The sequence below is a fragment of the Bacillus thuringiensis genome, assembly GCF_001182785.1.
In the GTDB taxonomy this organism is placed as follows: Bacteria; Bacillota; Bacilli; order Bacillales; family Bacillaceae_G; genus Bacillus_A; species Bacillus_A thuringiensis_S.
Genome location: NZ_CP012099.1, coordinates 2,355,105 through 2,412,775 on the forward strand (window position 1 = coordinate 2,355,105; position 57,671 = coordinate 2,412,775).

Here is a 57,671-nt window from a genome sequence, read left to right on the forward strand (position 1 = left end):
GAATGGCAAAAAGAGGAGAATTTGAATCAGCACCTTCAATATTGGAAGGAAGAATTATCTGGGGAACTACCGGTTTTACAATTACCGATGGATCGTCCTCGACCTGCAGTTCAAACCCATCGTGGTGCAAGTCAGTCCTTAATAGTGGCGAATTCCCTACAGGAAAAGCTCGAAGATTTAAGTTTGCAAGAAGGATGCACTTTATTTATGACATTGATGGCAGCGTATCAAAGCTTCCTTTCTCGTTATACAGGACAGGACGACATTATAGTTGGAAGCCCAATCGCTAATCGAAATGTGAAAGAGATTGAGGGATTAATAGGATTCTTTGCAAACACGTTGGTTTATCGAGCTGATTTCAGTGGGAATCCGACGTTCCAAGAACTATTGTCGCAGGTAAGAAAAAAAGCGCTAAAAGCATACGAGTATCAGGACATCCCATTTGAGAAAGTGGTAGAATTCGTAAAACCTGAAAGGAATACAAGTCATTCACCAATATTCCAAACTATGTTTACTTTACAGAATACGAAACAAGAATTTCTTCAGCTATCTGAAAGACAAATGGAACTCATGGAAAGCCATGCTTCTGTTGCCAAATTTGATTTGAGTTTATTTGCTTCTGAGACGGAAGAAGGATTATCACTAACCTTTGAATATAATACTGATTTGTTTAATGATACAACCATTGAACGTATGGCAAGTCATTTTAAACATTGGTTAAATCAAATTGTCTCTCATCCAAAATGTGTACTATCAGAACTGAATATGTTATCGAAAGTAGAATATAAGCAACTACTAGAGGAATGGAATAAATCGCGTGTTATAGATATGGAAGAAAGTACGATTCATACAATGTTTGAAGAACAGGTGAAAAAAACACCAGAAGCAATTGCAGTAGTGTGCGAAGATGAAGAACTAACATATCGAGAGTTGGACGAACGCTCGAATCAGTTGGCACATTATTTACAAAAAAATGGTGTAACATGCGAATCATTAGTTGGGATTTGCGTTACACGTTCATCTGAGATGATTGTCGGTCTCTTAGGAATTATGAAGGCGGGAGGAGCATATGTCCCAATTGATCCAGCGTATCCGGAAAGTCGACTGCAGTACATTTTAGAAGATGCTCAAATAAAGGTACTGGTGACACAGGAAAAGTTACAACAAAAAATGGTTATACCTAAATTCGTCAACGTGATTTGTATTGATCGTAATCGAGCAGAAATAGAACAAGAAGTAACTACAGTATGTACGAGTGAAGTGACGGGCGATAACTTAGCCTATATTATCTATACTTCAGGTTCCACTGGAAATCCAAAGGGAGTAATGATTGAGCACAGGAATACAGTAACAATGATTCATTGGGCGCATCACACGTATTCTCGAAAGGAATTAGCGGGAGTGTTAGCTTCAACTTCGCTATCTTTTGATTTATCTGTTTTTGAAGTGTTTGTTCCCTTAACGATGGGTGGTAAGGTGATTGTCACTGAAAATGCTCTACATCTAGAGAAGTTGTCTACCAAAGGTGTGACTTTGGTTAATACTGTGCCATCGGCAGCGAAGGAACTGGTTCGAGCAAAAACAATCCCTTCTTCGGTAAAGGTGATGAATTTGGCTGGAGAACCATTGCCATATTCGCTTGTTCAAGATTTATACGAGAGAAGTACGATCGAAAAGGTGTACAACCTATATGGACCGTCCGAAGATACTACGTATTCCACGTATATGGAATTAGAAAAGTGTGACATGCATAGGGTACCACAAATTGGTAAACCAATATTCAATACAGAAGTATATGTACTGAGTGCCGAACAAAAAATGGTTCCAATTGGTGTAGTTGGTGAGCTATACATTGGTGGATCAGGGTTAGCGCGTGGATATTTAAACCGCCCTGACTTAACGCAAGATCGTTTTATACCGCATCCGTTTAAAGAAGGAGAGCGAGTATACCGGACTGGAGATCTAGTAAGGTATTTACCAGATGGAAATTTGGAGTATGTTGGACGAATCGATCATCAAGTGAAAATTCGTGGGTTCCGGATTGAACTAGGAGAAATTGAAGCGACATTACAAAGGCATACACTAGTTAACGAAGTTATTGTGATGGTGCGGGAAGATTATCCTGGCGATCCGCGTTTGATCGCCTATGTTGTAGGAGACGGGGATGCTCAAAAGTGGCGTGATTATCTCAAGGATCAACTACCAAATTATATGATTCCAGCCTATTTTGTTGGATTAAATGCATTTCCACTCACTCCTAATGGGAAAATTGATAGGAAGGCCTTACCAGCGCCAGAGAGACAGGAGATAGCAAGTGGTTATATTGCTCCTCGTACGTCTACGGAAAAAACAATCGTTTCGATATGGCATGAAGTTTTAGGTATGGAAAACATCGGAATTCAAGATTCGTTTTTTGAAATTGGTGGCCATTCACTACTCGCTACGCAAGCTGTTTCCAATCTTAAAGAGGCTTTTGAAATCGAGATACCATTGCATGATTTATTTATGTTTCATACGGTGCAGCAATTGGCAGAACAGATTGATCAATTGCTCTATAACAAAAATCAAGAAATGCAGAATGATATTAAGGAGAATGTAAGTCTTCAAGACTATATTCAAAAAGAAGCAGCAGTCAGTAATGATGAAGAATTACTAGAACTGCTTAAGCAATTAGAAGAGCTATCAGAGGAAGAAGCACATGGGATATTCGAGAGTAATTTGATTGAGGAAGGGGTAAAAAAATGAGAAGTGATTTACTTGCAAAGCTGAGTTCACTTTCTCCTGAGAAGAGAGCATGGCTTCAGAAGCAAATGCAAAAAAAGGAGAATAAAGAAGCACTCCCGTTGTCTTATGCGCAACAACGTTTGTGGTTTATGGACAGATTTAACCCAAACAGTTCTTTATATAATATTCCAACAGTATGGCATCTAAAAGGAAATTGGATACCTGAAGCATTAGAGAAGGGATTCAATCGACTCATTGAACGTCATGAATCATTACGAACTGTTTTTAAAGAAGTAGGAGAACAGCCTGTGCAACAAATTCTCGAATTTCTTCCTAGAGCATTACCTGTAAGGGATTACTCTCAACTTCCTCTAAAAGTAAAAGAAAAAGAAAAAGAGGTAGATAGTTTAATTGCGAGAGAAGCGCAAGAACCATTTGATTTAATGAATGGTCCTTTAATTCGTAATCAGCTTGTTCAATTAGAGAAGGATGAATGGTTATTACTGTGTACGATGCATCATATTATTTCTGATGCTTGGTCCATTGGTATATTCATGAATGAATTACTTGCTTTCTATGAAGAAGAAATGGGTGGAAATCCTGCTAAATTAAGTTCATTATCCATTCAATATGCAGACTTTGCGAAGTGGCAAAAGGAGTGGTTGCAAGGTGATGTGCTAAATCGTCAGCTTACGTATTGGCAGGAAGAATTATCTGGTGAGCTTCCTATCTTACAACTGCCAGTGGATCGACCTCGGCCGGTTAAGCAGACCTACTCTGGGGCTACGCATCATGTGATTTTTCCTTATAAATTGCTCAGTCAATTGAAGGATATAAGTCGACAAGAAGGATCTACTTTATTTATGACTTTAATGTCCGCATACCAGAGCTTTCTTGCTCGTTATACGGGACAAAAAGATATTCTAGTTGGTAGCCCGATTGCAAATCGGAACCATAAGGGAGTAGAAGGATTAATTGGTTTCTTTGTTAATACGTTGGTTTATCGATCAGATTTGAGTGGCAACCCTACTTTTCGGGAGATTTTGAACCAAACAAAGAAAAAGGCGTTAAAAGCATACGAATATCAAGATATCCCATTTGAAAAAGTGGTAGAAGCTGTGCAACCTGAACGAAGCATGAGTCATTCCCCTATATTTCAGACCATGTTTACGCTACAGAATATAAAACAAGAACGACTAGATTTGCCTGATAGAAGTATTGAAATGGTAGAAAGTAATATGTCTATTGCTAAATTTGATTTGAGCTTAACTGCCTATGAAGTGGAAGAAGGTCTATTCGTCTCATTTGAATACAACACGGATTTATTTGATAGTAGTACCATTGCGCGTATGGCAGTACATTTTGAGAACTGGCTAAATGAAATCACGTATCATCCAGATGAATCATATACAAAGCTGTCAATGTTATCGGATACTGAGCAAAAACAACTCCTAGAAGAATGGAATGATACGGACGTAGTTTATGGTCATGATCGTATGATTCATGAGCTATTTGAGCAGCAAGTTGCACGGACACCTGATGCAGTGGCGGTAGTTTATGAGGGTGGAAAGCTAACGTATCAAGAACTGAATGAAAAATCGAATCAATTGGCACATTTTCTACAAAAACGAGGTATCGGACCTGAATCATTGGTTGGTATATGTATTGAACGTTCTCCTGATATGATTATTGGTCTCTTTGGGATTTTGAAGGCAGGTGGGGCTTATGTTCCACTGGACCCAAGTTATCCCGAAAAACGCCTAAGATATATTTTGGAGAATTCACAAATTCAAGTGCTGTTAACAAAAGAGGCACTACAGGACTGGTTACCTAAAGATATTCAAGCAATTTGTTTAGACTGGGATCAAGTGATGATTTCTAAAGAGAGTAATTTAGCTCCGGTAAGTGGAGTAACAGCAAATAACTTAGCCTATATCATATACACTTCGGGTTCGACAGGAAATCCAAAGGGGGTAATGATTGAACATCATTCCGTTATCAATCGCCTACAGTGGATGCAGAAAAAATATCCATTGTCCGAGGAGGATACAATCCTACAAAAGACACCGTTTTCGTTCGATGTTTCTGTCTGGGAATTATTTTGGTGGTCATTTGTAGGAGCACGTGTTTGTTTACTTCCACCAGGAGGAGAGAAAGATCCTGCGGTGATTGAGGAGTATATTGAACGATACCGTGTATCCACCATACACTTTGTTCCGTCGATGTTATCTACTTTCTTAGATTATATGGAACTATATAATTCGAAAAGGGATGTCTCGTCTTTAATTCAAGTTTTTACTAGTGGAGAAGCGTTAAACACTGAGCAGGTTCGCCGGTTTAAGGGGATCTTTTACAATGCTCAGCAAACAAAGTTAATTAACTTGTATGGTCCTACTGAAGCAACTGTGGATGTGACTTATTACGATTGTGATTTAGAAAAAGAACCAATGCTTATTCCGATTGGTCGTCCGATTAATAATACAGAGTTGTATGTGTTAGATCAATATCAACAAGTGGTCCCGATTGGTGTGGCAGGGGAACTTTACCTTGGAGGAGTAGGATTAGCACGTGGCTACTTCAATCGACCGGATTTAACTACTGAACGTTTTATTCCGCATCCCTTTAAGGAGGGGGAACGATTATATCGAACGGGTGACTTGGTGAGATATATGAATGATCGTAACTTAGAATATATTGGAAGAATAGATAACCAAGTTAAAATTAGAGGATTCCGAATTGAATTGGGAGAAATTGAAGCAGCTTTACATGATCACTCATCTGTAAAAGAGGCAGTCGTGTTGGTGAAGGAAAATCGACCAGGAGATAAGCAGTTAATAGCTTATGTAGTGGGTGAAGGCGATACTGGGGAGTGGCGTGAATATCTCAAGAAGCAACTGCCACATTATATGGTTCCGGCATACTTTTTCAAAATTGAAGGTATGCCACTCACTCCAAATGGTAAGGTGAATCGGAAAGCCTTACTGGAATTAGAAGAACAGTTCATAAGTGAAGATATTACTTCATCACGAACACCAGTGGAGGAGCTTATTGTTTCCGTTTGGAGCCAAGTGTTAGGAATAAAAAATATTAATGTTCAGGATTCCTTTTTTGAAATCGGTGGTCATTCACTACTAGCTACTCAAGTAGTTTCACGTTTACAGGGAATTTTTCAAATCGAATTACCAGTACGTGAACTATTTGAATATACAACGGTGGAGTCACTGGCAAAGCGACTAGATCAGTTACGTAAAGGAGATAAAAAACGAGAGATTCCGCCGCTAATACCAATGAAACGAGGAGAAGCTATCCCACTATCTTATGCCCAACAACGCTTATGGTTCATTGATCAATTTACACCTAATAGTGCCCTTTACAATATGCCAATGGTATGCCGCCTTACAGGGAATTGGCTACTTGAAGCATTGGAAACGGGATGGAATCAACTAAGAGAACGTCATGAATCACTGCGGACGGTCTTTCACGAAGTGAACGGTCAACCCGTACAGCAAATTGAACCGCATGCTTTTCAATCAATTCCGAAAACGGATTTAACTATGCTTTCTTCTGAAGATCAAGAAGAAGAAGTTAAACGTTTAATTCAACAAGAAACAGAAGTGCCATTTGATTTAACAGAAGGTCCATTAATCAGGACAAGTATTTTGCATGTGGGAGAGGAAGAATGGATACTCCTTTGTACTCTACATCATATCATTTCAGATGGATGGTCAATGGGAATCCTACTTGAAGAATGGATGGCATTTTATGAGAAAGCAACGGATGGAAAGGTAGCGGAACTTGAACCATTACCGGTTCAATATGCTGACTTTGCTCAGTGGCAAAAAGGATGGCTAAAGGAGGAGGTGCTTGATCAACAACTCCAATATTGGAGGGAAGAATTGTCTGGGGAGCTTCCTGTACTCCAACTTCCTATGGATCGCCCGCGTCCCGCAATACAAACTCATCACGGGTCGACATACACTCTGGTTCTGCCAGGCACGCTACATGATAAATTGAATGAACTTAGTCGAAAAGAAGGGGCTACACTCTTCATGACGCTTTTAGCTGCATATCAAAGTTTTCTATCTCGTTATACGGGACAAGAAGATATCCTGGTCGGAAGCCCAATTGCGAATCGGAATTATAGAGAAATTGAAGGACTAATTGGATTCTTCGTTAACACGCTGGTTTATCGAGCTAATTTGAGTGGTAGACCGACATTTCAAGATGTACTGTATCAGGTTCGTCAAAAGGCATTGAAGGCGTATGAATATCAAGATATTCCATTTGAAAAAATTGTAGAAGTTGTGCAACCGGAGCGAAGTACAAGTCATTCGCCAATCTTCCAGACTATGTTCATTTTGCAAAATATGAAACAAGAGTTTCCGGTGTTATCTAGTAGAAGTATTGAAATGATAGAAAGCCATAGTCCAATTGCAAAGTTTGATTTAAGTGTAATGGCAGTTGAGACGGAAGAGGGATTACTTTTTACTTTTGAGTACAATAAGGATTTATTCAATGCTACTACTATTGAACGGATGGCAGGACACTTTGAGAAATGGCTATATGAAGTTTCTCATCACCCACAAAATCCGTTGCATGACCTAAGCATGTTATCAGAACCCGAGCGTACTTTGTTATTAGAAACATGGAATGACACTGTAATGGAAATGTCTCATCAGGGTCTTATTTGCGACAGATTTGAGGAGCAAGTAGCAAGGCGTTCGGATGCGATTGCGGTAGTTGATCAAACAAAACAGTGGACTTATGGTGAACTGGATACACAAGCAAATCAGTTGGCAAATGTTTTACGGCGAAAGGGAGTAGCCCCAGAGTCAGTGGTAGGAGTTTATCTTCCAAGGTCAGCTGAGCTAATGGCGAGTTTACTAGGCATTTTAAAAGCTGGTGGAGCTTATGTTGTTTTAGATCCGTTGTATCCAAAATCAAGGTTAGAATACATGATTGAAGATGCAGGAATTCAATTTGTAGTGACGGCGGAAGGACAAGAAGGACATTTCGCACACGTCGAAATGGTGAGGTTAGAAGAACTAACGGTGGAAAGCGTAATCGCACCTACACGTCAAATAAATCCAGAGAACTTAGCCTATATTGTTTATACCTCTGGTTCTACAGGAAAACCGAAGGGTGTCATGGTTGAAAATCGCTCATTAATGAATATGGTTTCTTGGCATCAAGAAGTTTATCAAATTTCAGCAGAGGATCGTGCGACTCAGATTGCAGGGGTTGCTTTTGATTCGGCTGTCCAGGAGATTTGGCCGTATCTAACTGCTGGCGCAGCACTCTACTTGTCAACAGAGGAACTGAGAATTAATCCAGAAGCGCTAAGGGACTGGCTCATCGATTCACAAATAACAGTTAGTTTTGCACCTACGCCTATTCTGGAAAGACTATTGAAATTATCTTGGCCAGATAAAACGGAGCTTCGTTTTATCATTACTGGTGGGGATCAATTAACGCAGTATCCATCTAACGATATTCCTTTTGTGGTAATTAATCAGTATGGTCCATCGGAAAATACCGTTGTTACCACAGATTGTTACGTACCTGTAGGAGTGACAACAGGTACGCCATCGATTGGTCGACCGATTGCGAATACAGAAGTTTATGTGTTAGATTCTCATCTTCAGCTAGTACCAATTGGTGTAATTGGAGATCTCTATATTGGAGGGAAGAGCCTTGCACGTGGATATGCTAATCGTCTGGATCTTACAAAGGAAAAATTTATTCCACATCCTTTCAAGTCAGGAGAACGTCTCTATTATACAGGAGACAAAGCAAGTTATCTTTCTGATGGTAATCTCCAGTTCCATGGACGTATAGATGACCAAGTGAAAATTCGTGGTTTCCGGATTGAATTGGGAGAAATAGAAGCTGTTTTGCAGGCGCATTCTTCTGTGAAAGAAGCTGTTGTATTGGCGCGAGAGGATAATCAAGGTGATAAGAGATTAGTAGCTTATGTAGTTGGTGAAGGAAGTGTCCATGAATGGCGAGAACATCTACAAACACATTTACCTAATTACATGGTTCCAACAAACTTTATTGAGATGGAATTTTTACCACTTACACCGAATGGAAAGCTTGATTTGAAGGCATTGCCTATACTTAGTGAACAATCCGCTGAAAATACTGTATACCCAAGAACTCCGCTGGAAGAACTTATTGCTTCAGTGTGGAGTCAAGTGCTAGGAATAAGAGACATTGATGTTCAGGATTCTTTCTTTGAGCTCGGTGGTCACTCTCTACTTGCTACACAAGTGGTCTCACGCTTACAGGAAGTCTTTCAAATCAAATTGCCAGTACGTGAACTGTTCGAATATTCAACGGTCGAGGCATTATCGAAACGAATAGATCAGTTACGTAAGGGGAGCGAAAAACGAGAAATTCCACCATTGATGCCGATGGAACGAGGGGGAAATATTCCACTGTCTTATGCCCAACAGCGCTTATGGTTTATTGATCAATTTGCACCTAATAGTGCACTTTATAATATGCCAATGGCATGCCGTCTTACAGGGAATTGGTTACCTGAGGCATTGGAGTTGGGATGGAATCAGTTGATAGAGCGTCATGAATCTTTGCGGACTGTATTTTATGAAGAGGATGGCCATCCTATGCAGCGGATTCAACCGTACGTTTTCCGTCCGCTTCTGCAAATGGACTTAACTAAGCTTTCATTAGAGGAGCGAGAAAGAAAGTTGGAGCAATGGATTCAAACTGAAGTCGAATCTCCATTTGATTTAGAAAAAGGGCCATTGTTCCGTGGGAAACTCATAAGAATTTCAGAAGAAGAATGGGTTCTTCTATGTAATATGCATCATATTATCTCAGATGGATGGTCGATGGAAATCTTACTTCAAGAATGGATGGCATTTTATGAGAATGCGATTGGTGAAAAACAAGCAGAGCTGGAACCACTACCAGTTCAATATGCCGATTTTGCTCAGTGGCAAAGAGAATGGTTGAAAGATGAAGTACTATATCAACAACTTGCGTATTGGAAGGAAGAATTATCCGGTGAGTTACCAGTCTTAATGTTGCCAATGGATCGTCCGCGTCCGCCAGTGCAAACCCACCATGGATTAACTCATAATGTTTTGTTATCGCGCTCATTACTGGATAAATTAAACGAACTAAGTCGTCAAGAAGGGGCCACACTTTTCATGACCTTATTGGCATCGTATCAAAGTTTCCTTGCTCGTTATACGGGACAAACGGATATTATTGTTGGCAGCCCAATTGCAAATCGAAATTATCGAGAAATTGAAGGGCTGATTGGTTTCTTTGTCAATACATTGGTTTATCGAGCTGATTTAAGTAATGCACCGGCATTTCAAGAGTTGTTGTCTCAAGTGAGGATAAAAGCATTGAAGGCGTATGAGTATCAAGATGTTCCGTTTGAGAAAATTGTAGAGGTTATCCAACCTGAACGAAATACAAGCCATTCTCCGATTTTCCAAACCATGTTTACTTTGCAAAATACGGGACAGAAGCTACCAGAACTACATGGAAGAAATATAGAAGTAATGGAAAGTAATGCTCCTATCGCTAAGTTTGATTTAAGTTTAACTGCTGCAGAAGTGGAAGAGGGTTTATTACTTACTTTTGTTTATAGAACTGATTTATTTGACAGCTTAACTATTGAATCCATGGCTGAACATTTTGGGAACTGGTTGAATGTAATCGTGGAGAATCCTGATAAATCATTAGCTAAGTTGCCTATATTGTCAGGATTACAGCAAAAACAGTTGGAGGAGTGGAATAATGATGCTGTAGCATATCCACAGGAAAGTACGATTCATCAGCTGTTTAAAGAGCAAGTAAATCGTACACCTGATGCGGTAGCAGTGGTAGATGAAAAACAGAAGTTAACGTATCGAGAGCTGAATGAAAAAGCTAATCAATTGGCCCACTATCTTCAGCAATGCGGGATTGGGAATGAATCATTGGTTGGACTTTGCTTTGAGCGTTCAGTTGAGATGATTGTTAGTATTATGGGGATTTGGAAGGCTGGAGCAGCCTATGTTCCATTAGACCCATCATATCCAGAAAGTCGTCTACGATATATTTTGGAGGACACTGGAATTCAAGTATTAGTTACGAACGAGTCATTGGAAGACTGGATACCTAAAGAAATCAAGATAGTTTGTCTAGATAGGGATCAAGCAATGATTTCACAAGAAAGCATTCTTTCACCAAAATGTGAAGTAACAGGAGAAAACTTAGCGTATGTTATCTATACTTCAGGATCAACGGGGAATCCAAAGGGTGTCTTGATACAGCATCATTCTGTACTAAACTTGTCGCATGGTTTACAAAAAGAGGTTTTCGAACATGAGATACCATCTAACATGCATGTCGGTTTAAACGCGTCAATTGCCTTTGATGCATCTATCCAGCAATTACAAATGCTGCTTTATGGTTCAAGTTTGTATATTATTCCGAATGAAGTACGAAGTGATCCGGAGCAGTTTGTAGCTTATATTAGGGAGAACAAGTTAGAAATCTTTGATATAACACCTTCATTGCTTCAATTACTTATAGATGCCGGATTGTTAGAAACGTGCGATGGCGTTCATGTTCCAAGTAAGGTACTGGTTGGTGGTGAAGCAATTATGCCGTCATTATGGGAACAGCTAGTAGAGACTGATAAAATACAGTTTTATAATGTATATGGTCCTACAGAATGTACGGTTGATGCAACATGCTATCATATCAAAAAAGATAGTAAGAGAGTAACAATTGGGCGTCCATTGCCTAACGTCCAAACTTATGTATTAGATAGTAATAGGTTGCCAGTTCCAGTTGGTGTGATGGGGGAACTTTATATCGGAGGAGTAGGTCTAGCAAAGGGGTACTTGAATCGTCCAGAGTTAACATCCGAACGATTTATTTCTCATCCATTCAAAGAAGGCGAGAGGTTATATAGAACAGGCGATCTTGTGAGATATCTTCCTGATGGTAATATAGACTACTTAGGAAGAATGGATAATCAAGTGAAGATTAGAGGATTTCGAATCGAACTTGGGGAGATTGAGTCGACTTTACAAGAGCATGACTTGGTAAAAGAGGTAGTTGTAATAGTTAGGGAAAATCAGTCGGGAGATAAGAGGTTAGTAGCTTATGTAGTGGGCGAAGGTAGTGTAGAAGAATGGCGAGAGTATCTTAAAACAAAACTGCCAATCCATATGATACCTTCCTACTTTGTCGAAATGAAAGAATTACCGCTAACCATAAATGGAAAGGTTGATCGAAAATCGTTACCTATACCAGATTATCAAGGAACACAAGAAGGCTACGCGGCCCCAAGAAATGAACGTGAACATAAGCTTTCTATGATTTGGGAACGTGTGCTAGGTTCAAAACGTATTGGTATTTATGATAACTTTTTTGAAATTGGTGGAGATTCAATTCTTAGCATTCAGATTGTCTCTCGCGCAAAGCAAGCTGGTTTACAGTTGACACCAAAACAACTATTTGAACAGCAAACGATTGCTGAGTTGGCGCAAGTAGTCAAAGAAGAACAAGGTGTACAAGCTGAACAAGGAATTATAACTGGAGAGACGATACTTACACCTATTCAGCAAAGGTTTTTTGCACAAAATCATCCTAATCCACATCATTGGAATCAATCCATGTTCTTTAGAACGAAAGAAAAATTGGACATAGGATCACTGGAAAAGGCAGCGGGTAACCTTCTACTTCATCATGATGCCCTGCGTTTAAGATATGAACGTTTACCTAATGGGACTTGGGAACAGTGGAATGAAGGAATTGAAGAACAATTGATGCTGACTGTCATTTCATTAGACGAAGTGCCGGAAGCGGATTGGCATGAAGTTATTCAAAAAGAGATTAATGTTGCACAAGAAAGATTGAATTTACATGATGGTCCTTTAATGAGAATGGTGTATTTTGATGAAGGTGAGGAGACTGGCCGATTATTTTGGACAATTCATCACTTAGCCGTGGATGGTGTTTCTTGGCGAATTTTATTGGAAGATTTGCAAACAGCATATACGCAAGCGGTCCAAGGGCAAAAAATTCAATTACCTATGAAGAGTACATCTTTTAAAGAATGGTCGGAGAAATTACAACATTACGCTCAAACTAGAATATCAAAAGAAGTGCTACATTACTGGGAGCAGCAGGTTGAACAAGACGTAGTTATACTGCCAGTAGATGGTACTATAAGTAATCAAGTAAGCGCAGTAACTGAGGAAATTACTGTGGTGTTAAACGAGAATGAGACCCGTATGTTATTGCAAGAGACTTTAAGCACTCACCGTGTCAAAATCAATGAAGTATTATTAGCAGCATTGGTACAAGCTACAGCAGCATGTACGGGACAGCCGATATTAAGCGTAGATTTAGAGGGACATGGTCGAGAAGAGATTATTGAAGATGTTGATTTATCGAGAACCGTGGGATGGTTTACAAGTATTTACCCAGTTCATTTAAATATTACTAATGCTAATACGCCAATTGCAGCATTAAAAGCAGTTAAAGAACAAGTTCGCAAAATTCCTAATAAGGGTGTTGATTATGGGGTGTTGCGTTATATGAACACAACAATGTGTGAGCCATTAAGCTCCCAATATACACCGTCTATTAGTTTTAACTATCTTGGACAATTTGACCAAATGTTTTCTAGCGATGCAATGTTTATTCCAGAGAACGAATTTAAGCGTTTAGATCATGCTGCCGGTTCCAAGCGATCGCATGTAATTGATGTAATTGGGGTTGTAACGGATGGAAAACTTCAGTTCACTTGGGTATACAATGTTGGACAATTTGCCAAATCAACGATTCAAAGTATTGCACAGAATATGCTATATCAACTGAGTAGATTGATTCAATCTTCAGATAGAGAATCTGCACTGACCATTTCGGATTTTGCAATGGCTAATCTTAGCCAAGAAGGTTTGACAAATGTACTAAACAAAATGCATCGTGGAAAGAACAATCAGATTACGGATTTATATCCACTATCACCTTTGCAAGAAGGTATGATTTTCCACACATTGCATGATCAAGGGGATGAACATGTTGCACCGTATATAGTGCAATTGAGTTTTATGATTCAAGGGGAAATGGATATTCCTACTTTTGAGCAGGCGTGGAAATCTGTAATTCAGCGGCATGAAATTTTTCGTACAGCATTTGTATGGGACGAAATTGAAGAACCTGTACAAGTGGTGTATGAAAATATCCCATTTAAAGTGAACAAAGAAGACTGGAGTACAATGACAAGTGAAGAGATAGAAGAAAAAAGAAAAGTCTTTTTGGAATTAGATCGAAAACAAGCCTTCCAATTTGATGAAGCACCATTGATGCGGGTAACGGTCATTCAAGAAGGTGAGGAAGAATATCGGGTTGTTTGGACACATCACCATATTTTACTGGATGGATGGAGTTTACCATTGGTCTTTAATGAATTACTTACAGTCTATCAGAAGAGAATGAATGGAGAAGCTGTAAAGTTACCTAAATCCTCACCATATAAGAAATATATCCAATGGCTCAGAGAACAAGATAAGGAGCAGGCGGAACAATTCTGGAGAGAGAAGCTAAAAGGTTTTACTGCACCAACTTTACTGGGCTTAGAAAATAAAGAGGAAGAAAAAGGTTACACAGAGAAGGTTACGTATTTATCAGAAGAGCAGACTCAAGAGTTACAAGGATGGGCGAAACGAAATAAACTTACTTTGAGTACAGTAATTCAAGGTGCATGGGCATATCTCATGAGCCGATATAGTGGAGAAAATGACATTGTCTTTGGTGTAACAAGCTCAGGGCGTTCTACGGAGATTATTGGTGTTGAAAACATCGTAGGTCCTTTCATTACAACGTCACCGACGCGAATTCAATTGATGGATGATATAAAAGTAATAGATTGGTTGCAGAAGTTACAAGAGGAAGAGATAGAAAGAAGACAATATGAGTATGCTTCTTTGACAGAGATTCAGGGGTGGAGTGAGGTTCCTAGAGGTACACCGCTGTTCAATTGTTTATATGTGTTTGAAAATTATCCAGTGAAAGAAGAATCTTCAGAAAATCTGGAAATTGGTGAATTGAAAGGGGTAGAACAAACCCACTATCCATTAGGATTGGCTGTAGTTCCAGGAATTCAGTTATCGTTAAAGTTAATGTATGACCGTAGTAAGTTTAATAGAGTAACCATTGAACGAATGCTGGGTCATTTACACAAAGTGTTAATGCAAATGCTCAAAAACATTGATCAAAATCTATCGGAGCTAGTATATATTACGGAGGCTGAACAAAGAAAGCTATTGGAAGAATGGAATAATAATGCTATATCCTATCCACGTGAGAATGTAATTCATCAACTATTCGAAGAGCAAGTAAATCGTACACCTGACGCGGTGGCAGTGGTAGATGAAAAACAGCAACTAACGTATCGAGAGCTGAATGAAAGAGCTAATCAATTAGCCCATCATTTACAGAAATGTGGAATTGGGACAGAGTCATTAGTTGGCCTCTGCTTTGATCGATCAGTTGAGATGATTGTTGGTCTCATGGGAATTTGGAAGGCTGGAACAGCCTATGTTCCATTGGATCCATCGAATCCGGAAAGCCGCCTGCAATATATTTTACAAGACACGGGAATTAAAGTGTTAGTTACAAATGAGGTATTACTAGGATGGATACCTAAAGACATCAAGACAGTTTGCCTAGATAGGGACCAAGCAATGCTTTCTCAAGAAAGCAAACTTTCACCAATATGTGAGGTAACAGGGGAAAACTTAGCGTATGTTATCTATACTTCTGGTTCGACAGGGAATCCAAAGGGGGCTTTAGTACAGCACCATTCTGTAATAAACCTATCCTATGGTTTACAAAAAGAAGTTTTCTCACATGACATACCTAGTAATATGCGCGTCGGTTTGAATGCGTCAATTGCCTTTGATGTATCTATTCAGCAATTACAAATGTTGCTTTATGGTTCAAGTTTATATATTATCCCAAGTGAAGTTCGCACTAATCCGGAACAATTTGTGTCCTATATTAGGGAGAATAAATTGGAAATGTTTGATATGACACCTTCATTACTTCAATTACTTATAGATGGAGGGTTGCTAGAAATAAGTGCTGATGTTCATGTACCAAGTAAGATATTAGTCGGTGGTGAAGCAATCATGCCGTCATTATGGGAACAGCTAGTAGAGACCGAAAAAATTGATTTTTATAACGTATACGGTCCTACAGAATGTACGGTTGATGCAACGTGTTATCATATTCAAACAGATAGTAAGAGAGTTACAATTGGACGTCCGTTGCCGAACGTTCAAACTTATGTATTGGATAAAAATTTGCTACCTGTTCCAGTTGGTGTAACAGGTGAGCTATATATCGGTGGTGCAGGTATAGCGAGAGGATACTTGAATCGTCCAGAATTAACAGCAGAGCGATTTATCCGTCATCCATTTAATGAAGAAGAGCGTTTATATCGTACGGGAGATTTGGTTCGTTATTTACCTGATGGTAATTTAGATTATTTGAGAAGAATTGATAATCAAGTGAAAATTAGGGGCTTTCGTATTGAACTTGAAGAGATTGAAGCGAATATAGAGAGGCATCCATTGGTAAAAGAAGCAGTAGTTTTGGTAACAGAGGATAAATTAGGAGAGCAGAGATTGGTTGCTTATGTAGTTGGAGATGGTAGTATGCATGAGTGGCGTGAATATCTCAAGACACAAGTACCAAATTATATGGTTCCCGCTCACTTTATTAAGGTAGACGAGATTCCTCTTACAACGAATGGCAAAGTTGATCGAAAGGCGTTGAACAATTTAACTATTCATAGAGAAAATAACTTCTCTACACCAATCATTCCAAGGGATGAAATTGAATATCAGTTGATTGAAATCTGGCAGGATGTGTTACAGATAGAAGATGTCTATGTAAATGATGATTTCTTTAATAGAGGAGGACACTCTCTCCTTGTAATTAAATTAGTTTCAAAAATTAAGGAGAAGTTTGGAAAAGAGATTAAGGTGTCTACATTGATTAAGAATCCAACAGTGGAAGGAATCGCATGCCTTATTCGTGATAAGCATGATATGACGAAATCAGTAGTAGCGCTAGTTCCACTACAAGAATCAGAGAAAAGACCTTTCTTCTGCGTTCATCCGTTTATGGGGAATGTATTCTGTTACATTCAACTAGCAAGATTGCTTAAGAACCATTGTTCATTTTATGGTTTACAGAATCCTCTTATAGAAAAGAAAGAAATTGACGAGTTAACTTTGCCGGAAGTAATTCAACTTTACATCGAAGAAATAAAACGTGTTCAGCCAGAAGGTCCATATCGTCTTGGAGGATGGTCTTTAGGCGGTGCAATTGCTTATAAAATCGCAACTGTACTAAAGAATCAAGGTGAGGAAGTTGAGTTGTTGATACTAATGGATACTAAAGTACCTTCAGAGCAGGACTATAAAACAACGGAGGATATGCTCTCATATATATATGAGCATTTCATTCCTAGAGATTTTACTGAGCAGGAAGAAGGCCTCATCCATAAACAAGATATGCTTGTGGAGCGATTAATTATGGAAGGAGTACTCCCGCCAGATGCAGATCTTATGAATTTGAAGCAAGTTATCAATGCTCATAGGAAATGCCTGAACTTAATGGCAGAGCATGATTTAATACCATACTCTGGAGAAGTTCTCTACTTTAGTGCTGAGGAAGGAAAAGAGTTGTTTACAGATTGGGGACCTTTATTAAAAGGTAGAGTAAATAGGTATTCAGTCCCTGGATCACATGAGGAAATAGTAGATTCACCTGCAGTTGAAAAAATAGCTATGTATGTACTAAATGAATTTGAAGGAATAAAAGAAAAATCCATTTTATTAACGGAAAAGTAGAGAGTATAAAAGATGCAACGCTTATGAATGAAAAGGGCAGCCCAATAACTGCAAACAAGTGTAGGCAATGATGAATATATCAAGAGCATTATTTTTTAAGGGGATAGTGCAAAAATTACTTGATAGATACATATAAACCTATATGAGTTGCTCAAAGTATGATGTAAATGCTCTAAATTCTTTGTAATAGAAGAGAATACCTTGATGATATAACTGAGGAAAGGTGTATATTTTCATTGATATGTAAATATGCACCTTTTCTATTGTATATGCAATTTAATAAAGTTAATTTGAGTTTCTGTAACGTTCATATATGAAGTAATTCTTTAAAAAAGGAAGTGATTTATTATACAAATTCAAGCTGTGAAAATACCAAAGAATATTGAAAGTCATTTGCTTAAGCAACTTAGTTACTTGGTTTCAAATGAGAAGAAAGAACGAATGAAGCGTTTATTAAATTCATGCGACATTAATAGAACTCTGATAGGAGATTTACTAATTCGATCTCTAATCTGCCAAAAGTATAAAATTAATAATGAAGAAATTAGATTTATATATAATGAGTATGGAAAACCTTTTGTTGAAAAATTTTCTGACTTTCATTTTAATGTGTCACATTCAGGAGAATGGGTGGTTTGTGCTACTGCTAATTTTAATGTGGGTATTGATATAGAAAAAGTTTCAGAAATAGAGGCTTTTAAATTAGCGCATGAATTTTTTTCAGAGGAAGAATTTTATGATATATCTAATATGAATTCTGATGAACAAATTAATTATTTTTATGATTTATGGACATTAAAAGAAAGTTATATCAAAACGATTGGAAAAGGACTTTATATCCCGTTAAATTCATTCTCTATAAAAAAAGAGTCACGAACTTTAATTTCATACAAGCATATACCTAAAAACTTTTACTTTAAACAATATAACATTGATCCAAATTATAAGTTATCTGCTTGTGCAACAAGAGATGAATTTCCACAAGAGATAATAATTAAAGACATTTATACAATTTGCCAAAATATATACAAATTTGAAAGTAAGGAGAAAATCAATGCAGAAGACTAAACTTTTTTGCTTTCCACATGCTGGGGGATCTGCGTTTAACTACGCAAAATGGAAAAATTACTTTAATCCATATATTGAAGTAGTCCCGATAGAATTAGCTGGTAGAGGATATAGAATCGAAGAAAGCTTGTACCAAGGTATGGAAGAGGCCGTAAATGATGCCTACACTAGTATAGTTAAGCAAATAGATGCTTCGCCGTACATTCTATTCGGGCATAGCATGGGGAGTTTGATTGCCTATGAAGTAGCCAGGAAAATACAGGATTCTAATAACGAATTACCTGAATTTCTTGTTTTGTCCGGTAGAAACCATCCAAATAGTAAAATAAAAAATATCCGATATAATCTTCCTAATGAACAATTTAAAAGAGAAGTTATTGCAATGGGAGGTACACCATCTGGGGTACTTCAATCAGAAGAATTAATGGAGATTTTTCTCCCTATTTTAAGAGCAGATTTTAAGATTGTCGAGACATACATTCATGATAATAATATAAAACTATGTGATATTGATTTTCTTATATTTAATGGGAAAAATGATGAATTTACTACATATGATCAAGTAATAAAATGGGAACGGTACACAAGTAAAACGTGTACTTTTCATTCTTTTGAAGGTAATCATTTCTTTCTAAATGAAAATATTGAAGAAATAGCAAAGAGTATTATAGGAAAGTTAGATTCTAAAAGATTATCAACTAGTTTTTAGGATTTTTCAAAGCATGCTCATGCCTAAGAAATAAAAATATTAAAGATGAAAAATATAGGTATTGCTGAAATATTATTGAATATAGACATAGAAGCCTAAACGAACTGTTTAAAGGCAGAAACTCTAAGCAAAATGTACATGAATAGCTGGATTTACCTATAATACCATCTAGATTCTTTATTGATTCTTAGTACAAGATACATAACAGTTAGGGATGCTGTATGTAAAGCTAATGAATATGTGAAGTGAAAAGGCCGACTCTTATAATTATGAGTGGGCCTTTTAGTTTTATGGATATCAAATTAGTGAGCAACATTTCAAAGGGTATTCTGTGATATAAATAAGTAGAATTTTTTAAACAAGGGGATGATGAGATGAATAAATTGAAGGGGAAAATTGCATTAGTAACAGGGGCTAGTAGAGGGATAGGCCGAAGTATTGCCTTACATTTGGCACATGCTGGTGCGTTAGTCGTTGTTCACTATAGTAAAAGAAAAGAAGAAGCAGAAAGTGTAGTGGATAAAATTAAACTAGATGGCGGTTCTGCATTTGCGATTAGTGCAGACTTAAGTACTTTTAATGGCATTAATAACTTGTATTCAATGATGGATCAATCTCTTCAAAAATATATAGGTAATACTACATTTGATATCCTTGTAAACAACGCTGGAATTGGGCAGGTTTTAACGTTAGAGGAATCTACAGAGGAGTCTTTTGATGAGGTTATGAATATTAATGTGAAGGCTCCATTTTTCATTATTCAAAAGGCTTTGCCGCGTTTAAAAGATGGAGGACGGATTATAAATATTTCGTCTTTTGTCACAAGAGTAGCCTCCCCAAGTGTTTTTGCCTACAGTATATCTAAGGGGGCAATAAATACACTCACTCATACTTTAGCTCAACAACTTGGTGCTCGTGGTATTACAGTAAATGCAATTCTCCCAGGCATAATTAACACAGAAATGAACGCTGAGACGCTGGGGAATAGAGATGGACAAAAATATGCTGCAGGTTTATCGACTTTTAATAGGTGGGGAGAACCTAATGATATAGCTAATATTGTAGGGTTTCTTTCTTCATCAGATAGTCGTTGGATAACTGGTGAGTTAATCGATGCAAGTGGTGGATCTTGCTTATAATACTAGAGGAAAAGTCAATTTAAATTAAGGTGACTTTGCAATTCTATTATTTATTTGTTAAACCAGTGAACTATGTACCATTTTTTAGTTCTTAGAAAATGGGTCCAAATGTGGTAAGTCAATCAGGGGAGAGAACTAATTATACTTTAGTATGATTTATGATAAGTATAAAGGGTAAAAAGCAATGAATATGCACAATTTCTTATATATATGGGTACTTTTTGTTAACTCTTTTAAAGGGAAGGAAATGTATGAAATTATTATGATAGAATCAATTTGTATTAAATGGAAAGGGGATGAGTGTATGCTAAAAAGAATGATTGTAGGAGTTTCATCATTAGTAGTGGGAGCAACAGTTGGCTTAGCGACAGATGTATCTGCAGCACCTGCACCACCATTAACATCATTAAATGTAGTAAAAGTTGAATCTCAATTAGGGGGAGTTGAATTTATTGGTCCAAACAATTTAAGTACGGTTAAAGATCATGGAGGAAGCTATTTATACATTTATACAAATGAAATGAGATACGGTAGAAATCCAATTGCCCAAATGAGTGGGCAAAAACTAAAAAAAGTAGATTCTAAGATGATTGATATTAATGGTGATAGAACAGTTGATGGTTGGGAGTATAAATGGGATGCTTCGGGACAGCAAAATGGACAATTCAAATATCAAAACACATCTACAAATGCACCTTGGAATACATTATCTACGTCATTAAATATTAAATAAACTAACAGAAGAATTCGATGTTATTTTTTTATGTTTGTTATATGTGTAATGTTTGGATACCTAAAGGAGTCTACGTTTTTAAGTAGGCTCTTTCTAACTAATGATAAGATATCAGTAAATTGATAAACTATTTCGTCTAATCGGCAAATTAAAAGTTTACATAACATTTTTCTGGTAAATAATTCTGGGTGTAATAGTGTGATTAATAAAGTAAGGAAATCTTTCATAAAATCAATTAAGTTATTTAGTGGGTCTTTCATCATAAATATCTAAAACTACATATTTATGAAATTTTATAAAATTTTCACTTTATATTTAGTCCTAAATCATACGATTTTAATACAAAATACTATAATTTGATTAGTAATAGCAGTGAAAAAACATTAAATATATCTAGATTTTAAAGCTAATGTTACTTTATTACGTAATTTGTTTAAAGGGATATATAGGGTTGTTATTCAATGTAACTAAAATAATTTAAACGGAAAGTTCCGTATCCCTGCTGAAGGAGGTAGATGTCTACCTGCTAGGGGTCGGATATATTCAGCATCTAGAAACATTGGAATGAAAAGTGTAGAAAACAAATAGTGAAAAGGGAACATATCTTGTGTTTCCTTTTTTATTCTTGTAGATAAGTCTGGTGAGAAAAAGGGGATTTCTGCACGTAACATGATCTCATTGGTATACTAATTGTGTTTTACGTATAGCTGTGGGTGTGATGGTATTTGTAATTGATACGAGATTCCGTCATTCTTTTCATGAAATTGAATTTTATGTGTATACACCTATATAGGTTTGATATAAAAATGGAGCCCTATATGAATAGGATCCTATTTTTCACTTTTTCCTCTACAGCTAAAGATTTTTTGTTTTTTAGTGATTTTCTATTTTCTGTTACAAATTGAAAGACTGTGCTTTCACATCAAATAATAAACATGAAAAGGGCTTTCCATTTAATTCTTAAGAAGTCTCCCTGTTACAAGATATTCAATGTTATTAGCTTCTTGGATTTCTTTTGATAATAACCAAATTGTATTTTTTGTTCCAGTCTTATTTTTAAATTGATGTCAAAGTTTTTCGTATTTAGTTCTTCTTTAAGGATTGTGGTTACTTTGATTAAATCCTCAATTAAAGGGAGATTGTTCTCGAATATAGTATTAGTGGTATTAATAACTAAAGTCACTATATATTTTCTATATTTTTCATCATCCGAACTTGAATACGCAATCCCTTCAATTGAAAATCGATCGTTTTGCATTTCATGTAATTTTTCTTCTACTTTGGTGTGCGTTTTAATCCGATTTTTCCATTATTCGTTTTTGGGGTCTTTCATTGTAGATTTCATTGTTTGTAACAGCTCTTCTTTTGTTATCATTTTTTGCACATTTTTAAAAGGTCCACCTAAAGATTTGCCATTATAATCCTTAATTTCAAGTTCTGTTATCTTTTTATTATTTTTCTGGATGAGTTGAAATAGAGTATATAAACGATCTAATTCTACTGATTCAAATTGGCTAAAGTCAATCTCGTTACTCATTTGCAAAGTTAATAATAATTCATTAGTTGGTTTCCCTTCATCTGATCTTCTATCCTCTGACAGATATTGAAGAGTGTTATCAGTTTTAGTTTCCACGTATCCTAACTTTTTCATTTCTTCTAGAGTTGGTTGGAATTTCTGATATGCCTCAAATGTTTTTTTTCCATATTTGTATTCATCACTTTTTATGGATGAATAGAAGAGACCATCTACCTCTACTCGAAATTGAATATTTTTATTATTCTTTGCTTGCACAGTATGGTATGCATGCCCCATATTATTTTCATTTAAAGGGCTCATATGTGTTACAACAACATCGATTCCGTGTTTTTCTTTTATATATTTTTTTACCTCATCTTCATTAACTTGATTACAACCACTCAAAAATAAGAAATATACTATTAGTAATATTACATTCTTTCTGTTTTTCATATAAATGCTCCTTGCGAAAAAATCATTCTTAATAGTGTAGCACTCTGCCAATACTTCTATTTCTTCTTCATATACTCTAATTTTCATATAGTATAAACCAGTAATTACTTGAGAAATTGTATACCTACTGAAAGATTATAAAGGGTACATCTAGTATTTTGGAAATCACCCACGTTATGCAAAAATAGTAATGAGCTGCTCAAATGAACGGCTCATTACTATAAAAATCGTTATTGGAAGTTATTTTGCATAGTAGTCTTCGCATTCGATGTTTTTAAGAGTTTTGGAAATAATTTACACATTCGGTTCCAGAATAAACATCCTACTAATGTTCCAACGGTGTTCAATATCACATCGTCTATATCTGATGAACGACCTGCTGGAAAGACATATTGGATAAATTCAATTAGCAGAGAAAATACAAATCCTATCATAGTCACTTGATAAATAGAAAGCTTTGCGTGATATTTCCAAAATAAGACGAAGCCAAATGGCATAAATAGGATAATATTAAACAATATATTTTTGATAGGAACCATAATATCGACATAATTGGTCATAAGCTTATACATACCAATAAACGGAATCAAGTTTACAACTCGTATTTGTTCCATCCCAGTAAATCTTGGTGTAACGGTAATGAGTAAAATTGCAATAATCGAAAGAGGAAACACTATGTTCATAAAGATTGTGTTTTTCTGTATAACTTTATCTTTCGCACTTTTTTTTGCCAATACAAATGCAATTATACATACAATAACGGTTGCGATTAAAAATAGTGGAACGACATGTCCAAAAGATCGCCATAACTGTGTCATATTTTTCCATCTTTTTTTAGGTTTATTTTAACATGCTCAAATCGATAAGAACATATTGAATTTCCCATCTATATAACGCGAATTTCATGAATTATTATTTGTAGTCGAACTGGTCTTTAGAGCAATTTAGAGTAGACTTGAAACAGCATAGATTCACTTAAGCTGAATATCTTATTGTAGAGGCAATCTTTATTACATGGGGGAGTCTGCATGGGATACTTAATACCTGTTGAATCTGATGTAAGAATTTTTGTAGAAGATATAAATCCGAAAGGTAAGAAAACAATACTTTTTATACATGGGTGGCCATTAAACCATAAGCAATTCGAATATCAGTACAATGTACTTCCAGCAATGGGATATCGATGTATAGGCATTGATTGGAGGGGGTACGGCAATTCAGACAAACCATACAGTGGATACAATTTTGATAGATTGGCAGATGATATAGCAGTAGTAATTAAAGCGTTACAGCTTAAAGATGTCACACTAGCAGGACACTCCACAGGTGGTGCAATTTCAATTCGTTATATGGCTCGTTATCAAGGATTTGGAGTATCCAAATTAGTCCTAATTGGTGCTGCATCTCCAACTAGTGTGGAAAAAGGGATTGCGAATAAGTTCATTACAGACACACTGAACGATCGCCCTAATATGTTGCAGGGTGTAACAGATCAATTTTTCTTTCAGAAAATCACTGGACCATTTTTCGAATGGTTTCTACAGTTAGGATTGGAAGCGGCTAGTTGGTCGACAGCTGCGATTATGAGAACATTGAGAGATGAAAATGTGTATAGCGATCTTGGTAAAATAAATGTACAGACGCTAATTATTCACGGTATTCACGATAAAATTGTTCCATTTACTAAGGGAGAAGAGACGCAAAAATTATTGGGAAATGCACAACTTGTACCTTTTCAATTCAGTGGTCACGGCACATTCTGGGAAGAGCGGGAAAAGTTTAACCAGGTTTTAATCCAATTTATTGGATAAAAAAATACACTATGTAATATGTACGTAGGCTAAATAGTAAGTAATAAAAGGAACGCACTTGATTAAAAACTTTATTCTGAGAGTTCCTTTTATTTTCAGCTATTCACTTCATCCAAAGTTGTATGAGAAGGCGATAAGCCTTACCGATACACAATTACTAAAGGTATAAAGGAACAATAAAGGATAAGTATGGCATAAGAAGGGGAAAGTTGTTCTGCTTTATCCGCGAATGGCTCTAGTTTTGAACCAAATAGCGAGGCGTTAAGATGATGGAATTGATTATATTATTTTGATATATTGAAGAACAGACACGTAAAGAATTAGCAGGTACAATGGCGTACGAAAAAATTGAGTATGAACTATCCAAAAAGTATCAGCGGTTTACTAAGGATTATGAACAGTATAGATTACAAAACCCCTGTATTAAGGGGATTTTGTTTTTTTTTACATGACGAAATGCTTAAAAACATAATATAAAATAAACATGTTTGATTTTCATTCATGTTTATTTTTTATAAACATCCATTACTTTAAACGTTTGACAAACGAGCATTAAGTCTGGAGTAAAAGTAAGTCCATACCGACTTAATTCCCAAGTGAAAAATTTAACGTGCTCACTATACCAATAATCATAGCTTAAATCGCCTTCACCCTCAGATCTTGCAAAATTACTTGTTACTTCAGTCATTTTTAGTAAATCGATCTTTGTATATTTTATAATTGCTAATGGATTATTGTCTCCATCCAATACAATATCGTACTGACCAACTTTTTGAATTTCTTCCCCTTCAAGCTCATAAACACAATGTGCAGCGCATGTTCCTGTTTTGATTCCTTTAACTACTAAACTTCCTAATTCATCTCCCATTTCTTTGGAACCATCTCCAAACATCCATGCATCTGGAACACTCATGTTTAACTCATTTTCTTTAGCGTACATATACCAATATTCTTCTATCTTATTAACTGACATCTGTCACTCATCTCCTTAATATTTAAATATTTTGAATTTAACACACGACATATTATCTGTCAATATTTTAGAAGAACTTGCAATACAACTACATCGATAAATTTTTTTGTAAAATAAAACTCTTCATAATCATATTTCACATTCTGTAAACTCATGCAAATAAAGAAAACTTGTACTGTTATTATGCTGAATTTGTAATGGGAAAGTAAAATGATTGAAAAGTACACGTTATAAATGGATTTATTTACTAATAATATTTTCTTTGTTTCGTAGCATATTAAACGTACAGGAGGTGATATGTGATGGCAAACAATCGTAACAACTCTTTAGTGGTTGCAGGTGCAGAAAGCGCACTGGATCAAATGAAATATGAAATTGCACAAGAATTCGGCGTACAATTAGGTGCGGATTCAACTGCAAGAGCGAACGGCTCTGTAGGTGGAGAAATCACAAAACGTCTCGTTGCTATGGCAGAACAGCAACTTGGTGGATATAACAAATAATGCTAGGTATAAAGTAGAAAAAGGAGAGATTATATCTCTCCTTTTTTTGTATAATATTCGATTTTGAATATTTTATTTGTTATCTATCTTGTCTCTTATTACTTGTATCTTCCAGCCACTTAGCAACAGATTCTTGCATACGAGATTCTAATGATTGAATCGTTTCATTTGAGATAGTGAGTGCTTGATCCGCATACTTTTTCGGGAACATGTTGCGCAAAGTAGGTTCATTTTCAGCACCATCTCCTGGTTCACGGTAATCCTCCCCATTTTTTGTGACTGTCACACGGACTGGAAGTAAATGTCCTGCTTGAGGAACTGTCTGTGTTTCGCGGTTGTATCCTTGCATGAGGGAATGAAGGTAGACATACATTTTTTCATCCTTCATTTCAGTTCCATAGATTACATGTGTCTCAAATTGTTTTTCTGTATGATTTAATTTGTCTTGATTCCAGGCAATGATACTTTCTGAAATAAGGGAATCTAGTTTGCTGTTAAGCGGAATGTCCGTTACCTCCTTTGCATCATTTTGGACAGAATCACACCCTGTTGCAATGAAAACGAGTATGACAATGCTTACGGTAATCATTATTCTTCTCAAAATCTTATTTTCATATGTTAATGCAAAACGTCTGCCCATCGATTCACTCCATTTCTCTTCGAGCCAATCATCCACTGACATCAATCTTTTATATGACAATAGTAAAATCGACTTCAAACTAGAAACTTATTCTATCCAAGGAAATATATTGCATTATATAATACATACTATACCATTCTTACACATAACGGGAGAAACTCTATGAGAAAAGTTATAATGTATTGCGGGATCTTTATTATGATTCTTTTAAGCGGTTGTATCCGATTTGGAAAAGACACTACAGATACCATTTATCTCATTCCAGAAGCATACGAAGGAGACCTATTGGTACTATATAATGTTCCAGGAGCTGAGTTGTTGCCAGAAGAAGATGGGTTTCGTGTTGTTATTTTTTCTGCAGACGGGACCGCAGTAACATCAACACCTAATATGAAATATGGGGAAGTCAACGATACCTATTACACGGTTAACAAGGAAGGAAAGCGCACCAAACTTGACGAAAGCTGCATACGCGTTGGTTCAAATGGAAGCACTACTGAAAACATTGATGAAGAAAATGAGCATACTTTCTCATACGCGAAATTGGAAGTCACATCTAGTGCATGCTCACAAAGCTTCTCATCATACGGGAGAGAAGTACCAGAAAATCAAGAACATCCTGTAGAGAAGAAACTGAGGGAATTATTGGTGCTCGTAAAAGAGCAGTATATGAAAGTGAAATACTAAATTTTCAAAAGGGTGAATGGATGATGTTAGGGATAGGGTTGATTGTATTAGGCATTTTACTTGTCAGCGTTGTATCTTACCGAGAAATAAAGAAAGCAGGGGGCGTTACCTGGATTGAAATTCTAGTCTACCCCTTTTTATTATTAATATGCGCGCTACTTGAGCATTTTGATTTGCCAGGGTTTTTAATATTTTTAGGTTTGGTATGTATTGTTTTTGGTAGCTGTATGGTCATGGGCGTCAATATTCTATAACATTAAGAGCAAAGCATCTAGTTCAGATGCTTTTTTATTTTATTTTGTAATTTTTATTTTTAATGTCTATCACACTAGTTACCCAGACATACAGGGTTCCAAGTGCTGGTAAAAAACTTAGCAAGTTGAATGTATTCTCTATAATATAGAATGAAATAAAAATGGAGGAAAAATAAATAGACAATGGAAGAAAAATGTATACGTCACGTTTTAAAGATTTTAAACTTTGCACTTTATTCACCTCAGCTTTTCTGGCATTATGTTTTAAATAAGAACCCGTAAATTTGCAGATTCTCTTGGTGATGATTTTAAAATATGTAACTCAATTTTAATCATAGAATATATTGGGTCACTATAAAAATCAAATATTAATTTTCTAAAGAATCCTATACAAACCTTATTGCGTTAGAAATACAGACCTAATTATAACCGTTGTAAATGGATCCAATTCGATTTCGGCCATCCCAGTATCCGCATCATAACTAGTAACACATCCTGTCATCCCTTTTAAAATACCAACATGGATTGTTACATTCGCATTAACTGTTACAATTTTCTTCACATTCAGCTCCGTTTTGATAATATGCTTTGACTTCCTGCGTGATCATTTATTCGTTAGATAACAAAAACGCACCGTAACCCAGTGCGTTTCAGACAAATATACCTATATGTTTTACTTTGTAATTTGGAAGGAGCCACCATAATAATATGAAGTGTCTACCTTCAGTACTGCAACATATGTACCTGGTGTATAAACCGTTGTAATTGGTGTTGTGAACCTAGAATAGTAGTGATGCCCAGCCTCACCTGCAGAAATGGTTTTGTAGCGCTGCAATTCACCTTCTCCGTTCAATCGATAAATCTTTACAACACCCACATCTTTTCCGCCTATATACACCGTCATATCAAACGTACCACCTTGTTTTAACCTACCAGGGGCTAATTCTTTTAGATAGTCCGCATTGTGATGCAATAAGAAATACGTTTGCCATGGCCAATCATCCACAACAGCTGAAGCTTGCTTAATCGTATGTACTTCAGCGCGTGCTTTATCAGGTAGCGTACTGTCTAAAACGATAAAAACCGAAAAGGTTAAGGCACAGATTAAAGCAAATGAACATAATTTTTTCATATTAAATTCCTCCCGTTTATCTGACATCGTCATAGTCCACTTACAGGTATTAGGTTGTCATCCATTAATTGGATTATCATTATAAAATCAATATATCATTTTCTTTTAATTTAATCAAATTAGAATTTTCTAATAAACATTAGGGGTAGATAGAATTCTACCTTTCTCCTTTTTTCTACTATATAGAAGAAAGAACAGAGGTGATAAAGAAATTCTATTCTTCTCTCTTTTCAAACTAACAACATTTCCCGTTTGTACGGTACGAGACTATATTAAACATTAAATAGGCACGAAAGGAGACTGGAATTGGCAAATATTCACATGGAATCTAGGAGATGCAAGCTCAACATTTCATAACGGATTGATGGTTCCATTTCAACAGACTCCGAATCCGACAGTAATTTTGTTCTGTTTATTCATGAGGTAACGGAAGAGAATTTAGAAGAATTTGCTACAATTGCTCATCAGTATATAGAGGAGGCCATCCATTGTTACAATCACGGCATTGTAGAAGAAATAGGTTAAAAGAATAAAACATACTGTTCCAAATTAATATTCCGTGTGTTTTTTGAACATATATCTATTGCTTTTATGTATATATTGAATATATAAATATATTGTGTTATGATATGAATTAGAAACTCGCGTGTTTCAAATACAACATTTTTATCTTCTTGATGACCTCTTATCTTTCCGTAAGAGGTCTTTTTTTATCCTTTTGTATTGCATAGCCGTTAAAATACTATGAAAAGATACTAGAGACTACTACACTGTGATATTCTCTAGTATTTTTTCTTTATCAATATTATATATTGTTGGGTAACGATGAATTATTACTTTTTGTATAATTTTCATACATCCTGCAAATACGTTATTTTTTAGTAGGCAATTAAAATTTACATACATATGTAGCAAGTTTTTTCTTAACGTACGAAATTCTCGTTATGCATCACTATCAACTTAAGATCATGTATCTTATGATGAAAATAATTCTATCTTTCTATTCATTTATTCGAAGATTCTTAAAACTCTTGCGATAAAACGTGAATGTATTTATAATTATAGTTAGTTAAGCTAACTAATTATATTTAGCTTTTCAACACAGGAATAGTTCAATAAAAAACAAGAATCTGAAGCAAATTTGTCAATCTATAGAACGATTCCCTAAAGAATAGAGCTGTACGCAGAATGAATTTAAAAAAACGGCAGCTAAGCTTGATTTACTTATGTTATGAGTATCTGATAATGCACGAGACAAAGAAATGGTATTTCGCTAATTACTTACTTTCTGTGCTTTTTGTGCATCATTAATTGAGGAGTAAAGTATTGGAAGGTTATTAAATAAAATACATGTAAGTATAAAAGCTAAAGTTGGAGAAGGTAGATAAATACGTTGGATTATTAAATTCAACTTATTTTTACGGAATAAAAGTTAGTCTAGCTTATTATAAGTTAAACTAATTTAAATGAAAGGAGGTGAAAATTGTTTATAATTTGTCTTAGTAATAATACAAAATATTTAAATATGCTGATTTCTATGGAACTTAAGAAATTTGGAACAAATAACAAGGAGGGTTTAATTAATGAATATTTCTAAAGAAAATAATCCTATATTGGCGGTCGTTAGCTCCAGCGGTAATCAAATCCATTTCTTCAATGCGAAAAATTTTGAAAGAATAGGGGTTATAGATTCTCCAGTTACAGAACCTCATGAATTATGTTTCGATTCTAAGCGTCAATTGTTATATGTAAGTATTACTTATCGCTCAGGTTTTTATAGAAATAATCCGGAAAAAAGCCATGAAATTTTAGTTATCGATATTGATCAATTTAAAGTAATTGATATCATTAATATCTCGCCGGAATTTGCACCACATGGTTTAGTTTATAATGAAAAAAAAGACTTATTGTATGTAAGTGTTGAATCTGGTGAAGGAGGAATTTTAATTATTAATCCTAACACGAGAAAAGTGCTAGATAGAATCTCTACAGAAGCAGCAGGTCCACATTGGTTTGTTACGAATCCAGATGGTACAAAAGGATATTCCTCTAATAAAGAGGCGCCCTTTATATCGGTTTTAGATACACATGATAAGGAGTTAATTGGAAAAGTATCTATGCCCTATGGTAGTGAAGAACTAGCTATTTCTCCTGAAGGTAATCGAGTTTACATCCCTTCACCATGTTTACTTGGAGACTACAAAGAGGAGCAACCTACACTTAGCATCATTAATACAGAAACCGATAAAATTATAAAGACAAAATCATTTTCAGATTTAATTACTCCGGTTCATGTAACGAATGATGGGAAAGTATTGGTAGGACATACGCGTTTTCAGAATAAGAATGGAGAGAGAACAAGAAATATGTTTTCTCCAGCACCAGGGTATGTTTCTGTTCTTGATGGAGAATCGTTAAATGTGTTAGGTACAATAGAAGTAGATTTACTCCCAATTACAATGCGTTCTTCTACGGACGGAACGGTTGGATATGTTTCTAACCTTAGATCAGGGACAATAAGTGTATTAGATTTAGTTAATTACAAGAATGTTCATACCATTGAAGTTGATCCAGGAGATCGAAATGCAGATCCTTCTGTAAATCAAGGAGCTCACGGTATAGCATATATAGAAAGATAAAATAAGAAAACGCTATTCTTTTTGTAGAAATTTACAGAAAGTATGGCGTTTTTTATGTATCTATTACTTTCTGATGAATTTCAATTAGGTCTATTTTTTTGCTGGTTAGGAACGCGTGTTATTCATTATTGACTTCTGATAAATAGATTATGTTTCCATGTTAAAAGAGTAGGCAAAGTTTTTTAATGCTCGTTATTAGCTTCTGCATGAAATTAATTTTGGATAATTGATTATTGTATTCTTCTAATTGGATTAGATATTCATAATTAATTTGCAACAACCAAACTTCTTTGAAAACGAACTAAAAGGTATTTTAAATGTATTTTTCAAAACACCACTAATCATGTTAACGTTTGCTAAATATATACACTCCTTAAGTTTGTAAGAAGCTTACAAACCTCCTTCTTCCAATGCAACTTAAGCGTAAATTAATTTTTTTGTAAATATGGAACAATGTCATTACTTACACTGTCTATTAAGCGTTAAAACATTTTTTATTAAATAAATTAAGAAAGGAATCATCATTTTTAACTAAGGGAGAAGATTGAATTGAAAAAATTATGGATGCTGCTTTTCGTTTGTTTCGCAGTTATGTTGGTAGGATGTAATAAAAACGAACCGCCAAAACAAGCATTTGAAGAATATATCAATTTATGGAATGATAAAAAATTTGCAAATATGTATGATCATTTATCAGATCATGGCAAAAAATCGATTTCTAAAAAAGAATTTACAGAAAAATATCAAAAAATCTATGAGGGGATTGGAGCTAAGAATTTAAAAGTTAAAATGAAAGGAGAGAATACGAAAGATAAAGAGCTTTTTCTTTTTGAAGTTAAGATGGATACGGATGTAGGACCAGTTTCATTCATCCACGAAGCAAAACTTGTGAAAGATAAAGAATCTTGGAAAATAGATTGGACACCAGACTTCATTTTCCCAGGTATGAAAAAAGATTACAAAGTACGTATGCAAATAGAGCAAGGAAAACGCGGAGAAATATATGATCGCAATGGAAAAGGGCTTGCAACGAATGGTAAAGCAACTGAGGTTGGAATTATTCCAGAGAAACTAGGCGAAACAGCAGCGCAAACGAAAGAAATAGTAGCACAATTACTTGATATGTCTATAGAAGAGGTCGAACAAAAGCTCACAGCAAAATGGATAAAACCAGACTCCTTTGTACCAATTGGTATTTTAAAAGAGGGAACCAGACAGAATGATTATATTGAATTAGAAGGAGTTTCATCTCGCCCAGTAAATATTCGTACGTATCCATTAGGTGAAGCAGCGGCACACTTAACTGGATATATAGGAAAGGTGAATGCGGAGGAGTTAAAATCACTTCAAAAACAAGGTTATCAAGCGGATGATTTAGTAGGTAAGACCGGTTTAGAGAAAGTGTTAGAAAATAAATTGCGTGGTGAAAAGGGTGGACGCGTATTTATAGAAGATGAGAATGGCAAAGAGATTAAAAACGTAGCAAAAAAAGAAGCAAAAGAAGGAGAAAATGTTACGTTAACAATTGATGCTGCAATTCAAGAAAAAATCTTTAATGAGATGAAAACTGAAGCAGGATCTAGTGCAGCGGTCAATCCTAAAACAGGTGAAACAATCGCACTTGTAAGTAGCCCTGCTTATAATCCAAATATAATAGTTAGAGGAGCATCGAAAGCCCAACGAGAAGCATGGAGTAACGACTCGAAACTACCAATGACGAATCGCTTCACACAAGCATTTGTACCAGGTTCCGTATTTAAAACGATTACAGGTGCAATTGGTTTGGAAACAAACACAATAAATCCGAAGGAAGAATTTAAAATTCAAGGTTTGAAGTGGACAAAAGATTCAACTTGGGGAAATTACTATGTAACGCGTGTGAAGGATGCAAGTCCAATTGATTTTGATAAGGCAATGAAGTACTCTGATAATATTTATTTCGCTCAACAAGCTTTGAAAATGGGAAAAGATCAGTATGTAAAGGAATTTAAAAAGTACGGATTTCATGAAAAATTACCAATCGAATACGAATTTCCTATTTCAATCATTGCAAAAGATGGGATAAAAAACGATATTCAACTAGCAGACACGGGCTATGGACAAGGACAAGTATTAATGACACCACTTCATTTAGCATTAACATATGCACCGATTGTGAATGAAGGGAATATTCCGTCGCCACATCTTTTAAAAGAAGCAAAAGTAGCAGGGAATTGGAAAGAAAATGTGGTTTCTAAAAAGAATCAAGAGATATTAAAGAGTGCATTAATCAAAGTCATTAATGACCCTGATGGCGCAGGGAGAATTGCAAAGGTTGATGGTGTGACGCTTGCTGGTAAAACTGGTACAGCAGAACTGAAAGAGTCGAAAGAAGCAGAAGGAAAAGAACTGGGATGGTTCGCAGCTTTCGATGCAAATGCGCCAGACATGATTGTTACAATGATGATTGAAGATGTAAAAGGAAGAGGAGGAAGTAACGTTCCAGGTGAAAAAGTAAAACATGTATTTCAGAAATAATATTTAATTATAAGGTGAATTATTTCACTAAATTTATTACATGTTTGCTTAACTCAAAGATATAAATTGGGGGAAATATAGAACAATTAAATTTCAAAAAAGCATTCTTTCTAATCGAGAATGCTTTTTTGCTGTAATTCTAGAAAAGTTGACATTGTTAATGGTAAATAGAAGGGGATAGCAAATTGAAATGGACAAGTAGAGTGTTACGTTAAATTCAAAAAAAATAGATTATTGTGAGTGGATTTTTATAATTGTATGCTTTGCTTGTTTTTTAGTAGTATTATTCTGCCTGAAAAAAGATAAACAATGGAACAAATGAAACTTGTATCTTGTCTATATATTGAAACCATAATAAAAGTGAGGGCAGTTTTTATGTTTATTCAAATAAGTTTGAGGTGTGGAAATGGAACAGACGTTTATTGAAAAGTGTAATCATGATGAGCTGGACTATGTTATAAAAGACTATTGGCAAGATGTATGGAATTATTCATTTATTATTACGAAAGATCCACACTTATCAGATGATATCACGCAAGATGTATTTATAAAGGTGTTTAAAAATTGGAATTCATTTCGAAAGGAGTCATCTATTAAAACGTGGATATTAAAAATCACAAGAAATACGGCAATAAACTATTTGAAATCATCTTATTTTAAAAGGATATCTTTAATAGGGTTTTTTAGTGACGATAAGCAATCCCTGTCAGCAGAACAAGAATTTTTTAAGCAAGAAGAAATGAATGATGTGTGGAAGGTTGTATTAAAACTACCTAAAAAGCACCGTGAAATAATTATATTGGACGCAAAATATGAATTATCTTATGAAGAAATGGCTGAAACATTAGGAGTATCCATTGGAACTGTAAAATCGAGATTAAGTAGAGCAAGAAGTAAGGTTTCAAAATTAATAGGGGAGGGTAGTAATGATGAACAATAAACAAAATCCTGACTGGTATAGAAAAATAAAAAAAGGTCCAATGGAGAATCGTAAAGATGAAGAAGAATTTATTTCTAAAATAAAGCAGTCTATATACGAAAATAATGAAGTGGATTTCGTAAAATATAAAAGACCATTTCGTAAAAAAGTATTACCTGTTGTAGTTGTTTTGGTTTGTACAATGTTATTTTTCATTGTTCAACAACCTTGGCTTGATGATAATAAATCACCGGTACAAAGTAGTACTCAAATTAAGCCTAAAACAAAAGATGAGTCTGCTCAAGATCCATCACTAAAACAATTTATGAATGAACTATATCAAAGTACGAACTCAAAAAATGAAAATGACCTGTACAAAGCGTTAAATGATGAAGTTCTATTTAAAGGGAAGAGTTATAAGAAGGATGAACTGAAGTTTGATGAAGATATTTTTCATGAGTTGCAAGTCGCTCTTACAATGGGAGGAGAATTTGCAAATGATACAAAAAAAGTATACAAAGTACCAAGTGGATTGACAGAAAGTAATCAACCAAAGCAAGCGCATTTTATATATGCAACGGTTACTGGAAATAAAACGAAAATTTTAGCTGAACCAAAACGAGAATCACAAGTGTTATATGAAGTATCTAATGAAATGGTAAAAGCTTGGATTCCAGAAAAAGTGCAAAATGATGGATATATAAAAATATCGACAATTAATGGCAATACTGGATACGTACAAAAAGAGTATGTTTTAACTGATATTAAGTATTCATTTATGTTCGAAAAAAACGATAATGGTGAATGGAAAATCATAAATATAGATTCTATTTGGTAAAAGAGGAAGGTTCACTTTAATGAACCTTCCTCTTTGTTTTTATTCTCTTTTTGAAGTGTATGCCAAGACTCTAAAATCTCTGATGTAACGAGAGCAGCGATGTTTTTTTCTGAATTACTACCAGGAATAACGACAGAAACGGCAATTTGTGGATCTTCGGTAGGAGCATATGCAATGAAAAGAGAATGATTTATCATTCTTTCTTGCTCATTCGGAAAACCTGTAATACCTGTTTTACCTGCGACGTCAAAGGGCAACTTTTTAATTTCCTCTATATTTTGACTCATTCCACCTTGCACGACACTCCAAAAGTTCATCGGGTAACGATTTGAACTTTCTAAAATTGGTTTAAACTTTTTTGTTTTCTTACCGTCCGGACTAATAATTGCACTTACAGTTTGAGGTTTATATTTATCACCTTTACTTGCCAAAGTTGCTGCATATTGAGCGAGTTGAAGAGGGGTATGCACTTCATTTCCTCCCCAAGAGGCGTTTAATAAAGCGGAGATTCCATTTTCAAACTTATTAGATGGATGGAATTCATATTGTCCGTCTTCTTCAAAGGGTAAATCAATCCCGGTTTTAGAACGTAGGCCGAATTGCATTAAATAATCTGTCCATATATGTGCTACTTTTTCTATATTCCCATTATTTTGGTTGAATAGGGGCAGAGCTACTTTTGCTGTCATAAATGTGTTAGATGAATTAATGATAGCCTGCCTCGGTGTAATCTCACCTGTTGGCGTTCCAGGTGCATTCGTAATGTTATTTTGATTATCATACTGAAAAGTCCCTTTATCTAAATAAGTATCTTCGGGTTGGAAAAGCTTTTCGTTTAATCCAATTAAAATAGTGAGTGGTTTTATAGTAGAAGCCATATTTACATAAGATTCACCATACTTTAATTTTTGAATTGCTTTATTTTGCGAAAGAGAGTTAATGTTTTCTTTTCTAGAAGATACACGTGTATTTAATATATTTGGATCAAAAACTGCCGTGTTGGCCATAGTTAAAATTGCGCCAGTTTTTGCATCGCTTACTACAGCATAACCAGCTTTAGCATCGGGTGTTTTCTTAATTTGAGATCTTAATGCTTCTTCTGCCTTTTGCTGCAACTCAGAGTCTAAAGCTAGCCGTACATCTTTACCTATTTGTACTTTTTGAATGTTCCATAAGAACTTTTTATTATTCAATTTAAAAATAAGAGTTTTACCTGGTTTTCCTTTTAAATCATTTTCATATTGCAGCTCAATCCCGCTTTTTCCAACAAGCATATGCTTTGAATTAAGGTCATTTTCTACATACCCAATTACTTGTGAACCAATTTCGTGTTTAGGATAATATCGAATCCATTCATCTTTAATTATTACATTATTGGGTTTGTTTTTGTTTATGAATGCAAGTTCATTCTCAGTTATATCAGAGTATAACGGTATATCATTCATAGTCTGCTTTTTACAAGATTGTTGTAATTGAGATTTTATGTTCTCTGTAGAAATATCATGTTGAAACTCGCTTGAAAATTGATTAAAAAAAGCTAATGTGTTTGATGTATCTTGTTTCGATAGCTTTTCATCATTAGAAGTGCAATATAGAGACTTAACTTTCTTATTTGTAGCTAGTATTACACCATTTTGATCAAAAATCTTTCCTCTTTCAGCTGAAGAAGTTGCGATAGTAATTGAAATGAAGTTGATTTTTAATAAAATTAGTAAAATCAAACCTACAATAGAAAGAACCGTAAAAAATCTCCATCTTTTTGTATGTAACATATAACCCTCCCTTATGTAGCCTATTTTATCTTATATTTAATTATTTTTTTTGTAAATGTGGAACAACTTTATTGTTTAGGTTGTCTATTAAGTATTAAAGCATGAAGAAAGGAATAATTAACATGAAAATTTACTAGCAAGTCTATATGTAAGTTTAATAAGAGTCATTATACAGTTTAGCACTTCTAATGCAAGCGGCAAAAAAATAGAGAGAAAACAAGAAGGGAGAGTTATTAATGCCGTAGCTAAACGAAAAAGAATGGATGCTTACAAGGATTAAGCAAAAAATTGAGGCGATATTTATAACCGATTATCGGTATCTAATATATAAGAAATGCTTTTAGTATTTGTAGCAATTTCTGAAAGGATTAAATGGAGGATTTATGAAAGAACAAAAAGGCAAGAAGCAGAAGTCATATATATCTATTCGATTAAATATAATGTTCCTTTGCATATTTCTACTATTCTCAGCTATTATTATGCAGCTAGGAAAGGTACAAATCGTTGAGGGAGAGGCTTATAAGAACCAAGTGGAAAGTAGTCAAAATGCAATAACTAGTATTCCAGTTCCACGTGGACAAATTTTAGATCGAGAAGGGAAAACAGTTGTTAATAATAAATCTCTTCGCACAATTACGTATACAAGGGTGAAGGGAATTACGAGTGAAGATATTTTAAAAACAGCAAAAGACTTGGCGAAAGTACTTGAAATGCCTGAACAAGATATAAATAAATTAACAGATATCGATAAAAAAGATTTTTGGATGCAGTTGAATTCGAAACGTGCGGAGACAAAGATTACTAAGAAAGATATAGAAAAGTTTAAAGAAAAGGGTATAGAGGGAAAAGAGTTAGATAAAAAAATAGAAGACTTAAGACGAGGTCGCGTTACAGAGGTAGAATTAGCAGAATTAACAGCACAAGATTTAAAGGTGTTAGCTATTAAAAGTAAAATGGGTTCAGGTTATCAACTAACACCACAAATCATTAAAAAAGATGTAACAGATGAAGAGTATGCGCGGATAAGCGAAAATCTTGCGAATTTTCCAGGAGTAGATGCAACTGTTGATTGGGAACGTAATTATGTAAACGGTAATTTATTTCGTTCTGTATTAGGAAATATTACGAGTAGTGAAGAAGGATTACCGAAAGAAAATTTAGATTCTTATTTAGTACGTGGATATAACCGTAATGATCGTGTTGGAAAAAGTTATATTGAACAACGATATGAAGATGTATTACACGGAACAAAAGAAGAAGTGAAAAATATTACTGATAAATCAGGAAACATTGTTAGCACAGAAATAATCTCTAAAGGAAAAAGTGGTAATAGTTTAACATTAACGATTGATATGGAATTACAAAAGAAAGTGGAAGAAAGTATAGAGAAAAACTTGAGAGCTTTTAAAAGTTCAGAGCCACTTCTCGATCGAGCTTTTGTTGTCATGACGAATCCAAATAACGGACAAATTTTATCAATGGCAGGCAAAAAGATTGTAGAAAAAAAAGGGAAAATAGAGTTTGAGGATTTGGCATTAGGTAATATGACAACTTCGTATGAGCTAGGGTCAGCTGTAAAAGGTGCTACTTTATTAACTGGATATGAGACAGGGGCAATACATCCAGGAGATCAATTTTATGACGCGCCGATGAAATTTAAAGGTACACAAGCTAAGAAATCGTGGAATGTATCCGGATTTGGTAATATTAATGATTTACGGGCTTTACAAGTATCTTCGAATGTATACATGTTCCAGACAGCTTTAAAAATTGCCGGAGTTAATTACGTACCAAATGGATCATTGGATATTAAACAAGGAGCCTTTGATACGATGCGCTATTATTTCAAGCAATTTGGTTTAGGTGTCCCAACAGGTATTGATTTACCGAATGAAATAATTGGACAAACGAGAAAAGTAGATAGTCAACCTGGGTTTTTACTAGATTTTTCTATTGGTCAGTATGATACGTATACGCCGTTGCAATTAGCGCAATATGTTTCAACGATTGCGAATGGTGGTTATAGAATGCAACCTCAAATTGTACAAGAAATACGAGAACAATCAATAAAAGAAGAGGTTGGAAAAGTTATACGTTCCATAGAGCCTGTCGTATTAAATCGAATTGATATGAAGAAAGAACATATTGATCGGATAAAAGAAGGGTTTAGATGGGTATTCCAAGAAGGTGATGGAACTGGCGTGAAATATTTCAAAAATGCGCCATATAAACCAGCAGGAAAGACAGGAACAGCCCAAACTGTATATGGTGGAGATGACCCAATTGGCAGAAATGCAAAAGGAGAACGTATGGAATGTTACAACTTAACGTTAGTTGGATATGCTCCATATGATAATCCAGAAGTAGCATTTTCCGTAGTAGTTCCATGGCTTCATGATGATAAAAATGGAATTAATTCTATAATTGGAAAGGAAGTATTAGATGTATACTTTGATTTGAAACAGCAACGTATATATGGTGAATCTACTAGTACAGGTAGTTCTAAGCAAAATTAGAGTACTTTTCTCAGGGAAGAGAACCTGTTTATATAAAGCCATTTATAAGTAAAAAAATGAAATGTGAAATCAGAGATAGCGGCGATCATAGCTACTATCTCTGATTTTGTTAATAACTCTCATACTAGCTATAAATTTTTTTCAGTTTATGGAACAAATTTGGTTCGATGATTGTCTATTATGTGTACGTATAAAAAGGTGCTAAAAATTTGGAAGGAATGATGGTTTTGAAAAATAAGAGGATGCTAAAAATAGGAATATGCGTTGGTATATTAGGTTTAAGTCTTACAAGCCTAGAAGCTTTTCCAGGAGGATCACTGCAAGTTGAAGCGAAAGAAAAGACTGGACAAGTGAAACATAAAAATCAGGCAACGCATAAAGAGTTCTCTCAACTTGAGAAAAAATTTGATGCTCGATTAGGTGTATATGCGATTGATACTGGTACAAATCAAACAATCTCTTATCGACCTAACGAAAGATTTGCCTTCGCATCAACCTACAAGGCTTTAGCTGCAGGAGTATTACTACAGCAAAACTCAATTGATACATTAAATGAAGTAATCACATTTACGAAAGAAGACTTAGTGGATTATTCACCCGTTACAGAGAAACATGTAGATACTGGGATGAAACTAGGAGAAATTGCTGAGGCTGCTGTTCGCTCAAGTGATAATACTGCAGGGAACATTTTATTTAATAAAATAGGCGGACCTAAAGGATATGAAAAAGCGCTTAGAAAGATGGGGGATCGGATTACTATGTCTGATCGCTTTGAAACAGAATTAAACGAAGCTATTCCAGGAGACATTCGTGACACTAGTACAGCGAGAGCAATTGCTACGAATCTTAAAGCTTTTACGGTCGGAAATGCACTTCCTGCTGAAAAACGTAAAATTCTTACAGAGTGGATGAAAGGGAATGCTACAGGGGACAAACTTATTCGTGCAGGCGTACCAACTGACTGGGTAGTTGGAGATAAATCAGGTGCTGGCAGTTATGGGACAAGAAATGATATTGCTATCGTTTGGCCTCCAAATAGAGCACCAATTATCATCGCAATTTTATCTAGTAAAGATGAGAAAGAGGCTACCTATGATAATCAACTCATTGCAGAGGCAACTGAAGTTATAGTTAAGGCTCTTAAATAATAATCTCTCAATGCTTTATGTAATATAATTAAAAATAAGAACTTGGAAAGCGATTCTTTTTAATGTGAAAAGAATCGCTTTTTTATAAGCATGTAAACTATTTATACCTATGTAATATAAAGATATAATTAATGTAGAAAAGAGGGTGAATAGTTATGGAGAATGACAATCAAGTTTTTTGGAGAACAGATTGTCTTATTTTGAGAAGGTTTAGTATGGATGACACTAACTACTTTCATTTTTATCGTTCTAATCCAGAAGTGGCTAAATTTCAGTCATGGGTTAATTATCAATATCATGAGGCTAAAACGTTTGTAAATGAACAAGTTAAAAATAATCCTAATCTACCAGGTACTTGGTTCCAGTTCGCAATTGCTTTGGCTGAAAATAACAAAATAATTGGAGATTGCGCACTTCACACACTTGTAAATGAACCACGCATCGTAGAAATCGGATTTACTCTTTCTCCAGAATATCAGGGAAAAGGCTATGCAACTGAAGCTGTTTGTGCCTTATTGAGTTACATATTTCATTCATTAGGAAAACATAAGGTGATTGCATTTTCGGACGTTCGAAATAATAAGTCTATTTCTGTACTAGAACGAGTGGGGATGAGGAGAGAAGGTCATTTATTGCAGAATTACATGCTAAAAGGCCAGTGGATTGATGAATATCAATATTCAATATTGAAGTCTGAATGGAAGGACGCTACATAATTATAAAATTTAGAAACAAAGTATGATGGCTGTAAATTAAAATACTATAAAAATAACGTTATAAAAAAAGATCCTAGTGTGTACTAGGGTCTTTTTATGTTATCGATTTACTTCATCTTTTGATCCCGTTAAAGCCCGATTGGTGAGGGCTAATAATGAGTGAGGGATGAACAAAACCACCACTCATTAAAGTTTCACTTTATAATAACCATATTTTACAACTTGCCTATTTTCTTCAATAGCATGTGTTCCAGCAATATCGGCAATATCAACTACAATCGTATTTTGTAAGATATTAACTACACAACCTGTTAATTGTAAGGTGGAGTTATTATGATAGGGAAATTGTACGTAGGAACCAATTGTAACGTTATTTTTTGTCTCCATATGATAAACGAATGAAGATAAAAATACAAGAGTGAAAAGAGAGAATATATCGAATAAATTAACCTTGATTAAGCGTATTTTAACTAATTTTCAAACCATGAAAACATTGCAAACTAGGGTGTTTGTAAAACTTACTTATTTTATAAAAAACTTAAATAATCCTACATTATGTATCTTTTTTTAATAGAAAGAAATAATATTAATCAATGGAATTTTACTTAAGTTTTAGGTATATTATAATTGACCAAATGAGTATATCGGTCAGTCGGTGTTGTTTTGGGATTTGTAAAGTAGTGTTCATTATGCTTATGGAATTGATTTCATGAACTACGGTTTTGATATTGTGTGATAGGTAAGTGGGCGGAAGTAAATTTAAACTCTTGGGAGGTAGAACAGCCAGTAGTTTCTGTGTGCGGTCTATTAACAATAATTGCATGGTGTTTAAATGGTAAAGTGGATAACGTATTTAATAGGCTAACGCATGATTAGTAGTTATAAGAATTCATACATATACGGTATACCCTCGGGTTAAGTATAGGAAGTTATAGTTTGAGAGAAGTTACATAGTAGGTGTGACACTAAGACTAAAGAAGCTGATGTAATCATGAAATGACAAAAAGAGAAAAATGTGAGAAATGAGGAATTGAGATGGGAAGTATAAGGAATAAAAATGTTAATAAATTGAAAAGGATTTCACAAGCAATTTTGATTGTTATTGGAGCGTTCATAACCGCATATGGATTAGAGGCTGTACTTATTCCTAATAATGTCTCAGATGGTGGTGTAACAGGTATAAGTATTGTTAGTTCTCAGTTATTTGGGTTACCATTAGGTCTTTTAATTGGAATTATTAATATTCCATTTGTTTGGCTAGGTTATAAACAAATCGGTAGAGGATTTGCAATTTATTCAGTAATTGGTATTGTATCACTTGCAATAGGTACTGTGGTTATGCATAATGTGCCTACAATTATTGAAGGAGATACATTGTTAGTTACAGTTGTTGGTGGTGTGATTATCGGCTTTGGTATGGGATTGGCACTTCGTAATGGTGGGGCGTTAGATGGAATTGATATGTTAGCGGTATTATTGTCTAGAAGATTACCGTTTGGCACAAGTGATCTTATTTTGTTTTTAAATATGTTCGTATTTATTTTTGTGTCAACAGTATTCGGTCTTCAAGGTGGAATTTTATCAGCAATTGCTTACTTTATTGCTTCTAAAGTAATTCATATTATTGAAGTAGGATTAAGTGGCTCTAAAACATTTAAAATTGTTACAAAAGAACCTAAATTAATGATAGATACAATTTGGGATCGTCTTGGGAGAAATGCAATCTATAATGAAATGTATGGTGGCTTTTCGAAAGAAGCTTATAAAGAAGTTAGCTGTGTTATCAGTCGTTTAGAAGAGAATAAAATGAAGGAACTTATTCATGAAATTGATGAAAATGCTTTTGTCACTGTATATGATGTTGCGGAAGTACAAGGCGGAAACTTTAAAAAGCATGATATCCATTAAGGGTATTAACTAACTTAAATATTTTATACATAGTTGATTATTGAAAAAGATAAAAACCTCACCACATATAGATAGACAACTGATATGTACTAAGATGTACAACTGCAAGGTACATAGAACTAAAACTAAGATATTCATACGAACTCAAAAAGCCGAAATTCCTTAACTTGGGAATTTCGGCTTTAATGTTATATGATAGAGTTACGATTAGAACAGAAATGGGCATGTTTACTTCAACAGAGTGATATAAGTTCTTCAATTCCTATAATTAGAAACTTGTACTTGATTATCGTAGTTAAATTGATTTCACTTTAAAAGAGAACCGTTAGATAAAAAAAGAAAAATCTATTGGAATGTTTTTGAGAATTGTAGTACTGATTAAGGTTTTAGGAGGGAATATGAGCAAGAAGATTAAAAGAAGTGTATTACTTATTGCTACGTTAGTAGGTTGTATTATCTTTTTATATTTACAGAACAATTTAATAAGTATAACTGAGGTTAAAATAACCTCTAGTAAAATACCCTCCTCTTTTAAAGGGTATAAAATTCTACAAATTTCAGACTTACACAATAAACAATTTGGCGATAATCAAGATGTGTTAATTCAAAAAATTAAAAGCATAGATCCAGATATTATTGCGATTACGGGTGATTTAATTGACAGTAAATCATACGATGCAGAAGTTAGTATGCAATTAATACGAGAAATTGTAAAGAAGTATCCTGTATATTTTGTGACAGGAAACCATGAACAATGGTCTGGAAAGTATAACCGTTTAGAAAAAGAGTTGAAGAAATATGATGTCAATGTTTTAAGGAATGAATATGTAGGCATTCAAAAGGGTGAGCAAGAAATAAACTTGTTAGGTATTGATGATCCAGAGTTTGTTACTGGAAACCGTGATGAAGGAAATATTATAATAGATGAAATTAAAAAGGCGAAAATTGAAATGCAGCCAGATAGATATAATGTATTATTATCCCATAGGCCTGAATTTTTGACAGAGTATGCTGATGAGCAAATAGATTTAGTGTTATCAGGGCATGCTCATGGAGGGCAAGTTAGATTGCCATTTATCGGAGGATTAGTTGCGCCAAATCAAGGTGTTTTACCTAAATATACAGCTGGTTTATATGTAGAACAAAGTGCATCAATGGTAGTGAGTAGAGGATTAGGAAATAGTATCATTCCGCAAAGAATTTTGAATAGGCCAGAAATTGTAGTCGTGCAGCTAAATTAAGCTGTACGATTTTTTTATACAAAAATGAGTAAAGGGGCTTTATGTATTTTGTACGAGTTTACATTACAATTTTGTTAAAAATTTTCTACGTTACATAAAGTAACAAAATTTGACCCTGAGTGTTTGTTATAGTGTAAATAATCAAAAAACTTAAAATTTGTCGAGTGAAAATTGTGATAAGTAATTCGTATAAAAAACTTAAAGGGGTGTACACATGCATAAAGAATATGAAATTGAAGAATACACGGCTATTGAGGAACAAATCCATTATTATTGTAAATGTTTATTAGTAAGTCATCCTGATCAAATAATAAAGTATTTAGAAAAAAGGTTAGAAAAATATGCAGAAACATTACAATATGCACATTTATATCCTGACACAGTTATTTTACCGTTACAGCAATTAGTTATTGAATATTCTTTAGACGTTGCTAGAATTCGGAAGTATATGAATTTAAAAACGTAAAGTGAAATTTATAGTTTAAATGAAACAGAGTCGACTTTAGGAAATGAAATTCTAATGTCGACTCTGTTTCATTGTTTAATATCGTTGATTGAACATACATACTAATCAACGGAGTTTGACATATAATTAAGCAAGAGTAAAATAAAAGTGAGTACTCACTCATTTTATTAAAAAAGGAGGATGAAACGTGCAAGAACCTTCAATTATTTTACGGACTGTATCAAAAAGTTTTGGGAAAAAAGAAGTGTTACACAATCTTTCATTGCAAGTTGAAAAAGCAGAGATTTTTGGTTTTGTTGGACCTTCTGGATCGGGGAAAACAACGCTCATTAAAATGATTGCAGGTATTAATGAGGCAACGAAAGGTGAAGTGCTTGTTAATAATACTAATATGCCTAATTTAAATGAAATGAAAAGAATTGGTTATATGGCCCAGGCGGATGCATTATATGAAGAATTGTCAGCATATGAAAATGCAGATTTTATAGCAACGATGTATGGACTAAAGGGAAAACGTAAAAAGACAAGAATTGCAGAAGTTTTTGAACTTGTACAATTATCACAGTATATGAAAAAGCAAGTACAACAATTTTCAGGTGGAATGAAAAAACGCTTATCATTAGCAATAGCACTCCTGCACGAACCAGAAATATTAATTTTAGATGAGCCTACAGTGGGGATAGATCCGCTTCTTAGAAAAACGATTTGGGAAAAGTTTTATGATCTTAAAAAGAAAGGTACAACGATTATTGTAACGACGCACATTATGGATGAAGCTGAATTTTGTGAGCGTCTAGGATTAATTAGAGAAGGGAAACTAGTTGCGGTTGGAACAACTGAAGAATTGAAAAAACGCGTGTCATCTGGACGGATTGAAGATGTCTTTTTGCTGGAAGAGGTGGTGTCATCATGAGAGTTACTGGTGTAATCATTCGTATTATTCGCCAATTTTTTCGAGATAAGCGTTCGTTAGCGATGATGTTTGGGGCACCAATGTTATTACTTTGGCTATTATCGCTAGTGTTTACACAAAAAGACTATATACCGCAAATTGCTGTTGTTGATATGCCCGATCAAATAGTAAAAGTGATGAAAGATCAAGAAGCATCAATTTATGAACACAGTAAAGAAAAGGCGATTTCTGAGTTAGAAAAACAAAAGGTAGATGCTGTACTTCGAATAGAGAATGGAAAAATGAAACTTCTGTTGGAAGGTAGTGATTCGTCAAAAAATCGTGCTGTACTTCAAGTATTGCAAAAAAGCACAGAGAAGAATGATGTTTCGATTATGAAGCCTGAAGTGAATTATTTACATGGCTCTAAAGACTTTTCGATGTTTGATGGGCTTGGTCCTGTATTAATTGGTTTCTTTACATTTTTCTTTGTATTTATATTATCAGGTGTATCTTTCGTAAGAGAACGTTTAAGTGGTACGCTTGAAAGGTTATTATCCACCCCAGTAAGAAGGTGGGAAATAGTCGCAGGTTATATTATTGGCTTTGGAATTTTTGCCTTTATACAATCCATTATTATCGTAAGTTTTTCCGTTTATATTTTAGATTTATACGTAGCTGGCTCCATATGGCTAACGCTACTTATTACATGTATGCTCTCTTTAACTGCACTAACATTAGGTACGTTTTTATCGGCATACGCAAATAATGAATTTCAAATGATTCAATTTATACCGCTTGTTATTGTGCCACAAATCTTCTTTTCTGGATTGTTTCCAATGGAATCTATGAATAAGTGGCTACAAATGTTAGGGAAAGCATTTCCACTCACATATGGCGCTGATGCAATGAGACAAGTGATGATTCGGAATCAAGGATTTAGAGAGATTGCATTAGATCTTACTGTATTATTACTTTTTTCAATATTATTTGCAGTAGGAAATGTATTTGCTTTAAAGAAACATCGCAAAATATAATAATGACAAAAAGGAGCTTTATAAATGCAGAAGGATTGGCTGGAGGAATTAATAGCCGCAACTAATACGGATAAACGAAATGAACGTCAAATGCGTATATTAGAGGCGGCTGTTGATATGTTTGGAGAAAAAGGATACGCTTCAACTTCAACAAGTGAAATTGCAAAACGGGCTGGTGTAGCGGAAGGAACAATCTTCCGCTACTATAAGACGAAAAAAGATCTATTACTAGCGGTCGTAATGCCAACTTTAACTAAGTTCGCTGCCCCATTTTTCGTACAAACCTTTGCAAAAGAAATATTTAAATCGGAGTATGAATCGTATGAAGGACTTTTAAGGGTTGTAATTCATAATAGATTTAAATTTGCCCAAAAACACTTCCCTATGATAAAAATATTAATTCAAGAAGTACCATTTCAACCAGAACTGAAAAATGAAATACAGCAATTAGTAGAAACAGAACTGTTTTCACATTTCAAAAAGTTGATTGTGAAATTTCAAGAAGAAGGGGAAATTATTGAGTTACCACCATCTTCCGTACTACGTCTTACTTTATCAGCTGTATTAGGATTACTCTTAACAAGATTTTTATTATTGCCTGAAGAAAAATGGGATGATGAAATGGAAATTGAAAATACGATTCAATTTATATTGTACGGATTAACGCCACGGAGGTAATGAAATGCGACAATTTGCAAAACCAACAATCGTTGTAAGTAAATGTTTAGAATTTGATGCCTGTCGATATAATGGAGAGATGATTCCAGATGTAACAATACGAAATTTGCAGCCGTTTGTTACATTTATACCTGTTTGTCCAGAAGTCGAGATTGGATTGGGGACTCCTCGTGAAACGATACGAATTGTAGAAGAAAATGGTGAGAATAGACTTGTGCAACCGTCGACACGAGAAGATGTAACTGAAAAAATGGAGCAGTTTTCAAATGACTTTTTACAAACGATATCGGATGTGGATGGTTTTATTTTAAAGAATCGTTCACCAAGTTGTGGTACGCGTGATGTGAAAATTTATTCTGGTTTTGAAAAAGCGCCAGCAAAGGGAAAAGGAGCTGGCTTATTTGGCGGAGCAGTAGTAAAAAAATTTTCGCATCTTCCTATTGAAGAGGAAGGCAGATTGTCGAATTTTATTATTAGAGAGCATTTCTTTACAAGGCTATTTACAATCGCATATTACAAAATGATTAAACACAATAAAAATATGAAAGAACTTGTATCGTTTCAGTCGGACAATAAATATTTATTTATGGCATATAATCAAGTGAAACAAAAGGAATTAGGGCGTATAATTGCAAATCACAAAAATGAAAAGATTGAAGTGGTATTTGAAAAATATGAGAAGACTTTATATGAATTATTTATGCGTGCGCCTCGTTATACATCGAATGTAAATGTATGCGAGCACATTTTTGGATATTTTAAAACAAAGTTAAAAAAACAAGAAAAAGATCATTTTATAGAACTGTTACAAAAGTATGCAGAAAAAAAAATACCACTTAGTAGTTTACTTACAATTTTAAAATCATGGGCTATTCGATTTGATGAAAAGTATTTATTAAGACAAACATATTTCGAACCATACCCTGAAGCATTAGTAGAAATTTCTGATTCCGGAAAAGGTAGAGATTATTAAACAATAAATTACATAATTCGACACAAAACCTCCTATGTTGTTGTAGAACAATGTAGGAATTTTTTTGTGCATTAGTACAGAATCTGTTTTAAAATTAAGTTATGACAGAATTGTAGCAATTGTCTAACTAATATTCTTGTCTTTTAAGTTGTTATGTTTGTAGTAGAAACTCGCACGCTGTCGAAACTCAATATTCGATAAGGGGTGTGTAGCGGAATGGAATTTACTCTAACTCGCGAAAAACAAATGATTAAAGAAATGGTACGTGACTTTGCTGAAAAGGAAATTGCACCGAAAGCTGTATATTATGACAAAACTGCAGAGTTTCCATATGAAACATTTCAAAAAATGGGCGAACTAGGATTACTAGGTATCCCATTCCCAGAAGAGTATGGAGGTTCAGGCGGCGATACGGTATCGTACGCATTAGCAGTTGAAGAAATTGGTCGCGCTTGTGGTGGCACTGGTTTAAGCTATGCTGCAACAATTTCATTAGGTGCTTCTCCAATTTATTATTTCGGTACAGAAGAACAAAAACAAAAGTATTTAGTTCCAATGGCGTCAGGTAAAACATTAGGTGCCTTCGGATTAACGGAGCCAAATGCTGGATCTGATGCAGGTGGTACTCAAACGAAAGCGGTATTAGATGGCGATGAGTATGTAATCAGTGGTGAGAAGTGTTGGATTACAAACGCAGAGTATGCAAATACAATTATTGTAACCGCTGTCAATGGCGTTGAAGAGAATGGTAGAAAACGTATTTCTGCATTTATCGTGCCTACTACGAGTGAAGGATTAACGATTTCAAGTCCATACGATAAGATGGGTGTTCGTGCTTCTAATACTTGTGAAATCGTACTTGATGGTGTTCGTGTACCGAAAGAAAATATTCTTGGTGATGTAAATAAAGGTTTTAAACAATTTTTATATACACTTGATGGAGGGCGTATTTCAATCGCAGCATTGGCAGTTGGTATTGCGCAATCAGCCTTTGAACGTGCATTGCAATATGCGAAAGAACGTCAACAATTTGGAAAGTCAATTTCTAATTTCCAAGCGATTCAATTTAAATTAGCTGATATGGCGACTGAAGTAGAGCTAGCACGCAATTTAGTACATAAAGCAGCTTGGTTAAAAGATAACGATAAACCTTTTGGCAAAGAAGCGGCAATGGCAAAACTATTTGCATCGGAAGCAGCAAGCCGTATTGCGAATCAAGCAGTACAGATTCATGGTGGATATGGTTATATGCGTGAATATGAAGTTGAACGACATATTCGTGATGCGAAACTATTAGAAATAGGTGAAGGAACTTCTGAAATTCAACGTCTCGTAATTGCTAGACATTTAGGATGTAGATAAAAGGGAGGAATCACTATGTTTCAAAAAATATTAATTGCGAATCGCGGGGAAATCGCTGTTCGTATTATGAAAACTTGTCAAAAACTTGGTATTCGCACTGTTGCTATTTATTCTGAAGCAGATGAAAATGCCCTTCATGTGAAAATGGCAAATGAAGCTTACTTAGTAGGTGGACCGCGTGTTCAAGAAAGTTATTTAAACCTTGAAAAAATTATTGAAATAGCTAAGAAGACAAATGCAGAAGCGATTCATCCGGGTTATGGTTTATTATCAGAGAATCCGTCTTTTCCGGTTCGCTGCAAAGAAGAAGGAATCGTATTTATCGGTCCTTCAGAAGAAATCATTACGAAGATGGGAAGTAAAATCGAATCACGTATCGCAATGCAAGCAGCAGATGTCCCAGTAGTCCCAGGTATTACTACAAATATTGAAACTGCAGAAGAAGCAATTGAAATTGCAAAACAAATTGGTTATCCATTAATGCTTAAGGCATCCGCAGGCGGCGGAGGCATTGGTATGCAGTTGATGGAAACTGAGCAAACGCTCACCAAAGCGTTTGAAAGTAATAAAACAAGAGCGCAAAACTTCTTCGGTAACGGAGAAATGTATTTAGAGCGATATATAGCAGACGCGCATCATATTGAAATTCAGCTTTTAGCAGATACACATGGTAACACAGTGTATTTATGGGAGCGTGAATGTTCGGTACAGCGCCGAAATCAAAAAGTAATCGAAGAAGCACCTTCACCATTTTTAGATGAAGGTACACGAAAGGCGATGGGAGAAGTTGCTGTACAAGCTGCCAAAGCACTTGGCTATACAAATGCAGGTACAGTTGAGTTTCTTGTAGATGATCAGAAGAATTTCTATTTCTTAGAGATGAATACGAGATTACAAGTAGAACATCCAGTTACAGAAGAAATTACTGGTTTAGACCTTGTCGAACAACAACTGCTGATTGCAAGTGGTGAGAAACTATCATTTACACAGGATGATGTAAAACGTAGTGGTCATGCCATTGAAGCTCGTATTTATGCAGAGGATCCGAAAACATTCTTCCCGTCACCTGGAAAAATTACAGATTTAACATTACCGTCAAATGTACGGATCGATCACTTCTTAGAAAATCATGTAACGATTACACCTTTCTATGATCCAATGATTGCGAAAGTCATTGCACATGGCGAAACTCGTGAAGAAGCAATTTCGAAATTACATGATGCTCTAGAAGAATTAAAAGTAGAAGGTATTAAAACGAACACACCAATGCTACTGCAAGTTTTGGAAGACGAAGTGTTCAAAGAGGGTATTTATACAACGGGTTTTGTAACGAAACAACTCGTTAAAAAATAAGATTTAACAATATTAAGGGGGAAAAAATGATGACGAAAGTATATGCATCGATGGCAGGAAACGTTTGGAAGATTGTTGTAGGAGTAGGAGATACAGTAGAGGAAGAACAGGATGTCGTCATTTTGGAATCTATGAAAATGGAAATTCCAATCATTTCAGAAGAAGCTGGCACAGTTATGAAAATTAATGTGCAAGAAGGCGATTTTGTAAATGAAGGAGATGTATTATTAGAAATTGAATAGGGAGATATAGGGGGAAGCGAATTGAAACTACCTAATTTTGCTGTCATTAAAGAAGTCGGGCCACGTGATGGCTTACAAAATGAAAAAAAGATTGTTGGCACAAAAGATAAAGTAAAATGGATTCAACTACTTACAGAAGCAGGATTGTCGTATGTTGAAGTTTCCTCATTCGTTCACCCAAAATGGGTCCCTGCATTAGCAGATGCAAATGATGTATTTTCTGAGCTGAAAAGGGATCCAAATGTTACATATGCTGCGCTTGTTCCGAATCAAAATGGTTTGGAACGAGCTTTTTTGCAAAATGTAGATGAGGTGAATGTTTTTTTATCAGCAAGTGAATCTCATAATAAAAGTAATATTAATAAATCGATTAAAGAAGCATTAGTTGTAATTGAAGATATAACAAAACAGGCATTATTCGAAGGGAAAAAGGTAAGAGGCTATGTTTCTACTGTATTTGGATGTCCTTATGAAGGGGATATAAGTCACGCAGCAGTTGACGAATTATGTAATCAACTATTTTCATACGGCATTTATGAAGTTTCTCTTGGGGATACAATCGGTGTAGCGAATCCATTACAAGTAGAACAAGTATTAGAACATCTATTAAAGAAGTATGATGCTTCGCAGTTTGCAATGCATTTTCATAATACGTATGGAATGGCTCTAGCGAATGTAGTTAAATCATTAGAATACGGTATTACAACGTTTGATAGTTCTTGTGGTGGACTCGGGGGCTGCCCTTATGCACCAGGAGCATCAGGTAATGTTGCTACTGATGACCTAGTACATATGCTCCATAAATTAGGAGTCCAAACGAATATAGACGAAGAAAAGTTATTGAGAGCTAGTCAATTTATTCAAAGTAAGTTAAATATCCAATTACCGAGTCATGTGTATAGAGCGCTTCAACATAAAACGATAAGTAGGTGAGAAGATGCTACAATTACAAAACATTTCAGTTGATTATGTAACACCTCACGTTGTAAAGATTTCGTTATATCGTGAAAGACAAGCAAACTCATTATCTTTAGCGTTATTAGAAGAGTTACAAAACATATTAACTCAAATAAGTGAAGAGTCCAATACGCGTGTAGTTATTCTAACAGGTGCTGGTGAAAAAGCGTTTTGTGCTGGTGCTGATTTAAAAGAACGTGCTGGTATGAATGAAGAACAAGTTCGCCATGCTGTTAGTATGATTCGCACTACTATGGAAATGGTTGAACAATTACCACAGCCAGTTATCGCGGCTATAAATGGAATCGCCCTTGGTGGTGGTACAGAATTAAGTTTAGCTTGTGATTTTAGAATTGCGACTGAATCTGCAAGTCTTGGTCTTACTGAAACGACACTTGCAATTATACCAGGAGCAGGTGGTACGCAGCGTTTGCCAAGATTAATTGGTGTTGGTAGAGCGAAAGAATTAATTTATACAGGAAGACGTATTTCAGCGCAAGAAGCAAAAGAATATGGTCTAGTAGAATTTGTTGTACCAGCTAATTTACTTGAAGAGAAAGCGATTGAAATAGCAGAAAGAATTGCTAGTAATGGACCTATTGCTGTTCGATTAGCAAAAGAAGCGATTTCAAACGGTATTCAAGTTGATTTACATACCGGATTACAAATGGAAAAACAAGCGTATGAAGGTGTAATCCATACGAAAGATAGATTAGAAGGATTACAAGCATTCAAGGAAAAACGCACACCAACGTATAAGGGGGAGTAAATATGTTAGATCAAAAACAACAATCGAATACATTTGAAGAACGAGTTGAAACGATTAAACAAGGCGGCGCACCAAAATATCATGAACAAAATAAAGAAAAAGGAAAATTATTTGTTCGAGATCGTTTAGCGCTTCTATTTGATAATGGCGAATATGTAGAAGATGCATTATTTGCTAACTGTGAACAAACAGGCTTACCTGCGGACGGCGTTGTAACGGCAACGGGTAAAATACATGGTCGTACTGCGTGTGTAATGGCCAATGATTCTACTGTAAAAGCAGGATCATGGGGATCACGCACAGTTGAAAAGATTTTACGTATTCAAGAAACAGCTGAAAAATTACGTGTTCCGTTATTTTATTTAGTCGACTCTGCTGGAGCGCGTATTACAGATCAAGTAGAAATGTTCCCAGGGCGCCGTGGTGCAGGAAGAATCTTCTATAATCAAGTGAAATTATCAGGTAAAGTTCCTCAAGTATGCTTATTATTTGGACCTTCTGCAGCTGGTGGTGCCTATATTCCAGCCTTTTGCGACGTTGTAATGATGGTAGAAGGAAATGCATCTATGTATTTAGGATCTCCTCGTATGGCTGAGATGGTTATCGGTGAGAAAGTAACTTTAGAAGAGATGGGCGGAGCTCGTATGCATTGCTCTGTATCAGGATGCGGAGATGTTTTATGTAAGACAGAAGAAGATGCGATTACACAAGCAAGACAATACATTTCATATTTTCCAAATAACTACTTAGAAAAGACTCCATTGGTTACACCTCAAGAACCGAAACAATTCGATAAAACGTTAGAACAAATCATTCCAGAAAATCAAAATGCTCCTTTCAATATGAAAGATCTCATTAATAGAGTTATTGATGAAGGTTCATTCTATGAAGTAAAAAAATTATTTGCTCAAGAGCTAATTACAGGCTTAGCACGTATTGATGGTAAGCCAGTTGGTATTATTGCAAATCAGCCGCGTATGAAGGGCGGCGTATTATTCCATGATTCAGCTGATAAAGCTGCTAAGTTTATTAATTTATGCGACGCATATCATATTCCATTATTATTCCTTGCGGATGTACCAGGATTTATGATCGGTACAAAAGTAGAGCGTGCTGGTATTATTCGCCACGGTGCAAAAATGATTTCTGCAATGAGTGAAGCAACTGTACCGAAGATTTCTATCGTTGTTCGTAAAGCATATGGTGCTGGTTTATATGCGATGGCAGGTCCAGCATTTGAACCAGATTGCTGCCTGGCATTACCGACAGCCTCTATTGCGGTAATGGGTCCAGAAGCTGCGGTCAATGCTGTATATGCAAATAAAATTGCAGCTTTACCAGAAGAAGAGCGTGCTAGCTTCATTGCTGAAAAACGTGAAGAGTATAAGAAAGATATTGATATTTATCATTTAGCATCAGAGATGGTGATTGATGGTATTGTTCATCCAAACAATTTACGTGAAGAGTTAAAAGGACGTTTCGAAATGTATATGAGTAAATATCAAGTATTCACGGATCGTAAACATCCTGTATATCCAGTTTAAAAGCCCTATTTAGGGCTTTCTTGCTCAAAAAGTTAAGGAGGGGAAAATATTGAAACAAGCAGTTTGGTTTCCAACAGAAGAGTACAAGGAAAAAACACGTTTATATGGTTGGATGAAATCATTGGGATATGAAGATTATGAAACTTTTTATAATAAATCTATTGAGGAAACAGCTTGGTTTTGGGGAGAGGCAGAAAAAGCAGTTGACTATCAATGGATGAAACCTTATACAGAAGTGTTAGATTTAGAAAATGGTACACCGTTTGCACAGTGGTATAATGGCGGAACATGTAACGTTGTAGAATCAGCTTTATCCCGCTGGCTTGCGGATGAAGAGACGAGAATACAGCCAGCACTTCAGTACGAAGGGGAAAATGGAACTTCAAAATCATTTACATATGAAGAGCTTGATAACTGGGTAAGCCGTGTTGCCAATGGTTTGAAACACGCGGGTATTGAGAAAGGTGACCGTGTAACAATTTATATGCCGATGATTCCAGAAACAGTTGTTGCGATGCTAGCTGTAATGAAAATCGGAGCAATTATTTCACCAATATTCTCAGGCTTTGCGTCTGATGCAGTCATGACACGAGTGCAAGCGGCAGGTTCAAAAATGATTATTACCGCAGATGGATTTTCCCGCCGAGGTAAAATTGTTTCTTTAAAAGATGAAGTAGATAAAGCTTGTGAACATTGCCCAACTGTTGAAAAAGTTGTTATCGTTCGTCATGCAGGAAATGATTTTACACCACATAACTATGACTTTTCGTGGAGTACGCTAGAAAAAGAAAAACCATTCATACATGCCGAGGAAATGCAAAGTGATGATCCATTAATGCTCATTTATACATCAGGAACGACTGGTAAGCCGAAGGGAACAGTACACACGCATGCAGGATTTCCTTTGAAAGCAGCTTTTGATGCAGGATTTGGAATGAATATTAAACAAGGTGATCGTGTATTATGGGTAACTGATATGGGTTGGATGATGGGGCCATTTTTATTATTCGGTTCACTCATTAATGGAGCAACGATGGTTATGTACGAAGGTGTTCCAGACTTCCCAGAAGCAGACCGGTTATGGGAGACAGTTGATAAATATGAAATTACTCATCTAGGTATTTCGCCAACGTTAATCCGAGCATTAATGGCAAAAGGTGATGAGTATGTCAATAAACATTCTTTAAAGAGTTTGGAAGTATTCGCATCAACAGGAGAACCTTGGAATCCTGATCCATGGATGTGGCTGTTTGAAACAGTTGGAAAAGGAAATGTTCCAATCTGTAACTACTCAGGTGGAACTGAAATCTCTGGTGGGATTTTCGGTAATGTTCTTATTAAGCCAATCGCACCGATTAGTTTTAACGCATCTTTACCAGGAATGGCAGCTGTCGTACTGGATGATCAAGGTAAACCAATTCGAGATGAAGTCGGAGAATTATGCTTAGAGAAACCTTGGGTAGGTATGACGAAAAGCTTCTGGGAAGATGATGAACGTTACGTGAACACATATTGGTCGCGTTTTGAAAATAAATGGGTCCACGGTGACTGGGTCATTTACGATGGTGAACAATATATCATCACAGGGCGTTCAGACGATACGTTAAATATTGCAGGTAAACGTATTGGACCTGCTGAATATGAATCTATTCTTGTGAAACATAACGATGTAATCGAAGCTGCTGCAATTGGTGTACCTGACGAAGTGAAAGGTGAAGTTTGTCATTGCTTTGCTGTATTACGAGAAGGGGTAATATTTACAGAAGATTTAAAGAAAGAATTAATGAGTTTAGTAAACTCACATATTGGAAAAGCGTTGTGTCCTAAAGATATCCACGTTGTAGAAGATTTACCGAAAACACGTAATTCTAAAGTAATGCGCCGTGTTATTAAAGCAGCTTACTTAGGAAAAGAATTAGGTGATTTATCATCGCTT

At 35.3% G+C, this 57,671-nt stretch carries 38 protein-coding genes and 1 pseudogene (2 of these 39 cut by a window edge); 31 read left to right on the forward strand and 8 right to left on the reverse strand.

What is annotated here, in order from left to right:
- From AC241_RS12225 to AC241_RS12250, 6 genes are all read left to right on the forward strand, one after another.
- A protein-coding gene (locus AC241_RS12225) for a non-ribosomal peptide synthetase (protein ID WP_050843624.1) crosses the window boundary here: on the forward strand, positions 1-2,745 show its 3' end. Its footprint begins 3,726 nt before the window's first position; 2,745 of the gene's 6,471 nt are visible here — the last part of the coding sequence; its start codon lies beyond the left edge, outside the window; its stop codon occupies positions 2,743-2,745.
- A complete protein-coding gene (locus tag AC241_RS12230) occupies positions 2,742-17,630 on the forward strand; it encodes a non-ribosomal peptide synthetase (RefSeq protein ID WP_050843626.1) in 14,889 nt (4,962 codons plus the stop codon). The genes AC241_RS12225 and AC241_RS12230 overlap by 4 nt, the downstream gene beginning before the upstream one ends.
- A 363-nt stretch (positions 17,631-17,993) precedes the next feature.
- On the forward strand, positions 17,994-18,698 hold the full coding sequence (locus AC241_RS12235; RefSeq protein WP_042968931.1) for a 4'-phosphopantetheinyl transferase family protein: 705 nt from the start codon (positions 17,994-17,996) through the stop codon (positions 18,696-18,698).
- A complete protein-coding gene (locus AC241_RS12240; protein ID WP_016081602.1) occupies positions 18,685-19,407 on the forward strand; it encodes a thioesterase II family protein in 723 nt (240 codons plus the stop codon). Before AC241_RS12235 ends, AC241_RS12240 begins: the two co-directional genes overlap by 14 nt.
- A gap of 374 nt (positions 19,408-19,781) precedes the next feature.
- On the forward strand, positions 19,782-20,546 hold the full coding sequence (locus AC241_RS12245; RefSeq protein ID WP_016081601.1) for an SDR family oxidoreductase: 765 nt from the start codon (positions 19,782-19,784) through the stop codon (positions 20,544-20,546).
- 247 nt (positions 20,547-20,793) lie between these two features.
- Positions 20,794-21,279, forward strand: coding sequence for a DUF4879 domain-containing protein (locus tag AC241_RS12250; RefSeq protein ID WP_043315721.1), 486 nt, complete (start codon positions 20,794-20,796; stop codon positions 21,277-21,279).
- 953 nt (positions 21,280-22,232) lie between these two features.
- Here the strand turns inward: AC241_RS12250 and AC241_RS12255 are convergent.
- A pseudogene (locus tag AC241_RS12255) lies at positions 22,233-23,248 on the reverse strand (hypothetical protein).
- A 230-nt stretch (positions 23,249-23,478) separates the two neighbouring features.
- Positions 23,479-24,066 carry a VanZ family protein gene (locus AC241_RS12260; protein ID WP_224413580.1) on the reverse strand — a complete coding sequence of 196 codons (588 nt, stop codon included), beginning with the start codon at positions 24,064-24,066 and terminating at the stop codon, positions 23,479-23,481.
- Positions 24,067-24,276: 210 nt separating this feature from the next.
- Here AC241_RS12260 and AC241_RS12265 point away from each other — a divergent pair, with 210 nt between their 5' ends.
- Positions 24,277-25,059, forward strand: a complete 783-nt coding sequence (locus AC241_RS12265; protein ID WP_000540875.1) for an alpha/beta fold hydrolase — start codon at positions 24,277-24,279, stop codon at positions 25,057-25,059.
- Between the two features lie 505 nt (positions 25,060-25,564).
- Here AC241_RS12265 and AC241_RS12270 read toward each other — a convergent pair.
- Positions 25,565-26,032 carry an ASCH domain-containing protein gene (locus AC241_RS12270; RefSeq protein ID WP_050843628.1) on the reverse strand — a complete coding sequence of 156 codons (468 nt, stop codon included), beginning with the start codon at positions 26,030-26,032 and terminating at the stop codon, positions 25,565-25,567.
- A gap of 302 nt (positions 26,033-26,334) precedes the next feature.
- Here AC241_RS12270 and AC241_RS12275 point away from each other — a divergent pair, with 302 nt between their 5' ends.
- Positions 26,335-26,535 (forward strand): alpha/beta-type small acid-soluble spore protein, encoded by a 201-nt coding sequence (locus AC241_RS12275; protein WP_000002881.1) that lies wholly within the window; start codon positions 26,335-26,337, stop codon positions 26,533-26,535.
- A 79-nt stretch (positions 26,536-26,614) separates the two neighbouring features.
- On the opposite strand, the gene AC241_RS12280 is transcribed toward AC241_RS12275, so the two are convergent.
- Positions 26,615-27,175: a hypothetical protein gene (locus tag AC241_RS12280; RefSeq protein ID WP_050843630.1), complete on the reverse strand. Its 561-nt coding sequence runs from the start codon at positions 27,173-27,175 to the stop codon at positions 26,615-26,617.
- 162 nt (positions 27,176-27,337) lie between these two features.
- Here AC241_RS12280 and AC241_RS12285 point away from each other — a divergent pair, with 162 nt between their 5' ends.
- Together AC241_RS12285 and AC241_RS12290 are read left to right on the forward strand one after the other, a co-directional pair.
- The gene (locus tag AC241_RS12285; RefSeq protein WP_029442339.1) at positions 27,338-27,862 is read left to right on the forward strand and encodes a DUF6843 domain-containing protein; all 525 of its coding nucleotides are present in this window, start codon (positions 27,338-27,340) and stop codon (positions 27,860-27,862) included.
- Positions 27,863-27,882: 20 nt separating this feature from the next.
- A complete protein-coding gene (locus AC241_RS12290) occupies positions 27,883-28,116 on the forward strand; it encodes a hypothetical protein (protein WP_050843632.1) in 234 nt (77 codons plus the stop codon).
- Between the two features lie 397 nt (positions 28,117-28,513).
- On the opposite strand, the gene AC241_RS34765 is transcribed toward AC241_RS12290, so the two are convergent.
- Together AC241_RS34765 and AC241_RS12295 are read right to left on the reverse strand one after the other, a co-directional pair.
- Complete coding sequence (locus AC241_RS34765) at positions 28,514-28,678, reverse strand: hypothetical protein (protein ID WP_173927950.1); 165 nt, start codon at positions 28,676-28,678, stop codon at positions 28,514-28,516.
- Between the two features lie 111 nt (positions 28,679-28,789).
- Positions 28,790-29,248, reverse strand: a complete 459-nt coding sequence (locus tag AC241_RS12295; RefSeq protein WP_029442341.1) for a DUF5065 family protein — start codon at positions 29,246-29,248, stop codon at positions 28,790-28,792.
- 1,583 nt (positions 29,249-30,831) lie between these two features.
- Here AC241_RS12295 and AC241_RS12300 point away from each other — a divergent pair.
- From AC241_RS12300 to AC241_RS12315, 4 genes are all read left to right on the forward strand, one after another.
- Positions 30,832-31,887 carry a YncE family protein gene (locus tag AC241_RS12300; protein ID WP_043939008.1) on the forward strand — a complete coding sequence of 352 codons (1,056 nt, stop codon included), beginning with the start codon at positions 30,832-30,834 and terminating at the stop codon, positions 31,885-31,887.
- A gap of 549 nt (positions 31,888-32,436) precedes the next feature.
- On the forward strand, positions 32,437-34,404 hold the full coding sequence (locus AC241_RS12305) for a penicillin-binding transpeptidase domain-containing protein (protein WP_050843634.1): 1,968 nt from the start codon (positions 32,437-32,439) through the stop codon (positions 34,402-34,404).
- A 406-nt stretch (positions 34,405-34,810) separates the two neighbouring features.
- Entirely contained in the window at positions 34,811-35,344 is a 534-nt protein-coding gene (locus tag AC241_RS12310) for an RNA polymerase sigma factor (protein WP_016084322.1), read from the forward strand.
- Positions 35,334-36,161, forward strand: coding sequence for an SH3 domain-containing protein (locus AC241_RS12315; RefSeq protein ID WP_029442345.1), 828 nt, complete (start codon positions 35,334-35,336; stop codon positions 36,159-36,161). The genes AC241_RS12310 and AC241_RS12315 overlap by 11 nt, the downstream gene beginning before the upstream one ends.
- A gap of 11 nt (positions 36,162-36,172) precedes the next feature.
- Here the strand turns inward: AC241_RS12315 and AC241_RS12320 are convergent, their stop codons facing one another.
- On the reverse strand, positions 36,173-37,933 hold the full coding sequence (locus tag AC241_RS12320) for a peptidoglycan D,D-transpeptidase FtsI family protein (protein WP_050843636.1): 1,761 nt from the start codon (positions 37,931-37,933) through the stop codon (positions 36,173-36,175).
- Positions 37,934-38,316: 383 nt separating this feature from the next.
- Between AC241_RS12320 and AC241_RS12325 the strand changes: the two genes are divergently transcribed.
- The 3 genes from AC241_RS12325 (at position 38,317) to AC241_RS12335 (ending at position 42,313) form a co-directional block, all read left to right on the forward strand.
- Positions 38,317-40,449 carry a peptidoglycan D,D-transpeptidase FtsI family protein gene (locus tag AC241_RS12325; RefSeq protein WP_050843638.1) on the forward strand — a complete coding sequence of 711 codons (2,133 nt, stop codon included), beginning with the start codon at positions 38,317-38,319 and terminating at the stop codon, positions 40,447-40,449.
- Between the two features lie 221 nt (positions 40,450-40,670).
- Positions 40,671-41,597, forward strand: coding sequence for a class A beta-lactamase Bla1 (bla, locus tag AC241_RS12330; RefSeq protein ID WP_042968999.1), 927 nt, complete (start codon positions 40,671-40,673; stop codon positions 41,595-41,597).
- Positions 41,598-41,752: 155 nt separating this feature from the next.
- Positions 41,753-42,313 carry a GNAT family N-acetyltransferase gene (locus tag AC241_RS12335; RefSeq protein ID WP_016081574.1) on the forward strand — a complete coding sequence of 187 codons (561 nt, stop codon included), beginning with the start codon at positions 41,753-41,755 and terminating at the stop codon, positions 42,311-42,313.
- Between the two features lie 186 nt (positions 42,314-42,499).
- Here AC241_RS12335 and AC241_RS32890 read toward each other — a convergent pair whose 3' ends face one another.
- Positions 42,500-42,700: a DUF2187 domain-containing protein gene (locus AC241_RS32890; RefSeq protein ID WP_080681815.1), complete on the reverse strand. Its 201-nt coding sequence runs from the start codon at positions 42,698-42,700 to the stop codon at positions 42,500-42,502.
- A gap of 648 nt (positions 42,701-43,348) precedes the next feature.
- Here AC241_RS32890 and AC241_RS12340 point away from each other — a divergent pair.
- The 14 genes from AC241_RS12340 to AC241_RS12405 all read left to right on the forward strand — a co-directional run.
- Entirely contained in the window at positions 43,349-44,221 is an 873-nt protein-coding gene (locus AC241_RS12340; protein WP_016081573.1) for a YitT family protein, read from the forward strand.
- A gap of 398 nt (positions 44,222-44,619) precedes the next feature.
- A complete protein-coding gene (locus AC241_RS12345; protein WP_050843640.1) occupies positions 44,620-45,462 on the forward strand; it encodes a metallophosphoesterase in 843 nt (280 codons plus the stop codon).
- A gap of 214 nt (positions 45,463-45,676) precedes the next feature.
- Positions 45,677-45,928 (forward strand): hypothetical protein, encoded by a 252-nt coding sequence (locus AC241_RS12350; protein WP_000548621.1) that lies wholly within the window; start codon positions 45,677-45,679, stop codon positions 45,926-45,928.
- A gap of 187 nt (positions 45,929-46,115) precedes the next feature.
- Positions 46,116-46,841 carry an ABC transporter ATP-binding protein gene (locus tag AC241_RS12355; RefSeq protein ID WP_029442757.1) on the forward strand — a complete coding sequence of 242 codons (726 nt, stop codon included), beginning with the start codon at positions 46,116-46,118 and terminating at the stop codon, positions 46,839-46,841.
- Entirely contained in the window at positions 46,838-47,857 is a 1,020-nt protein-coding gene (locus AC241_RS12360) for an ABC transporter permease (RefSeq protein WP_016081570.1), read from the forward strand. Before AC241_RS12355 ends, AC241_RS12360 begins: the two co-directional genes overlap by 4 nt.
- Before the next feature lie 24 nt (positions 47,858-47,881).
- Entirely contained in the window at positions 47,882-48,535 is a 654-nt protein-coding gene (locus tag AC241_RS12365; RefSeq protein ID WP_016081569.1) for a TetR/AcrR family transcriptional regulator, read from the forward strand.
- Between the two features lie 4 nt (positions 48,536-48,539).
- A complete protein-coding gene (locus AC241_RS12370; protein ID WP_050843642.1) occupies positions 48,540-49,508 on the forward strand; it encodes a YbgA family protein in 969 nt (322 codons plus the stop codon).
- Positions 49,509-49,724: 216 nt separating this feature from the next.
- Positions 49,725-50,870, forward strand: coding sequence for an acyl-CoA dehydrogenase (locus AC241_RS12375; protein WP_000397282.1), 1,146 nt, complete (start codon positions 49,725-49,727; stop codon positions 50,868-50,870).
- 15 nt (positions 50,871-50,885) lie between these two features.
- Positions 50,886-52,223 carry an acetyl-CoA carboxylase biotin carboxylase subunit gene (locus AC241_RS12380; RefSeq protein WP_000486742.1) on the forward strand — a complete coding sequence of 446 codons (1,338 nt, stop codon included), beginning with the start codon at positions 50,886-50,888 and terminating at the stop codon, positions 52,221-52,223.
- Between the two features lie 26 nt (positions 52,224-52,249).
- Positions 52,250-52,465, forward strand: a complete 216-nt coding sequence (locus AC241_RS12385) for an acetyl-CoA carboxylase biotin carboxyl carrier protein subunit (protein WP_001987345.1) — start codon at positions 52,250-52,252, stop codon at positions 52,463-52,465.
- 21 nt (positions 52,466-52,486) lie between these two features.
- Positions 52,487-53,398 carry a hydroxymethylglutaryl-CoA lyase gene (gene mvaB, locus AC241_RS12390; RefSeq protein ID WP_016081565.1) on the forward strand — a complete coding sequence of 304 codons (912 nt, stop codon included), beginning with the start codon at positions 52,487-52,489 and terminating at the stop codon, positions 53,396-53,398.
- A 4-nt stretch (positions 53,399-53,402) separates the two neighbouring features.
- Positions 53,403-54,191, forward strand: coding sequence for an enoyl-CoA hydratase (locus AC241_RS12395; RefSeq protein ID WP_050843644.1), 789 nt, complete (start codon positions 53,403-53,405; stop codon positions 54,189-54,191).
- Positions 54,192-54,193: 2 nt separating this feature from the next.
- Positions 54,194-55,735, forward strand: a complete 1,542-nt coding sequence (locus AC241_RS12400; protein WP_029442753.1) for an acyl-CoA carboxylase subunit beta — start codon at positions 54,194-54,196, stop codon at positions 55,733-55,735.
- Positions 55,736-55,784: 49 nt separating this feature from the next.
- On the forward strand, positions 55,785-57,671 hold the 5' portion of the coding sequence (locus tag AC241_RS12405) for an AMP-binding protein (protein WP_029442752.1). 54 nt of this gene lie beyond the right edge of the window; the window shows 1,887 of its 1,941 coding nt (coding positions 1-1,887); it begins with the start codon at positions 55,785-55,787; its stop codon lies off the right edge, out of view.

Coding starts and splice junctions, on each gene's coding strand:
- AC241_RS12250 (WP_043315721.1), top strand. CDS start 20,794: ATGTATGAAATTATTATGATAGAATCAATTTGTATTAAATGGAAAGGG.
- AC241_RS12345 (WP_050843640.1), top strand. CDS start 44,620: ATGAGCAAGAAGATTAAAAGAAGTGTATTACTTATTGCTACGTTAGTA.
- AC241_RS12270 (WP_050843628.1), bottom strand. CDS start 26,032: ATGTCAGTTAATAAGATAGAAGAATATTGGTATATGTACGCTAAAGAA.
- AC241_RS12375 (WP_000397282.1), top strand. CDS start 49,725: ATGGAATTTACTCTAACTCGCGAAAAACAAATGATTAAAGAAATGGTA.
- AC241_RS12285 (WP_029442339.1), top strand. CDS start 27,338: ATGAGAAAAGTTATAATGTATTGCGGGATCTTTATTATGATTCTTTTA.
- AC241_RS12325 (WP_050843638.1), top strand. CDS start 38,317: ATGAAAGAACAAAAAGGCAAGAAGCAGAAGTCATATATATCTATTCGA.
- AC241_RS12240 (WP_016081602.1), top strand. CDS start 18,685: ATGCAGAAGACTAAACTTTTTTGCTTTCCACATGCTGGGGGATCTGCG.
- AC241_RS12360 (WP_016081570.1), top strand. CDS start 46,838: ATGAGAGTTACTGGTGTAATCATTCGTATTATTCGCCAATTTTTTCGA.
- AC241_RS12260 (WP_224413580.1), bottom strand. CDS start 24,066: ATGACACAGTTATGGCGATCTTTTGGACATGTCGTTCCACTATTTTTA.
- AC241_RS12320 (WP_050843636.1), bottom strand. CDS start 37,933: ATGTTACATACAAAAAGATGGAGATTTTTTACGGTTCTTTCTATTGTA.
- AC241_RS12280 (WP_050843630.1), bottom strand. CDS start 27,175: ATGGGCAGACGTTTTGCATTAACATATGAAAATAAGATTTTGAGAAGA.
- AC241_RS12275 (WP_000002881.1), top strand. CDS start 26,335: ATGGCAAACAATCGTAACAACTCTTTAGTGGTTGCAGGTGCAGAAAGC.
- AC241_RS12350 (WP_000548621.1), top strand. CDS start 45,677: ATGCATAAAGAATATGAAATTGAAGAATACACGGCTATTGAGGAACAA.
- AC241_RS32890 (WP_080681815.1), bottom strand. CDS start 42,700: ATGGAGACAAAAAATAACGTTACAATTGGTTCCTACGTACAATTTCCC.
- AC241_RS12265 (WP_000540875.1), top strand. CDS start 24,277: ATGGGATACTTAATACCTGTTGAATCTGATGTAAGAATTTTTGTAGAA.
- AC241_RS12245 (WP_016081601.1), top strand. CDS start 19,782: ATGAATAAATTGAAGGGGAAAATTGCATTAGTAACAGGGGCTAGTAGA.
- AC241_RS12335 (WP_016081574.1), top strand. CDS start 41,753: ATGGAGAATGACAATCAAGTTTTTTGGAGAACAGATTGTCTTATTTTG.
- AC241_RS12370 (WP_050843642.1), top strand. CDS start 48,540: ATGCGACAATTTGCAAAACCAACAATCGTTGTAAGTAAATGTTTAGAA.
- AC241_RS12365 (WP_016081569.1), top strand. CDS start 47,882: ATGCAGAAGGATTGGCTGGAGGAATTAATAGCCGCAACTAATACGGAT.
- AC241_RS12300 (WP_043939008.1), top strand. CDS start 30,832: ATGAATATTTCTAAAGAAAATAATCCTATATTGGCGGTCGTTAGCTCC.
- AC241_RS12400 (WP_029442753.1), top strand. CDS start 54,194: ATGTTAGATCAAAAACAACAATCGAATACATTTGAAGAACGAGTTGAA.
- AC241_RS12340 (WP_016081573.1), top strand. CDS start 43,349: ATGGGAAGTATAAGGAATAAAAATGTTAATAAATTGAAAAGGATTTCA.
- AC241_RS12230 (WP_050843626.1), top strand. CDS start 2,742: ATGAGAAGTGATTTACTTGCAAAGCTGAGTTCACTTTCTCCTGAGAAG.
- AC241_RS12310 (WP_016084322.1), top strand. CDS start 34,811: ATGGAACAGACGTTTATTGAAAAGTGTAATCATGATGAGCTGGACTAT.
- bla (WP_042968999.1), top strand. CDS start 40,671: ATGGTTTTGAAAAATAAGAGGATGCTAAAAATAGGAATATGCGTTGGT.
- AC241_RS12295 (WP_029442341.1), bottom strand. CDS start 29,248: ATGAAAAAATTATGTTCATTTGCTTTAATCTGTGCCTTAACCTTTTCG.
- AC241_RS12315 (WP_029442345.1), top strand. CDS start 35,334: ATGAACAATAAACAAAATCCTGACTGGTATAGAAAAATAAAAAAAGGT.
- AC241_RS12380 (WP_000486742.1), top strand. CDS start 50,886: ATGTTTCAAAAAATATTAATTGCGAATCGCGGGGAAATCGCTGTTCGT.
- AC241_RS12395 (WP_050843644.1), top strand. CDS start 53,403: ATGCTACAATTACAAAACATTTCAGTTGATTATGTAACACCTCACGTT.
- AC241_RS12385 (WP_001987345.1), top strand. CDS start 52,250: ATGATGACGAAAGTATATGCATCGATGGCAGGAAACGTTTGGAAGATT.
- AC241_RS12290 (WP_050843632.1), top strand. CDS start 27,883: ATGATGTTAGGGATAGGGTTGATTGTATTAGGCATTTTACTTGTCAGC.